Source organism: Microbacterium sp. 71-36 (genome assembly GCF_001898305.1).
Classification (GTDB): Bacteria; Actinomycetota; Actinomycetes; order Actinomycetales; family Microbacteriaceae; genus Microbacterium.
In genome coordinates, this window is the sequence record NZ_MKTP01000008.1 from 58003 (window position 1) to 102934 (window position 44932).

A 44932-nucleotide genomic window follows, 5' to 3' on the forward strand; every position below is an offset into this window, starting at 1 on the left:
CGCAGGACCCGTTCGCGCAGGGCGCCGGACACGTCGATCCCACGAAGTACTTCGATCCGGGGCTGCTGTACCTCAACGGTCCCGCCGACTGGGCGGCGTTCCTGCAGGGCAAGGGCCTCGAGGACTTCGGCGTCGAGCCGATCGACGGCAGCGACCTTAACCTCGCCTCCATCTCGATCGGTTCGCTCGCGAAGCCCCAGACCGTCACCCGCACGGTGACGTCCACGCAGGCGGGCACGTTCACGGCATCCATCGACGTCCCCGGCCTGGATGCCACGGTCGAGCCGTCGACGCTGACGTTCGGCGCCGCGGGCGAGACGCAGGACTTCACGGTCACGTTCACCCGCACCACGGCCCCGGCCGAGGAGTGGACGACCGGGTTCCTCACCTGGACGAGCGGCGACACCCAGGTGCGTTCGCCCATCGCCGTGCGTCCCACGACCGCCGAGGCTCCGGCCGAGGTCGCGGGCACGGGGCTGTCGGGTTCGACGAACGTCGAGATCCTCCCGGGCGTGAGCGGCGACCTGCCGCTGACGGTGTCGGGTCTCTCGGCTGTCACGCTGCTGACCGATCCCGACAACCCGGTCGACGGACACTCCGGCAACCAGGACTCGGGCGACGCCGACGGTTACGTCCGGTGGATCGTGGACGTGCCCGAGGGGACGACCCTCTCGCGCTTCGACCTCGACTCCTCCGACGACACCGGCAGCGATCTCGACCTGTTCGTATCGCGCGTGGTGAGCCCGGACGACCTCCGCTACTACGAGCGGTTCACCTCGGCGACCGGTTCGGCGGACGAGCGCGTGTCGCTGCCGAACCCGACCCCGGGCACCTACCTCGTCGAGGCGAACATCTACTCGTTCACCGCGCCGTTCACGTGGGACATGTCCTACGCGAACGTCCAGCCCGGCGGCGAGGGTCAGCTGACGGCCACGCCGAACCCGATCCCGGCCGAGCAGGGCGTCGCGACGACCTACGACCTGTCGTGGCAGGGCCTGCAGCCGCAGACGCGGTACCTCGGGGTCGTGCAGTACGGCGAGTCCAGCGTGCAGACGGTCCTCACGGTCGACTCCGGCCAGGCGGCCCCCGTCGTCGTGGAGGCGCCGACGGTGAGCGGCACGGCCAAGCTCGGCCGCACCCTGACCGCCACGGCGGGGACGTGGGATCCGGCCGAGGTCACCACGACGTTCCAGTGGCTGCGCGGCGGCGAGCCGATCCCGGGGGCGACGTCGTCGACCTACCGGGTGACGCGCGCCGATCTGGGCACCGTGCTGACGGTGCGGGTGACCGCGACGTCGACGGCGACCGGTCTCACCGGCACGGCCGACAGCGCGGGCGTCCCCGTCGTCGTCGCCTCGTTCACCACCGTCACGGTGAACCCGTGGGTGGGGCGCAGCTCCGACACGTACACCCTGACCGTGAAGGTGCGTCCGCTCGCCGGGCCCACCCCGACGGGAGAGGTGACCGTGACCGTCGCCGGGAAGCCCTACACGGCGACCCTCGAGGACGGCCGCGCCACCATCACGCTCGACCCGCAGACGCGGGGCCTGCGCGTGGTGACCGCGAAGTACTCGGGCAGTGAGACGGTCGAGGCCTCCACCGCGCACAGCGCGTTCATCGTGCTGCGCTGATCCGCAGCACCCACGCGGCGTCCGGGCTCCGGCTCGGGCGCCGCGTTCGCGTGGGGCCGCCGTCGAGTCTTGACGCCGAGACTGCATGCGCCTGACGAACCCACTGCAGGTTGCAGTGGAGATGTCAGGCGGATGCAGTCTCGCGGCCGAGCGTCCGGGGTGCCGCGGTCGCGCTACACCCGACGCCGGCGCGGCGTCAGGCGCACCGCCGGGAGCGGCGGAGCGGGGACGCGCTCGGGGCCGTGATCGACGACGGTGCCGAAACGGGGAGCGCCCGCCTCCCACGCCTCGCGCGCCTCCTCGATCTCGTCATGCGAGCGGCCGACGAAGTTCCACCACATCACGATGTCGGCCTCGAACGGCTCGCCGCCGAGCAGGAACACCCGCGCGCCCTCCGGCGCCGTGATGTCCACGTGGTCGCGGCCCGTCCCGAGATAGAGCAGTCGCGTTCCGTCGACGGATGCCGTGCCCCCGGTGCGCGCGAGGGGCACCGGGCGTTGCGCGGCGTCGGCGTCCGTGGCATCCACCCCCGTCTCCACATCGGCGGTTCCGATCATCCCGGAGAGGGCGTATTCCCAGTCGGTGCGCAGCGGCACACGCACCATGACCCCCGGGGGCAGGCGCAGCTCGGCGCCCACGATCGGGGTGTGGACGGTGGCGGGGGAGGAGACGCCGCCGAGTTCGCCCATCACGACGACGGCGTCCGCCCCGTCTGCGAGGTCGAGCACCGGCAGGTGCTCATGCCGTTCGAACGCCGGCGGGCCGTGGCGGCGCGACTCGGGGAGCGCGACCCAGAGCTGCAGGGCGTCGAGCGGGATCGGCTCCTCGCCGACCGAGTACTCCGAGTGCGCGATGCCCTCGCCGCTGGTCATGAGGTTGAGCGCACCGGGACGCACGACGACGTCGCTCCCGACGGCATCCCGATGCCGCACCTCTCCGATGATCGGCCAGGTCACCGTCTGCAGGCCGATGTGCGGGTGCGGCTCGACGCGCATCACCGTCTCCTGCGGGCCGAAGCGGTCGAGGAAGCACCACGCGCCGACCATCGGCAGCGCGCGGTGCGGGAGCGTGCGGTGCACCTCCATCGCCCGGACCCCTCCGAGGGGCACTTCCCGCGCTTCGACGACGAGCGCGCGCGGGCCGTCGCAGTCCACGGGACCTTCGGATGCCGGCGGCGCGACGTCGAGCCTCGTCACGCCGGTTCGCTCGGGTCGGCGGAGTCGGCCGCGTCCTCGCCGGCCGGCCAGTCGATCACGAGGCCGGGGACGTCGTGCTCGTGCAGGTAGTGCACCACGAACGGGCAGGTCGGGATGATCGTGTCTCCGCGGCGCGCGAGATCGGCGAGTGCTTCGCTCGCGAGCGTCGAACCGAGCCCCTTGCCCTTGAACGCGGAGTCGATCTCGGTGTGCGGCAGCACGACGCGCCCCTCGCCCGCGGGTCGGAACTGCAGGATGCCGCCCAGTTCACCGTCCACGAACACCTCGTAGCGGTGCGCCTCGTCGTTACGGCTAACGGTCACTTCGTCGGTCATGTCGCCTCCGGTCGTCGGTTCCTCCGTCAACGTTCGCAGGGCGCGCGCTGTTCCGCCATCCCCGTGCGCGGGAACACCGGCCGTCGATCCCGCGTGAGGGAGGGGATACCGCGAGCGGAGGACCCGAAGGCCGGGGAACGTCCTCCCTCCGCCGAATCTCCTCCGCTCGCGCTCGCGGAGACGCGAGACGTTCTCCACCGATGTGCGACGGGCGTCGGATCGGTGTCGGTGCCCCGGGTTACCGTGGTCGGGTGACATTCCCCGGCGCCGCCCCCGAGCCGTACGCCGACGCGCCTCCCGACGCGTACGACGATCCCTACGCGGGTGCCGATTGGGACCCCGATCTCTTCGCCCCGCCCGAAGACCCCGACGCCCCGCCCCCGCCGATGGATGCCGCGATGTCGCCGTTCGCCCGCGCCGCGGTCGTGACCGGGACCGCCCGCGAGCTCCCCGACGTGCGCGACTTCACCGGGCGCGACCCGCGCGAGGTCCTGCACGAGGTCTACGGTTACGACGCCTTCCGCGGCGATCAGGGTGCGATCGTGCAGCAGGTCATCGACGGCGGCGACGCCGTGGTGCTCATGCCGACCGGCGGTGGCAAGAGCGTCACCTACCAGGTGCCCGCGCTCGTGCGCCCCGGCACGGGCCTCGTGGTGAGCCCGCTCATCGCGCTCATGCACGACCAGGTCGATGCCCTCGTCGCCAACGGCGTCCGCGCGGCCTACCTCAACTCGACGCAGGCCCCCGCCGAGCGTCAGGCCGTCGAGCAAGCCTTCCTGGCCGGCGACCTCGACCTCCTGTACGTCGCGCCCGAGCGTCTGAACGGTGCGCAGACGCTCGGCCTGCTCTCACGCGGCCGGCTCAGCGTCATCGCGATCGACGAGGCGCACTGCGTGTCGCAGTGGGGTCACGACTTCCGTCCCGACTACCTCGCGCTCGGCGACCTCGCCGATCGCTTCCCGGGCGTCCCGCGCATGGCGCTCACCGCCACCGCGACGCCCGAGACCGCTCGCGAGATCGTCGAGCGGCTCCGGCTCCGCGACGCCCGCACGTTCGTGGCGAGCTTCGATCGCCCGAACATCCAGTACCGCATCGACGCCAAGGTGGATCCGCGCCGTCAGCTGGTGTCGTTCATCCGCTCGCAGCCCGAGGGCTCGGCGGGCATCGTCTACGCGCTGAGCCGCAAGAGCGTGGAGCAGACCGCGGCCTACCTCGCCGCGCAGGGGCTCGACGCCCTTCCGTACCATGCGGGTCTGGATGCCTCGATCCGCGCGGCGAACCAGTCGCGCTTCCTGCGCGACGACGGGGTCGTCATGGTCGCCACCATCGCCTTCGGCATGGGCATCGACAAGCCCGACGTCCGGTTCGTCGCCCACATCGATCTGCCGAAGTCCGTCGAGGGCTACTACCAGGAGACCGGCCGCGCCGGTCGAGACGGCGACCCCTCGGTCGTGTGGATGGCGTACGGCCTGGGCGACGTGGTCCAGCAGCGCCGCATGATCGACCAGTCCCCGGGTGACCGCTCCTACAAGATGCGGCTCGGTCAGCACCTCGACGCGATGCTCGCCCTGTGCGAGACGGTCGGATGCCGTCGGCAGAACCTGCTCGCCTACTTCGGCGAGCAGTCCGAGCCGTGCGGCAACTGCGACACGTGTCTCACGCCCCCCGACACATGGGACGGCCTCATCGCGGCGCAGAAGCTGCTCTCGACGATCGTCCGCCTGCAGCGGGAGCGCGGTCAGGCCTTCGGGGCAGGCCACCTCATCGACATCCTGCGCGGCGCGAAGACCGACCGGATCGCTCAGCAGGGGCATGATCGCCTCAGCACCTACGGGCTGGGGGCCGACCTGTCCGACCAGGATTGGCGCAGCGTCATCCGGCAGCTCCTCGCCCGCGGCATCATCGTGGCCCAGGGCGACTACGGCACGCTCGCGCTCAGCGAGGCCTCGGGCGGGGTGCTCCGGGGAGAGACGCCGGTTCCGCTGCGTCGCGACGCGCTGGGGCGGTCCGGCGGCGGCTCGAGCCGACCACGGAAGTCGAGCGCGGACGACGTCGCCCAGGGCGACCGCGACCTCTTCGAGGCCTTGCGCGCGTGGCGTGCGGAGCAGGCCCGCGAGCAGGGCGTCCCGGCCTACATCGTGTTCGGTGACGCGACCCTGCGGGCGATCGCGGCGGCACGTCCGGCATCCCTGTCCGATCTCGACGGCATCACCGGTATCGGTGCGAAGAAGCGTGAGGCCTACGGCGACGGCATCCTGACCGTCGTCGCCCAGAACTGACGCGTCTCCGGAACCTCCGGGATGTTGACCCCCCACAACCACCGGCGGCACCCTCGCCGCATCGCGTTGTGTACACCTCACACAACGTTTGATCGGATGTTGTGGGACTTCTACCGTGGAGGCATCCCTTTGCAACGTCGAAAGGTGCCGAAATGACCGACGCCGCCGTCCGTCCCACCACGCCCGCCACGAGCACGCGCACTCCCGTCGGGGGTGCGCCCACCGCCGCGCACTCCGCCGCCGAGGCCGCCGAGAGCCGCATCGACATCGAGCGGGTCACCGACCTGCTGCTCGGGACGTGGGCCGACACGCGCCGCGAGGCGCGCGCGATGCTGAAGGACCCGATCTTCTGGCGCGACGACAGTCTCGGCATGGACGCGCACCGCGAGCGCACCCTCGGCCAGCTGCACGAGCTCGTCGCGCGCAAGGCCGTGCACCGTGCCTTCCCGAAGCGGTTCGGGGGCGAAGAGAACAACGGCGCGAACATCGCCGGATTCGAAGAGCTCGTCGCGGCCGACCCGAGCCTGCAGATCAAGTCGGGCGTCCAGTGGGGCCTGTTCGGTTCGGCCGTGCTGCAGCTGGGCACCGAGAAGCACCACGAGAAGTGGCTGCCCGGCATCATGAGTCTCGAGATCCCGGGCGCCTTCGCCATGACGGAGACCGGCCACGGCTCCGATGTGGCCGCCATCGGAACGACCGCGACGTACGACCCCGACACCGAAGAGTTCGTCATCCACACCCCGTTCCGCGGCGCGTGGAAGGACTACCTCGGCAACGCCGCCCTGCACGGCAAGGCGGCGACGGTGTTCGCGCAGCTCATCACCCGCGGCGTCAACCACGGCGTGCATTGCTTCTACGTTCCGCTCCGCGACGACGAGGGCCGCTTCCTCCCCGGCATCGGCGGCGAGGACGACGGTCTCAAGGGCGGCCTGAACGGCATCGACAACGGCCGTCTGCACTTCGACCAGGTCCGCGTGCCCCGCGAGAACCTGCTCAACCGCTACGGCGATGTCGCCGCCGACGGCACGTATTCCAGCGACATCGCGAGCCCGGGCCGTCGGTTCTTCACGATGCTCGGCACCCTGGTCCAGGGACGCGTGTCCCTCGACGGCGCGGCCGCGTGGGCGTCGGCCATCGGCCTGACCATCGCGATCACCTACGGCAACCAGCGGCGCCAGTTCGATTCCGGCAGCGGAACCCCCGAGGTCACTCTCCTCGACTACGGCAAGCATCAGCGTCGCCTCCTGCCGCGCCTGGCGACCACGTATGCCGAGATCTTCGCGCACGACGAGTTCCTGCAGAAGTTCGACGGCGTCTTCAGCGGCCGCCTCGACACGGACGCCGACCGCGAAGACCTCGAAACGCTCGCGGCCGCGCTGAAGCCGCTCTCGACCTGGCACGCGCTGGACACCCTGCAGGAGTCGCGTGAGGCGTGCGGCGGTCAGGGCTTCCTCTTCGAGAACCGGCTGGTGGGCCTGCGCGCCGACCTCGACATCTACGTGACGTTCGAGGGCGACAACAATGTCCTGCTGCAGCTCGTCGGCAAGCGCCTTCTCGCCGACTACGCGCGGCAGTTCAAGGGCAAGGATGCCAAGGCCCTCGCCGCGTTCGCGGTGGGGCAGACGGCCGGGAAGCTGTTCCACGGCGCGGGTCTCCGTCAGCTCGGGCAGGCCGTCGCCGACCGCGGGTCGACCGCGCGGTCGGTCGAGAACGGTCTGCGTGCCCAGCAGCAGCACGAACTGCTCGCCGACCGCGTGCAGCAGATGATCGCCGACATCGCGGGGCGCCTGCGTCCGGCATCCAAGCTGTCCCGCGACGACGCGGCGGCGCTCTTCAACGAGAACCAGGCCGAGCTGATCGAGGCCGCGCGGGCGCACGGAGAGCTCCTGCAGTGGGAGGCGTTCACCGACGCCATCAACCGTGTCGGCGGCGACGACACCCGCCAGGTGCTGACGTGGCTGCGCGACCTGTCCGGCCTGCAGCTCATCGAGAAGCACCTCGCCTGGTACCTGATCAACGGGCGTCTGTCGACGCAGCGCGCGGCGGCGGTGTCGAGCTACATCGACCGGCTCTGCGTGCGGCTGCGTCCCCACGCGCAGGACCTGGTGGATGCCTTCGGCTACGGCCCCGAGCACATCCGCGCCTCGATCGCGACGGGCGTCGAGGACGACCGGCAGAACGAGGCGGCGTCGTACTACGCGGCGCTGCGCGCCTCGGGGAACGCTCCGGTTCCGGAGAAGAAGCCCGCCAAGTAAGGCCCGGGCGGCGGGCGGTGGTCACGACGACTGCCGCCCGCCGCCATGTCCGGGGTTCCGTCTACCCTGGGCGCATGATCGACCTCCTCACCGCTTCCGACGGCGTCACCCGGTGCGGGTGGGTCGGCGACGACGCCGAGTACCGCCGGTACCACGACGAAGAGTGGGGCACCGAGCTGCGGGGCGATCGGCCGCTGTTCGAGAAGATGAGCCTCGAGGGCTTCCAGGCGGGCCTGTCGTGGATCACGATCCTGCGCAAGCGGCCCCGCTTCCGCGAGGTGTTCCACGGGTTCGAGCCGTCGGTCGTGGCGGCGTTCGGGCCCGACGACGTCGAGCGCCTGCTGCTGGATGCCGGGATCATCCGCCACCGCGGGAAGATCGAGGCCGTGATCGGCAACGCCGGCATCGTGGCGGGCATGGCCGAGGGGGAGCTCGACGCGCTGCTGTGGTCGTTCGCGCCCGCCGCGCACACGCCTCCGTCGACGTTCGCGGGAGTTCCGGCGGTGACGCCCGAGTCCGAGGCGATGAGCAAGGAGCTCCGCCGCCGCGGATTCCGCTTCGTCGGCCCCACCACCATGTACGCGCTCATGCAGTCCTCGGGCATGGTCGACGACCACGTCGCCGGGTGCTGGCGAGCGGTGGCCTGACCGCACCCGCTAGACTGGTGTCCGGAGCTCTCGCTCCCCGCGTCGTCGAACGCACCGGCCCCCCAGCGTGGGCCTTTGACCTTCACGGCGAACGGATGCGCCACCCGGCGCCTTCGCCCATTGCAGCCGCAGTATCGCGGCATCCCGAACCGCCGTGCGTGCGTGCGCGCCGGCAGGAGACTTCATGACGTCCCAGACTTTCACCGACCTCGGCGTGCCCGCGCCGCTCATCGCCGTGCTCGCCGAGCAGGGCAAGAACGAGCCCTTCCCGATCCAGGCCGACACCCTCCCCGACACCCTCGCCGGGCGCGACGTTCTCGGTCGCGGCAAGACGGGCTCGGGCAAGACCCTCGCCTTCTCGCTCCCGCTCGTCGCGCGCCTCGCCGCGAAGAGCGACCGTCGCCGCGGCCGCAAGCCCCGCGCCCTCGTGCTGGCCCCCACGCGCGAGCTCGCGAACCAGATCGACGAGGTCATCAAGCCCCTCGCCGCGGCGTACGACCTCGTCACCACCACCGTCTACGGCGGCGTGAACCAGAAGCGTCAGGTCGACGCGCTGGCCGCCGGTGTCGACATCCTCGTCGCGTGCCCCGGCCGCCTGGAAGACCTGATCGGTCAGGGATTCGCGAGCCTCGACGCCGTGGAGATCACCGTTCTCGACGAGGCCGATCACATGGCCGACCTGGGCTTCTTGCCGGGCGTCACCCGTCTGCTCTCGCGGACGCCCGCCGACGGACAGCGCCTGCTCTTCTCGGCGACCCTCGACAACGGCGTGGACAAGCTCGTGAAGCGCTTCCTCCGCAACGAGGTGCTGCACTCCGTCGACGAGGCCCACTCGCACGTCGCCGCGATGACGCACCACGTCTTCGTCCCCGCGGACGCGGATGCCAAGAAGAAGCTCGTCGAGACGCTCGCCTCGGGCACCGCTCGCCGCATCCTCTTCATGCGCACCAAGCACCAGGCGAAGAAGCTCGCGAAGGCGCTGACTGCCGCCGGCATCCCGTCGGTCGATCTGCACGGCAACCTGTCGCAGCCGGCCCGCGACCGCAACCTCGCGGCGTTCGGCGAGGGCCGTGCCAAGGTGCTCGTCGCGACCGACGTCGCGGCCCGTGGCGTGCACGTCGACGGTGTCGAGCTCGTGGTCCACGTCGACCCGCCCGTCGAGCACAAGGCGTACCTGCACCGCTCGGGCCGCACGGCGCGCGCGGGTTCGGCCGGCGACGTCGTCACGATCATGCTGCCCGAGCAGCGTCGCGACACCCTCGACATCCTGCGCAAGGCGAAGATCGACGTCACCCCGCAGCCCGTCACCTCGGCGTCTCCCGAGGTCGTCGCGCTCGTCGGCGAGGTCGCCCCGTACGTGAAGCCCGAGCCGATCGTCGCCCAGCCCCAGGGCGGCGGGCGCTCGCAGGGCGCCAACGCGCAGCGCAAGCGCGCCGCCCGCGGCCAGGGATCCTCGGATGCCGCTCCCCGCACGTCCGCGCCCGGTGAGGGTCGCCGTCGCCGGGGTCGCGGCGCGGGCCAGGCCGCTCCCGCGGCCGACGCCGCGCAGCCGGCACGTCAGGGCCAGCGTTCGGGTTCGGGCCGCGGTCAGGGTGCCGGCGGCAACGCCCGCGGCGGCGCGAACACCGCCCGTCCGCAGGGCGCCGGCCGCTCGGCATCCGGTGCTCCCACGACCGGCATGGTCGTCGGACGCGGCCCGCGCACCAACCGTCGCGCCCAGGGCTGAGCCCGCTTCTCGTCGCCCCCGCGGATCCGTCCGCGGGGGCGACGTCGTCTCTGCGGCGCTCTCCCCGCGTGCGCGGCCGCCGCCGTCGTGCGGAGGTCGCGGACGACACGCCGATTCGGGATGCCGTGCCTCGGCGTGTCCGGTACGAACTCCGCAGGAGGGACCACGGACGCCGGCGCTGTTCCGGTCGCGCATGTCGGGGGCCTCGGGCACACTGAGGGTCGACCCTTCGAGGAGCAGCCATGACCGATGCCCCCGCCGACGCCCATGACGTCATCCGCGTGCGCGGCGCGCGTGAGAACAACCTCAAGAACGTCGACGTCGACGTGCCCAAGCGGCGGCTGACGGTGTTCACGGGCGTGAGCGGGTCGGGCAAGTCGTCTCTGGTGTTCGGCACGATCGCCGCCGAGTCGCAGCGGTTGATCAACGACACGTATCCGACGTTCGTCCAGCAGTTCATGGGGCAGCCCTCGCGTCCCGAGGTCGATGCGCTCGAGAACCTCAGCGCGACGATCCGCGTGGATCAGGAGCGCATGGCGCCCAACTCCCGTTCGACCGTCGGCACGGCGACGGACGTGCACGCGATGCTGCGCGTGCTGTTCAGCCGTCTCGGCCGGCCCCACGTCGGTTCGTCGCAGGCGTTCTCCTTCAACGTCCCGTCCCTCTCGGGCGCCGGGGCGGTGACGATCGCGACGGGGGCGCGCAAGGGCCAGAGGGAGCGGCGGTCGTTCGAGATCACGGGCGGGATGTGTCCCGACTGCGAGGGTCTCGGCCAGGTGAGCGACATCGATCTGACGCAGATCGTCGACGAGTCGCTCTCGCTCAACGACGGGGCGATCCTCGTGCCCGGGTACACCGCCGACGGGTGGATGGTGCGCGTCTTCGCCGAGGCGGGCTTCTTCGACGGCGACACCCCGGTGCGCGACTTCAGCCCGGAGCAGCGACGGCTCTTCCTGTACGGCGAGCAGCAGAAGGTGCGGATCGCCAGCACCAACATGACGTACGAGGGTCTCGTCCCGAAGATCACGAAGAGCATGCTGCAGAAAGACCGCGACGGTCTGCAGCCGCACATCCGCGCCTTCGTCGATCGCGCGGTGACGTTCGTGCCGTGCCCCGCGTGCGACGGCACGCGGCTCAACGAGGGGGCGCGTTCGTCGCGTATCGCCGGGGTCAACATCGCGGATGCCGCGGCGATGCAGATCACCGACCTCGCCGCCTGGGTGCGCACCGTCGACGACCCGTCCGTCGCCCCGATCGTCGACGGACTCCGTGACACCCTCGACGCCTTCGTGCACATCGGCCTCGGCTACCTCTCCCTCGACCGTGCGAGTGGCACTCTCTCGGGCGGCGAGGCGCAGCGCACGAAGATGATCCGTCATCTCGGGTCGAGCCTCACCGACATCACCTACGTCTTCGACGAACCGACCGCGGGGCTGCACCCGCACGACATCCAGCGGATGAACGACACCCTCCGGCAGTTGCGTGACAAGGGCAACACCGTCCTCGTGGTCGAGCACAAGCCCGAGGTCATCGAGATCGCCGACCACGTGGTCGACCTGGGTCCGCGCGCAGGACGCGACGGTGGAACGGTCCAGTACGAGGGGGACGTCGCGGGGCTCCGCGCGTCGGCCACGCTGACCGGTCGGTTCCTCGACCATCGGGCGCGGCTCAAGCCCTCGGTCCGCGCGAGGACCGGCGCCATGTCCGTCCGCGGGGCGTCGCAGCACAACCTGAAGAACGTCGACGTCGACGTCCCCCTCGGCATCCTGACCGTCGTGACCGGGGTCGCGGGGTCGGGCAAGTCGTCCCTGATCCACGGCAACCTCCCCGCGTTCGACGACGTCGTCGTCGTCGACCAGTCGCCCATCAAGGGATCGCGACGCAGCAGCCCCGCGACCTACACCGGGATCCTGGATGCCGTGCGCTCCGCGTTCGCGAAGGCGAACGGCGTCAAGCCCGCGCTCTTCAGCGCGAACTCCGAGGGGGCGTGCGCCGCGTGCAACGGGCTGGGCGTGATCGTCACGCAGCTCGGCTTCCAGTCCACGGTCGAGACCGTCTGCGAACTCTGTGCGGGCACGGGCTTCGCCGACGAGGTGCTCGAGTACACCCTCGACGGCAGGAACATCGCCGAGGTGCTGCAGATGTCGATCGCCGAGGCGTCGGCGTTCCTCACCACGGGCGCGGCCGTCGCGGTGCTGGGGCGGCTGATCGACGTCGGCCTCGGGTACATCACCCTCGGCCAGTCGCTCAACACCCTGTCGGGCGGGGAGCGCCAGCGCCTGAAACTGGCGATCTCGATGGCCAAGAGGGGAGCGGTGTACGTGCTCGACGAGCCGACGACCGGTCTGCACCTCGCCGACGTCGACACCCTTCTCGCGCTGCTCGATTCGCTCGTGGATGCCGGCAACACCGTCGTCGTGATCGAGCACCATCAGGCCGTCATGGCGCACGCCGACTGGATCATCGACATCGGTCCCGGGGCCGGCCGCGATGGCGGGACGATCGTCTTCGAGGGGACACCGGCCGACCTCGTCGCCGCCCGCTCGACGCTCACGGGCGAGCACCTCGCGCGCTACGTCGGGGCCTGAGGGCCGCGGCGCTCAGGCCGGGGGAGCGACCGTCGCCGTGTGCAGGTGTCGGTCGCCGTGGGCGAGCACCTTCACGATGACGCCGCGCTGACGGAGCTCCGCCACGGCGCGGGACGCGTCGGTGCGCGAGACCCCGAGCGCCTCGACGGTCGTGACGACGAGGACGTCGCCGCGGGTCAGCGTGAGGAAGAAGCGGTCGAGGCGGGCCGCCCAGTCTTCGAGGGTCTCGGGCGCCGGGTGGCGGAATCCCTCGATGGGGACGCCGAACCGGGTGAGGTCATCGCGCTGTTGCACGACGGAGGGAAGGCCGGCGCGCGAGACGACCAGTCCGACCAGGCGCGATCCGGCGGGACGGGCACGCCACCACGTGCCGTCGCCTTGCATCTCGGTGAAGCACTGCGGGCAGTCGGCCGCGGTGTGGGCGACGGGGACGGCGGCGCTCGTGGCGTCGGCCGATGACGTCGACGTCGGGATCGGATCGCTCATGGGCACCTCCACCTCCATTCTGCCGCACGTCGCAGCCCGCACCGGCGAGGCCGCACGGTCCCGGCCGGCGGGCGGGCGCCGCCCTAGTCTTCGCCGTCGATGCGCAGTTCGAGGCTCAGCTGATCGGCGTCGAGCTCGGCGAGGGCGTGACGGAGCGCCGCGGTGCTGTACCGCCCGTCGTGACTGATGCGGTTGAGTTCCTGGCGCATCGCGTCGATCGAGGCGAGCCGCAACTCCAGCAGGTCGCGCGCCCGCGCGGTGACGTCGTCGTCCGGCGGGCGGGTCAGTCGTGCGCCGGCGCGCTCGACGAGATCCGCGGGGAACGGCTCGCCGTTGCGGCGCGCGAGCGTGCCCGACGTGACGGCGGCCACCGCCGCCTGGCGCAGCTCGGCATCCAGGGAGTGCTGTTCCTCCCGCGTGGGGCCCTCCCCTCCCTCCTCCGAGAGACCGACGCCGCGGACCACCGCCGCGAGGGTCAGCCCCTGCAGGAGCAGGCTGAACAGCGCCACGAGGAAGGCGACGAAGATGAGGAGCGGGCGGTCTTCGACGCCCTCGCTCGGGAGCGTCTGGGCGGCGGCGAGGGTCACCACACCGCGCATCCCCGCCCACACGATGATCACGCCGTGGCGCCAGCCGAGGGGACTGTCGCGGTAGTAGTCGAGATCGGCGACGGTGCGCGTGACCCGTCGGCGCACCCACGAGAATCGCCGCTTCGTGCGCGCCGGATCGGACACGCGTCCGGCGAAGGCTTCGGGATCGGCGCGGTACGCCTCCTCCAGCTGATCGACGCGTTCGCCGATGCGTTCGGCGCGTTCGCGGTGCCGCCAGTGCCGCCGACTCCGCCGGCCCTGGAGCCAGATCAGACCGGCGACGTACAGGGCGCGAACCCCGAGGGCGATGCCGAGCGCGGAGAGGGCGAGCCACGTGCCGTACCAGAGGCCCTCATGCTCCTTGAGGTTCGCGCCGACGATGTCCTTCAGTTCGAGGCCGAAGACCAGGAAGACGCCGCCCTCGAGGATCAACTCGATCGTGCGCCAGTTGACCCGGTCGCTGACCCGCTGTTCCGGGGTGAAGCGCCGGGCGGCGCCCTGGCCCGTCACGATGCCCGCGACCACGGCGGCGACGAGACCCGAGCCGCCGAGATGCTCGGTCGGGAGGTAGGCGATGAAGGGAACGGTGAAGCTCAGCGCGGTGTTGGCCGCCGGGTTGGTCACGCGCTCGCGGACCCGCAGGTTTCCCCATCCGACGAGCGCGCCCAGCGCGAGCGCCAGCAGCACACCCCAGGCGAAGTTGGCGACGGCGTCGCCGAAGGCGAACCCGGATGCCACGGCCGCCACGGCCGTGCGCAGGAGCACGAGCGCGGTCGCATCGTTCAGCAGGCTCTCGCCCTCGAGCAGCGTCACCACGCGGGGCGCGATTCCGAGACGCTTCGCGATCGAGGTGGCCACGGCATCCGTCGGACTCAGGATCGCGCCCAATGCCACGCCGAGCGCGAGCCCCATGCCGGGGATGACCGCCGTGAAGAAGAGGCCGAGCCCGAGCGCGCTCAGCACGACCAGCAGCACCGAGAGGCCGGCGATCGGCGCGAAGTCGCGGCGGAACTCGATGGCCGGCAGCTGCACCGCCGCCGAGTAGAGCAGCGGGGGCAGCACGCCGATGAGGATCACCTCGGGCGGGACGGCGAACGCCGGGACGAACGGCAGCAGGCTCACGCCGAGCCCGATGGCCATGAGGACCAGCGGACCGGCGACGTTGAAGCGCGGAGCGATCACGGTGACGAGCGAGATCACCACGATCCCGCCGACGACGATGAGAAGGGGGTCGACCACGCTCCGAGGCTAGCGCCGCGACCGTCCCGATGACGACGCGCGCGTCAGCTCTCGGCGCGCACGGCGTCGGCGACCGCCCCGAGTCCCGTGAGGGTTTCGGCGAAGCTCGTCGAGAGCGGGGCCAGTCCGATCCGCAGGCCGTCGGGGTCGCGGTAGTCGGGGATCACGTCCTGCTGCCACAGTCGCGCCGTGACCGCCCGCATCGCCGGGTGGGACAGGGTAACGTGTCCGCCGCGTTCCGCGGGGTCCCGTGGCGAGGCCAGGGTCACACCGAGCGGGCTCAGGATGCCATCCCCCACTCGTATCGCGAATTCGGTCAAGGCCACCGACTTCGCACGGATCGCGGCGATGCCGGCGTCCTCGATCAGGTCGAGCGTGTCGCGCATCGCGAGCATCGCGAGCACCGGAGGCGTTCCCGACAGAAAACGCCGCATACCGTCGGCCGGGCGGTACTCCGGTCCCATCGCGAAGACGTCGGCCGCGCCCATCCAGCCCTGGATCGGCTGAGCGAGCGTTCCCTGATGCCGTGTGGCGACATAGGCGAAGGCGGGCGCCCCGGGGCCGCCGTTGAGGTACTTGTACGTGCAGCCGACCGCGAGATCGACCCCCCACGCGTCGAGCGCGATCGGGACGGAACCCGCCGAATGGCAGAGGTCCCACAGCACGAGCGCGCCCGCGTCGTGCGCGATGCGGGTGAGCTGTTCGGCATCCGCGAGATATCCCGAGCGGTAGGACACGTGGCTGAGCAGGACGACAGCGGTGCGGGGGCCGACCGCGGCGCGGAGCAGGTCGGCATCCACTCCGCGCGCGGTGTCGACCTCGATCCACACGACGCGCGCACCGCGTTCCGCGGCGATGCCCTCGACGAGATACCGATCGGTGGGGAAGTCGTCCCGGCCCACGACGATCTCCACGCGGTCCGGGTCGGACGAAGAGCGTTCGGCGAGGGCCGCCCGCAGCAGTTTGTACAGCAGGACGGTGGTGGAGTCGCCGATGACGGTCTGGCCCGCGGCGGCTCCCAGGGCCAGTCGTCCCACCCGATCGCCGATGTGGAACGGCAGATCCATCCAGGACTCGTCCCACCCGCGGATGAGACGCCCACCCCACTCCGTGGTGACGAAGTCGGCGAGTCGCTCCGCCGTGACGCGCGGCGGCCGCCCGAGCGAGTTGCCGTCGAAGTAGACCAGCGATGTCTCGGATCCCACGAACGCCGCGCGGTGCGTCGACAGGGGATCTGCGGCGTCCAGGGCGCGGGCCTCGGCGGTGAACGGTTCAGTCGACACGGCTGAGCTCCTCGGTCGGGACGACGACCGCGTGCGACAACCACGTCGCGATGTCGTCGGGGTCGGCGGGTGCGGGGCCCGCCACGAACGTGCGGACACCGTCGGGGCCCGAGCGGGCGGGCCAGGGGTCGGTGAGGGATGCCACCAGGGCATCACCGCGGACGCCGGCGTCCTGCAGCGCCAGGAGCTCGCGGCGGTTGACGCCGAGGGGGAGCGGGCCGTTGCCGAGGTCGGTGCCGTAGAGCACGCGGCCCCCGCGCGCCGCGAAGGCGGCCAGGTGATGCACCGCGCGGGTGCGGGCGGCGCCGCGGTGGATGTCGAGCGTCGAGATCCACACCTGTCCGCTCTCCGCGGCGCGCGCCGTCAGCCGCCGGGACGGCACGCCGTCGAACGGCGTGTGGGCGAGCGCCTCCACACCGACGTCGATCGCCCGCTCGACCTGGCCGGCGCCCTGCGCGTGCGCGACGACGGGCAGACCGCGTTCCCGTGCGGCGGCGAGGATCGCGGTGAGGATCTCGTCCGACGGCACGGGGCCGGCGTCGGCGTTCAGAGCGACCTTGATCACGGAGGCGCCGGCATCGGCCTGCGCGTCCACCGCGGTGCGGGCGCCGCCCGGTTCGCCGGGATGCCGCGAGGCGTTCGAGACCGTGTGCACGATGGCATCCGGAGCCCAGGAACGTCCGACGGGGTACCCGCCCGGCGCGGTGAGGAAGGCGCCGGCGAAGGTCACCCTCGGAAGACCCGGCGCGAGGCGCGCGAGTTCCGCCGGGTCGCCCCCGAGGTCGAGGACGCCGGCGATCCCCCGGGCCGGCAGCGCGTGGAGATCGACCAGGTGCGCGTGGACGTGGTGGTCGACGAACGCGGGGAGCGCCGTTCCGGTCTCACCGGTCGCGCGTCGGCGCACAGGCCACGCGGCGGCGAGCATCGGGCGCGGGCTCAGATCAGCGACAGCTCGCGGAGCTTGGCCTCGACGTCGGCGTTGGAGGGCTCGACGTGGTGCGAAGCGTCGGGGTAGACGACGACGGGGATGTTCGTCCGGCCCGAGATCTCCTTGGCCACGTCGGCTGCCGCGGGGTCGGCCACCAGGTCGACGTACTCGTAGGCGACGCCGAGTTCGTCGAGCTGCTTCTTCGTGCGGATGCAGTCGCGGCACCAGTCGGCGCCGAACATGCGGATGGATGCGTCGGACATGCTTCCAGGGTACGCCGCCGACGCGGCCTCCGGCCTCGGGCCGCCTCAGGCGGCCAGTTCGTCCTCGAGCGTCTCGGGCAGCGGGAGCTGTGCGAGACGGCTCTTCTTGGGGGCGTAGACGACGAGGGCGTGGTACATGAAGCGGACGATGAACGCCGCGATCAGCGTGAGGGCGGTCGCGATGACGACGTGCAGGTGCGCTTCGCTCACGAGCAGCCAGAGCAGCGGGATGCGCACGAGCGCCTCGATGCCGTTGAACGTGAACGACTTCAGGAACCGGTGGCGCATCAGTCCGGACTCGGCGCGCATGTCGGCGAAGACGAGGTACTCGAGCGCGAGGAAGTTGCCGATGATGGTCAGCACGCTCGCGATCACCGAAGCGATCAGATACTGCACGCCGACGCCCGTCAGCGCCCAGGTGATGAGGAGGTTCGCCACCGCGCCGAGGCCGCCGACGACGGCGAACGCCGACATGCGGCCGAAGCGCAGCATCGTGAGCTGGGTCAGGAAGCGCATGCCCTGGCTGAAGGAGGCCTTCGACTCGCCGGCGAAGCGCGGGGCGAACGAGAACGGCACCTCGGCGACGCGCATCTGCTTGCGGGCGAGGATCTCGAGAAGGATCTTGAAGCCGCGCGGACGCAGGTCCTCGACGTCGAGCGCGCGGCGGTCGATGAGGAAGAAGCCCGTCATCGGGTCGGAGCAGTTGTGGAGCTTCCGCGGGAACATCGCCTTGGTCAGCAGGGTCGACGCGCGGGAGACCATCGTGCGCACGGCATTGGCCAGGCCGTCGGACGTGCCGCCGGCGATGTACCGCGACGCGACGACCACATCGGCGTCGCCCATCTCGGCGCGGGCGAGCAGCTCCGCGATCACCTCGGGCGGGTGCTGCAGGTCACCGTCCATGACGACACAGAAGTCGGATGCCGCGGCCCGGATACCGTCGACCACGGCACCGCCCAGGCCGCCGACGGGCTGGTCGCGGTGGAGGAGGCGCACGGGGATCGATGCCTGTTCCGCGACCGCCCGGATGACGTCGGGCGTGTCATCCGTGGAGTCGTCGACGAAGAGGATCTCGACGTCGCGACCGGGAAGCGCGGCCGTCGTTCGACGGACGAGTTCGGCGACGTTCGGACCCTCGTTGAAGGTCGGAACGATGACGGATAGGTCCATGGATGCTCGCGTTTCAGTGAAGCCGTAAGTGCACAGCGTAGAACGGCCGACGCGTGCCCAAATGAGGATTGTGCATCATTTGGCTGAGAGCTAGCGGGACGTTCACCCCCGGGAGCGGTGCCACGGGCGGCCTCAGCCGATGGCATCCTTCAGATCGTCCACGGTCATGCCGTAGTTCATGCGGATGACGGGGAGCGCCAGCTTGTCGGTTCCGACCCGCACGTACCCGTGTTCGACGGTGCGACCGAGCTCGAACCCCGCACGGCGGAGGCCTTCCTTCGTCGTGTCGTCATAGTGCCCGAAGGGATAGGCCACGACCTCTTTCGCCCCGAGGATCTCGGCGGACTGCTGGAGGTCGGCGGCGATGGTGTCGGCGTCCTCGTTGACCATGCGCCCCTTGCCGTTCGCCCCCGCGCGGTGCATGTCGTGCGTGTGCGAGCGCTGCAGGACGAAGCGGTTGGGCGTTCCCTCGGTGCGCGCCGAGGTGATGACGAACGACGTGGTGAGGAGGTTCCGCCCGTCCACGACGGGTGCCGCCTGCTCGAGCCACGTGCTGTCGGCGTCGTCGTCGGTGATGATGACCGAGCGCTTCGGGAGGAACACGGCCCCGTCGATGAAGGCGCTCAGCTCGTCCCACGTGGGCAGGTAGAAGCCGGATTCCTGGATGTAGGCCATCTGCGCGTCGAAGTCGCCGATGTAGGTGTAGTTGGCGCGCAGCCAGGTGTCCTCGCCCTCGGGATTCCGCGTGAACTGGTGGTACATCAGGATCGGGATGCCGGCGTCCTCCGCCGCGTTCGACTCGGGCGTCGTCCAGGCGGCGTACAACGTCTTCTCGCGCGCGGTGCACGAGACGAGGTCGGCCCCGTTCACGCGCGCGGGGAGCGACAGGGCGGCGGCGTCGCCGGGGCTGGCGTACCAGCCGGCGAAGACGCGGCCCTCGGCCCGCGGGATCGGGAGCTTGTCGAAGCGCAGGTCCTGCGTCTGGAGTTGAGGGGCGAGCGAGATGCCGTCGCCCACGAACGATACGGCGCACGCCTTCGGATCCGTGGTCGTCGACAGCAGCGTCCGCGCCGCCGTGAGGGGCGTCGGGGTGGGTGTGGGTGTCGGAGTGGACGTCGGGCTCGGCGTCGGCGGGGTCTCCGCCACGGGCAGGCCGGCCGACCCGCGCAGCACCGCGAACAGAGACACGCCGCCCGCGATGAGGGCGACGGCGACCACCGCGACGATCGTGCGCCGCAGGCGAACCCGTCGCGAAGTGAGGCGGCGTCGTTGCGCGCGCGTGACCATCGAATCTTCCCCCCGGGTTGCGACGATCGTCCCCACGATCACGGCGATCCTAGCGGGACGTCTCTCTCGATCACGGATCAGCGGGTGCGGGAGGACACGGGATGATGAGGGGATGATCCGCATCGGCATCGTCGGCACCAGTTCCATCTCCGAGCGTCTGGCGGACGCCGTGCGCACCGTGGACGGCGTCGGACTCGGCCCGGTGGCGTCGCGCGACGCGGTCCGGGGACGGGAGTTCGCCGAACGGATCGGAGCGCCGGGAGCGGCCGACGGACTCGAGGGGCTCCTCGACGGCGGCGACATCGACGCCGTGTACATCGCCAGCCCCAACTCGGTCCACGCCGCGCAGATACGGACGGCGGTGGATGCCGGCATCCCGGTGCTCGTCGAAAAGCCGGCGACGCTCACGGCCGAGGAGTGGGAGAGTCTCGTCGCACACGCGCGCGGGCGCGGTGTCGTGCTGCTCGAGGCCATGCGCACGGCCTACGACCCCGGCATCCGCGCGATCCAGGAGGTGCTGCCGCGACTCGGCCGCGTCCGCCGGGTCTCGTTCCGGTACGAGAAGCGCTCCGCCCGATACGACCATGTGCTGGCGGGCGAGCGGACGAACATCTTCGATCCCGCGCTCGGAGGGAGCGCCCTCCGTGACCTGGGCGTCTACCCCCTGCATGCCCTCGTCCTCCTGTTCGGCGCGCCCCGCGGCATCGCGGGAGCGCGCGTGGGCATCGCCTCGGGCACGGACGGACTCGGCAGTGCGATCGCCGAATACGACGATTTCGTCGCCGATGCGGCCTGGTCGAAGATCACCGACACGTCCCTGCCGAGCGAGATCCAGGGCGAGGACGGTTCGCTCGCGATCGACGCCATCGACGCGCCACGGCGGCTGGTCCTCACTCCGCGCGCCGGTGTGCCCGAGGTCATCGACGTCACCGCCCCCGAGAACCCGATGGTCGGGGAGGTCGAGCGTCTGCGCGAAGCGGTGCGCGGGGCCGACATCGCCGTCGACCAGGACCGCACCGCTCGCACGCTGCGTCTCGTCGACGCCCTCCTGCGCTGAGCATTCACCCGCCGTTTCCCCTCCCGCGGTAGGAAGAGCGGATGACACGAGCCGGAACCGTTCCCGAGGTCTTCCTCGCGTTCCTGCGCCTGGGGGTGACGTCCTTCGGTGGCCCGATCGCGCACCTCGGCTACTTCCGCGACGACCTCGTCACCCGTCGGCGCTGGATGGACGACCGCGCCTACGCCGACCTCGTCGCCCTGTGCCAGTTCCTGCCGGGACCCGCCTCCAGCCAGGTCGGCTTCGCGATGGGCCTGCAGCGCGCCGGCCTCTTCGGCGCGCTCGCGGCGTTCCTCGGCTTCACGCTGCCCTCCGCCGTGCTGCTCGTGGCGTTCGCCGCCGGGGCGTCCCTCTTCGGTGGCCCGGTGGGCGGCGGCATCCTGGAGGGTCTGAAGATCGTGGCGGTCGCGATCGTCGCGCAGGCCGTGTGGGGGATGGCCCGCTCTCTCACCCCCGACGCTCCTCGCGCGGGGATCGCCGTGGTCGCTGCCGCGCTCGCGCTGTCCGTTCCGGGCGCGGTCGGGCAGCTCGGGGCCCTGGCGATCGGCGTCGTCGCGGGTCTCGTGCTGCTGCGTGCGGTCGTGGAGCAGCCGGGGGAGTCGCTGCCGTCGTTCGGGGTGCCCCGGGCCGTCGCGGTCGGATGCCTCGTGGTCGCGGGCGCCGCGCTCGTCGGTCTCCCGCTCCTCGCGGCGGCCACCGGGTCGGGGCTCATCGCGCTCGCCGACGCCTTCTTCCGGTCCGGCGCGCTCGTCTTCGGGGGAGGCCACGTCGTCCTGCCGCTTCTGCAGGCCGAGGTCGTGCAGACCGGATGGGTGTCGCCCGACGCGTTCCTCGCGGGCTACGGCGCCGCGCAGGCTGTTCCCGGCCCGCTGTTCACGTTCGCGGCGTATCTCGGTGCCGTCTCGTCGGTCGGTCCCGGCGGTGTCGCGGGAGCGGTGGTCGCGCTCGCGGCGATCTTCCTCCCCGGGTTCCTCGTGCTCGTCGGGGTCCTCCCGTTCTGGGACGCGTTGCGCGATCGACGCCGCGTCCGCGCGGCGATGCGGGGGGCGAACGCGGCCGTCGTCGGCATCCTCGGGGCCGCGCTGTACACCCCGGTGTTCACCACGGCGGTCACCGGCCCCGGGCCGTTCGTGCTCGCCCTGGTGGGGTTCGTGCTCCTGACGGCGTTCCGCATCCCGGCGTGGGTCGTCGTGGTCGTCGGGGCGGTCGGCGGGATCCTGCTCGCCCTGCTCTGAGAGTCGGCTGAGCCTACGTGTCGGGAGGAGTGACACCGGGTTCCGCCTTTGGCAGGATGAGCGCACGGCATCGTCGCCGCGTCGGTATCGAAGGAGATCCCGTGTTCCAGAGCCCCTACCCGCGCATCGCCGTTCCGTCGCACAGCGTCTACGACCACCTCTTCGGCTCGCTCGACGAATCCGATCTCGAACGTGTGGCCCTGATCGATCCGGCCACGGGTGACGAAACGACGTACGGCCGCCTGCGCGCGCAGGTGGACGCGTTCGCCGGGGCGCTGGCCCACCGGGGCGTCGGCACCGACACGGTGATCGCGCTGCTCTGCCCGAACATCCCCGCGTTCGCGACGGTGTTCCATGGCATCCTGCGCCTGGGCGCCGTCGTCACGACGGTCAACTCCCTCTACACCGCCCACGAGATCGAGACGCAGCTGACGGATGCCGGGGCCACCTGGCTCGTCACCGTCTCCCCGCTGCTCGGCCCCGCCGCCGAAGCCGCCGCCGCGGCGGGCATCCCCGACGACAGGGTGATCGTGCTGGACGGTGCGCCGGGGCACCTCGACCTGCGGTCTCTGCTCGCCGAGCAGCGCACCCCGCCCGAGGTCGACTTCGACCCGGAGACGCACGTGGCGGTCCTGCCGTACTCGTCAGGGACGACGGGCGTGCCGAAGGGCGTCATGCTCTCGCACCGCAACCTCGTCGCCAACGTCGACCAATGCCGCGTGAGCATCCGGCTCGGGAGCGACGATCGCGTCCTCGCCGTGCTGCCGTTCTTCCACATCTACGGGATGACGGTGCTGCTGAACCTCGCGCTCCGCCAGCGCGCGACGCTCGTGACGATGCCGAAGTTCGACCTGTTGGCGTTCCTGCGGTGCATCCAGGCGCACCGCTGCACCTTCCTGTTCATCGCGCCGCCGATCGCGGTGGCCCTCGCGAAGCACCCCGTGGTCGACGACTTCGACATCTCGAGCGTCCACACCGTGTTCTCGGGCGCGGCCCCCCTCGACGGGGAGACCGCCGAGACCGCGGGTCGCCGCATCCACGCGCGGTTCTTCCAGGGGTACGGGATGAGCGAGCTCAGTCCCGTCTCGCACGCGATCCCACCCGAGCGCGACGACATGCCCGTCAGTTCGGTCGGCGTGCTCGTCCCGAACGTCGAGGCGAAGCTCGTCGACACCGAGACCGGTGCCGAGATCGAGGAGCACGGGGTCGACGGGCTGACCGCTCCCGGGGAGCTGTGGGTGCGTGGTCCGAACGTGATGCTCGGCTATCTCCATCGTCCGGATGCCACCGCCGACACGATCGACGCCGACGGCTTCCTCCACACGGGCGACATCGCCACGCACCACGTCGACGGGTACTTCACGATCGTCGATCGGCTGAAGGAGCTCATCAAGTACAAGGGGTATCAGATCGCCCCCGCGGAGCTCGAGGCGCTGCTGCTGTCGCATCCGAAGATCCAGGATGCCGCCGTCATCGGTGTCCTCGACGACGACAAGCAGGAGATCCCGAAGGCGTTCGTCGTCGCCGCGCCGGGCGCTGAGCTCACGGCGGACGACGCCATGGCCTTCGTGGCGGCCGAGGTCGCGCCGCACAAGAAGGTGCGGCGCGTGGAGTTCATCGACGCGATCCCGAAGTCCGCGTCGGGGAAGATCCTGCGCAAGGACCTGCGGGCCCGGGAGGTCTGACGCCGCGCCGGGCAAGACGAAACCCCCGCGATGTAGAAGCTACGCGAGGGTTCCTGGGGTGACTGTAATGATCACCCGTGTGGCTCCGACCGGCATCGATCCGGTGACCTTTCGATTTTCAGTCGAACGCTCTACCAACTGAGCTACAGAGCCGAGCGGCATGTCTGCCGCTTCCTAGACGAAAGGCCTCCTCGAAAGAAGGCCCGTCGCTATGGAGCGACCCTGACGGGACTTGAACCCGCGACCTCCGCCGTGACAGGGCGGCACGCTAACCAACTGCGCTACAGGGCCATGATTGTTAACTTGTGTTCGGCGAGTGACCCCAACGGGATTCGAACCCGTGCTACCGCCGTGAAAGGGCGGCGTCCTAGGCCGCTAAACGATGGGGCCGGATGAACCCCGAAACCTTGCGATTCCGTGCTCACTTGCCGACGACCGAGCCTACTTCATGATTCTCGAGATTGCCAATCGAGGGCGTGGCGGTCCGGCGCCCCGGCGTGTCGAGGGGTCAGACTGGGCCGCGGCAGCGGGAACTCGCCCTGTTGTTCGTGTGATTCGTGTTGCTACTGTGGTGCGAGTTGCGAACCGGTGAGATGAGGTATTCCCGTGACGCTTGACCCCCTCGACGGCGCCGACGACTGCGGTTGCGCGCCCAGTCCCGCTGAGCGCGCGCGTCTGTGGCCGTCGCTGGACCGCCGCGGAGCACTGAGGCTCGGTGCGTTCGGGGCCGTCGCCCTCGGTGCCATCGGGGCCACCGTGCCGTCGCTCGTCTCGTCGTCCCCCGCCTTCGCCGCCGACTACCCCTCATGGGCCGATGTCGAGGCCGCGCGGGCCAACGAAGCCGCCAAGGCCGCCGAGATCACCCGCATCCAGGGTCTGATCGCGGGTCTGCAGTCCGAGGTCGAGCGCACGCAGGCCGAGGTCCAGGCGCGTTCCGACGAGTACTACGCCGCTCAGCAGGCCTTCTTCGATGCCGACTACCGCGCTCAGCAGATCCGCGCCCAGGCGGATGCCGAGACCGCCAAGGCGACGGATGCCGCGACCAAGGCCGGCAAGGTCGCCGCGCAGCTCTATCGCAGCGGAGGCGACGACACGTCGCTCGACCTGTTCTTCTCGGGCTCCGCCGCCAGCGCCGATGACCTCCTCGCCAAGCTCGGCACGATGGACAAGCTGCTCGACCGCAACCGCTCGGTCTACGCCGCTGCCGTGGCCGCGCGCGACAGCGCCAAGAACCTCGGCAGCCAGGCCGACGACGCCAAGGCCGAACGCGACCGCCTGCAGAAGATCGCCGAAGACAAGATGGTCGCCGCGCAGCAGGCAGCGGACGCCGCGCAAGCCGCTCTGGCCGCGCAGCAGGCGAATCAGGTCGTGCTGCAGGCCCAGCTCGCCGCGCTGCAGGACACGACCGCGAAGACGGTCGCCGACTACCAGGCGGGCGTCGAGGCCGAGCGCAAGGCGCGCGAAGAGCGTGAGCGCAAAGCCCGCGAAGAGGCCGAAGCGCGCGACCGCGCCGCCCGTGAGGCGGCGGCAGCCGCAGCCAACAACGGCGGCGGGGGCGGCGGTGGCGGCGGCAGCAGCAGCGGTGGCGGAGACGTCGTCAGCTCGGGATGGGCTCGTCCCTCCTCGGCGGGAACGACGTCGGGATACGGACCCCGCACCGGGCAGTGCGGTGCGAGCTACTGCGCGAGCACCTGGCACCTCGGACTCGACTTCGGCGCGAGCTGCTGGTCGCCGATCTACGCTGCGGCGAGCGGACGCGTCACCTACGCCGGGCTGAACAGCGGCTACGGCAACTACATCCGCATCCAGCACGACGACGGGTCGGGCACCGGGTACGCCCACATCGTCAACGGCGGCATCTACGTCTCGTACGGACAGCGCGTGTCGGCCGGCCAGCAGATCGCCGCGACGGGGCAGACGGGCAACTCGTTCGGCTGCCACCTCCACTTCGAGGTCTACCCGCCGTGGGGCGGGACGACCGACCCCGCGCCGTGGCTGCGCGATCGCGGCGTCTGGGTCTGAGCAACGCGAAAGCCCCCGGTCGTTGACCGGGGGCTTCGTCGTGACCGGGAGGTCAGAGCGTGTTGGGCGCTTCGCCCTCACCCTGCGTCTTGGTCCGTGCGTCGTGCTCCTCGAAGCGCGCGAACGCCTCGCCGACCAGGCGCTCGGCCTCGGCGGCATCCGCCCACTCGTCGACCTTGACCCACTTGTTGGGCTCCAGGTCCTTGTAGTGCTCGAAGAAGTGCGAGATCTCCTTCTTCGTCCAGTCGTCGATGTCGCCGACGTCCTGGATGTGGTCCCAGCGCGGGTCCTTCGCGAGCACCGCGACGACCTTGTCGTCGCCGCCGGCCTCGTCGCTCATCTTCAGCACGCCCACGGGGCGCACCTTCGCGAGGACGCCGGGGTACAGGTCGCGGTCGAGGAGGACCAGCACGTCGAGGGGGTCGCCGTCCTCGCCGAGGGTGTTCTCGAAGAAGCCGTAGTTGGCCGGGTAGCCGAACACCGTGTACAGGATGCGGTCGAGGAAGACCCGGCCCGTGCCGTGGTCGACCTCGTACTTCACGCGGCTGCCGCGCGGGATCTCGATGACGGCGTCGTACGCGCCCATACGTGTGCTCCTTAGATCGGTGGAATTCCGCGCCCAGCCTAGTCGGGGCGTCCGCGCTGACGTGGCCTGCGCGCCAGGGCGGATAGCGTGGATGCCATGCACGAGCGGCGACCCGGACTCGACCCCGCCGTGGCCGAGGTGCGGCGGGCCGTTCGTGCCGCCCTCGACGGGCGCGGCGTCGTCATCGTCGCGCTGTCGGGCGGGGCGGACTCCCTCGCGCTCGCGGCGGCGACCGCGTTCGAGGCGCCGCGTCTCGGCATCCGCGCGGAGGCCGTCGTGATCGACCACGGCCTCCAGGGCGGATCGGATGCCGTGGCGGCCGCGGCCGCGGAGAAGGCGCGCGCTCTCGGGCTCGACGCCCGCGTCGTGACCGTGCGGGTCGGGTCGACGAACGGACCCGAGGCCGCTGCGCGGGAAGCGCGCTACGCCGCTCTCACCCGGGTGGCGGCGGAGACGGGCGCCGACGCGGTGCTGCTGGGCCACACCCTCGACGATCAGGCCGAGACGGTGCTGCTCGGACTCGCGCGGGGGTCGGGGGCGACGAGCCTGTCGGGCATGGCGCCCGAGCGGCGGGATGCCACGGGCCCGGTGTGGCTGCGCCCGATGCTGGGGGTGCGTCGCGAGACGACCGTCGCGGCGTGCGCGGCCGAGGGGCTCGAGCCGTGGACCGACCCGCACAACGCCGACCCCGCGTTCGCGCGCGTACGCGTGCGGGAAATCGTGCTGCCGGTGCTCGAGCGCGAGCTGGGACCCGGTGTCGCGGAGGCGCTCGCCCGCACCGCGGAGCAGCTGCGCGAGGACGCCGCGGCGTTCCAGGACATGATCGACGAGACGATCGAGGACATCGTCGAGCATGCCGAGGCCGGGATATCCGTCTCGGTCGCGGCCTTGGCGGCCAACCCCGCCGCACTGCGCAACCGCATCGTGCGGTACGTCGTCGACAGCGAGTTCGGCGTCGCCCTCACCCGCGCCCAGACGTTGGAGGTCGCCCGCCTCGCCACCGACTGGCACGGTCAGGGCCCGATCGACCTTCCCGGCTGCCTCGCCCGCCGTGTCGGGGGGCGGATCGAGATCGTCGCGCGGGCGGCATCCTGAATCCTCCTGCGTAGACTTTCAGGATGCGCGCGGCCGACATTCCCGACGACATCAGCGAAGTCCTCCTCACCGAGGAGCAGATCCACGACAAGCTCGCCGAGCTCGCGGCACAGGTCGCAGCCGACTACGCCGGGCGCGACGTCGTGCTGGTGGGCGTCCTCAAGGGCGCGGTGATGGTCATGGCCGACTTCGCCCGCCACCTGCCGATGCACATCACGATGGACTGGATGGCCGTGTCGTCCTACGGCGCGAGCACGCGCTCGAGCGGCGTCGTGCAGATCCGGAAGGACCTCGACACCGACATCACCGGCAAAGACGTGCTGATCGTCGAGGACATCATCGACTCCGGCCTGACGCTCAGCTGGCTTCTGGAGAACTTCGCCTCGCGCGGGGCAGCGTCCGTCGAGGTGCTCGCGCTCCTGCGCAAGCCGGATGCCATGAAGGTCGAGGTCGACTGCCGGTACGTCGGGTTCGACATCCCCAACGACTTCGTCATCGGGTACGGCCTGGACTACGCCGAGAAGTACCGGAACCTCCGCGACGTCGCCGTCCTCGCGCCGCACGTCTACTCCTGATCGCCCGCCGGATGCGGCGCGCCGGCGCCCCGGCATCCGTCTCCCGCTACGCCCACGACGAACGCACAGGCCCGGCATAGTCGCCGGGCGTTACCCTGACTTCACCGCTTTTTCCGCAGCGGATCACGAAAGGGCTGGGCTCGCCCACCATGGATTTCAAGAAGATCACGCGCAATCCGATCATCTACGTTCTGTTGGTCGGTCTGCTTCTGGTCATCGGTTTCTCGCTGATCTCCAACCTCAGTGGGGCGAAGCAGATCTCGACCCAGGAGGGTCTGCAACTGCTGAAGGGCACCACGGTGACCTCGGCGACGACCAATGACACCGACCAGCGCGTCGATCTGAAGCTCTCCCAGCCCTTCGAAGGCGCCGACTCGGTGCAGTTCTACTACGGCGGCGCGCGTGCGTCCGAGGTGGCGACGGCGATCGACAACGCCGCCCCCAAGGACGGCTTCAACGACGTCGTGCCGCGCCCCGGGTTCCTCGACGGTTTCATCTCCCTGATGCTGCCGCTCGTGCTGCTCGGCCTGCTGTTCTGGTGGCTGCTCTCCAGCGCGCAGGGCGGCGGGAGCAAGGTCATGCAGTTCGGCAAGTCGCGCGCGAAGCTCGTGACGAAGGAGACGCCCACCGTCACCTTCCAGGACGTCGCCGGATCCGACGAGGCCATCGAGGAACTCGAAGAGATCAAGGACTTCCTGAAGGACCCGAAGAAGTTCGAGGAGGTCGGCGCCCGCATCCCCAAGGGTGTGCTGCTGTACGGCCCTCCCGGTACCGGCAAGACGCTGCTCGCCCGCGCCGTCGCGGGTGAGGCGGGCGTTCCGTTCTACTCGATCTCGGGTTCGGACTTCGTCGAGATGTTCGTGGGTGTCGGCGCGAGCCGCGTCCGCGACCTGTTCAACCAGGCGAAGGAGAACTCCCCGGCGATCATCTTCATCGACGAGATCGACGCCGTCGGTCGCCACCGTGGTGCCGGCATGGGCGGCGGCCACGACGAGCGCGAGCAGACGCTGAACCAGATGCTCGTCGAGATGGACGGCTTCGACCCCAAGGTCAACGTGATCGTGATCGCGGCCACCAACCGTCCCGACATCCTCGACCCCGCTCTGCTGCGCCCGGGCCGTTTCGACCGGCAGATCGGCGTCGACGCCCCCGATCTCAAGGGCCGGCAGCGGATCCTCGAGGTGCACGGCCGCGGCAAGCCCCTGTCCGACTCCGTCGACCTCGAGGTCGTCGCCCGCAAGACGCCCGGTTTCACCGGTGCCGATCTCGCGAACGTGCTGAACGAGGCCGCGCTGCTGACCGCGCGCTCCAACGCGCAGCTCATCGACAACCGCGCCCTCGACGAGGCGATCGACCGCGTCATCGCCGGCCCGCAGCGGCGCACGCGCGTGATGAAGGACAAAGAGAAGCTCATCACGGCGTACCACGAGGGCGGCCACGCGCTCGCGGCGGCGGCGATGAACCACACCGACCCCGTGACCAAGGTCACGATCCTGCCGCGCGGCAAGGCGCTGGGCTACACGATGGTGCTGCCGCTGGACGACAAGTACTCCGTGACCCGCAACGAGCTGCAGGACCAGCTGACCTACGCGATGGGCGGACGTGTGGCCGAGGAGATCGTGTTCCACGACCCCACCACCGGTGCCTCGAACGACATCGAGAAGGCCACCAGCATCGCGCGGAAGATGGTCACCGAGTACGGCATGACCAACGAGGTCGGTCCGGTCAAGCTCGGCTCGTCCTCCGGCGAGGTGTTCATGGGCCGCGACATGGGTCACGGCCGCGACTTCTCGGAGCGCATCGCGGAACGCGTCGACGCCCAGGTGCGTGGACTGATCGAGCAGGCGCACAACGAGGCGTACCAGGTGATCAACGACAACCGCGAGGTGCTCGACCGCCTGGCGCTGGCCCTGCTCGAGAAGGAGACCCTCGACCACAACGAGCTGGCCGAGATCTTCAAGGACGTCAAGCGTCTGCCCCCGCGCCCGCAGTGGTTGTCGTCGGGCGACCGCCCCGTGTCGAGCCTGCCGCCCGTCGAGGTTCCGCGCCGCCCCGCTCCCGCGGGGGTCGCCGCGTCCACCGAAGCCGACGCGCAGCCCGCGACCCAGCCGCAGCGCCGGCCGAGCGGACAGACGCGTCCGGCCACCGCCTAAGGCGCCGTGGCCGTCGACCGGGAGCGCGTGTCCGCGCTCGTACGCGAGCTGCTCGAGGCGATCGGTGAGGACCCCGATCGCCCGGGCCTGCGGCAGACCCCGGCCCGGGTCGCGGACTCGTGGAGCGAGTTCTTCGGGGGAGTCGGCCAGGATGCCGGCGCTCCGCTGCAGCACACGATCTCGGTGACGCGCGGGCCCGCTCCCGACACCCTTCCGTCCGGCGCGGTGATGCTCCGCGACATCGCGTTCCGGTCGATGTGCGAGCACCATCTGCTGCCGTTCCGGGGACGCGCGCACGTGGCGTACCTCCCGGGGGAGGAGGTCGTCGGACTCGGCGCGCTGCCCCGGGTCATCGACATCCTCGCCGCACGACCCCAGGTGCAGGAGCGTCTCGGCGAGCAGGTGGCCGACACGATCGCGGCGGCCCTGGACGCCCGCGGTGTGCTCGTCGTGCTGGATGCGACCCACGAATGCGTCACGATGCGCGGGGGGCGCCAGCCCGAAGCCTCGACCGTGACGATCGCCGCGCGCGGTGCGTACACCGACCCCGTCGCCCGCGCCGAGCTGATCGCGTTGATCGGTCGGGGGCGCGGATGACCCTCGTCATGGGAATCGTCAACGTCACCCCCGATTCCTTCAGCGACGGCGGGCGGTTCCTCGATCCCGACGTCGCGATCGCGCACGCCCGCACGCTCCACGCCCAGGGCGCGGACCTGCTCGACGTCGGCGGTGAGTCGACGCGGCCCGGAGCCGACCGGGTCGCCCCTCGGATCGAGCAGCAGCGCGTGCTCCCCGTCGTTGCGGCATTGGCATCCGAGGGTCTGTACGTGAGCGTCGACACGATGAACGCGACGACCGCGCGGGCCGCGGTCGCCGCGGGCGCCCGATTGGTCAACGACGTGTCGGGTGGTCTCGCCGACCCCGAGATGCTCGCCGCGGTCGCCGAATCGGGCGCCGAGATCGCGCTCGGGCACTGGCGCGGACCGTCGGCCGAGATGTACGCACGGGCGGAGTACGACGACGTGGTCGCCGACGTGATCGCCGAGCTGGGCGAGCGCGTGGACGCGGCGGAGGCGGCCGGCATCCCGCGCTCCCGGCTCATCGTCGACCCGGGCATCGGCTTCGGCAAGCGCGGAGATCAGAACTGGCGGGTGCTGCGCGCGCTGCCCCGCCTGGGAGACCTCGGATGCCGTGTGCTCGTCGGCACGAGCCGGAAGCGGTTCCTCGCCGAGACGATCGGCGCCGACGCCGACCTGGATCGCCGCGACCTGGCGACCGCGGTCACCAGCGCGCTGGCGGATCGCGCCGGCGCGTGGGCCGTGCGCGTGCACGACATCCCGACCACTCGCGACGCGCTCGCCGTCGCCCGCGCCTGGGAGGCCTGATGGACTTCGCCGACGAGATCACACTGACGGGGGTGCGCGCCTTCGGGTTCCACGGCGTCTACGCCGACGAGAAGCGGGAAGGGCAGGAGTTCGTCGTCGACGTGGTGCTGCAGCTCTCGCTGCGACCGGCCGCCGAGTCGGACGACGTCGTCGACACCGTGCACTACGGCGAACTCGCCGAGCGCATCGTCGCCCACGTCGAGGGCGATCCCGTCGATCTGCTGGAAACCCTCGCGCAGCGCATCGCCGACGATGTCCTCGCCGACGAACGCGTCCTGCTCGTCACGGTGACCGTGCACAAACCGCACGCCCCGATCACCGTCCCGTTCGCCGACGTGTCGGTGACGATCCGCCGGGGGCGCGTGTGAGCGTCCGCCTGGCGCACGGGATCGGCGACCCGCCCTCCGACGTGCCGGTCGCGGCCGTCGTCGCCCTCGGGGCCAACCTCGCCGCGCGCGCCGCGACGCTCTCCGCGGCCGTCGAGGAGCTGCGTCTCCTGCCGCTGACGACCGACGTCCGGGTGTCGGCCCCCATCGAGACGGTCGCCGTCACCCTCGCCGGAGCGGACGCCGACGCGCCGCGCTACCTCAACGCCGTCGCGCTGCTGCAGACGCGGCTGGCGCCGGCGACGCTGCTGCGCGAACTCCACCGCATCGAGGCGGACCACGGGCGTGTGCGTCGCGAGAAGTGGGGCGATCGCACGCTGGATCTCGACCTCATCGCCTACGGCGACGCCCGCATCGACGAGCCGCATCTGACCGTCCCGCATCCCCGCGCGCACGAGCGCGAGTTCGTCCTCGCTCCGTGGCACGACATCGACCCGGATGCCGAGATCCCCGGGCGCGGCCGAGTCGACGCCCTGCTCGCCGCCGTCCGCGAGGAGCCATCGTGAAGCGGACCGGCGCGACGATCCTGATCGTGGCCGCCCTCGCGGGGCTCGTCGTCGGCTTCCTCGTCGACGCCATGCTCACGGCGGCCGCACGCCCGACCTTCGTCCCCGCGGCGAGCCTGCCGACGATCCTCGTCCTCCTGGCGGCGGTCGTGGTGGGGGTCGCGGTACCGATCTTCCGCGCGTCCCGCGGGCGGAGCGCCCGGCGCATCGACCCGTTCCGGGCGCTGCGCGTCGCGATGCTCGCCAAGGCCTCCTCTCTCGTCGGCGCGGCGGCGACCGGTTTCGCTCTCGGGCTCCTCGCGTTCGTTCTCACCCGTCCGTTCACTCCGTCGCTAGGCTCGTTGGGGTCGGTCATCGCGACGGCGGTGTGCGGTGCCGTCCTCGTCGTCGCGGGACTCGTGGCCGAGCAGCTGTGCACCATCCGGAAGGACGACGATGACGAACACCCCGGATCTTCCGGAGCGCACCCCGACGCCGGACCCCCGATCCGCTGAGCCGGCCGCGTCCGTCCTCGACGAGGCCACCTACGACCGGATCCTCGAACCGCGCGCCGAGGGAAGGCTGCCGCTCGGCGACGGCACGTGGCATCAGCTCGCCCGGGCGTACGTGCGGGTGCAGCTGATCTCGCAGGGCGCGGTCTTCGTCCTGATCCTCGTCGCCGCGATCGTCGCTCAGGCCTTCTCCGGGTTCCTGTGGCAGTGGATCCCCGTCGGTGTCGTGCTCGTGGTCACCGCGATCGGCATGATCATCACCCCCCGCCAGGCGCGTTCGACCGGCTATCAGCTGCGCCGCGACGACCTCGTCTTCCGCCGCGGCATCCTGTGGCAGCGCGTGGTCGCCGTTCCCTACGGCCGCATGCAGCTCGTCGACATCACCCACGGTCCTCTCGATCGTGGCTTCGGCATCGCTCAGCTCAAGCTCGTCACGGCGGCGGCGTCATCGGGGGTCACGATCCCGGGCTTGACGCAGCGCGCCGCCGAGGAGCTGCGCGACACCCTCATCGACGTCGCCGAGACCCGCCGGACCGGGCTGTGACCGACCGCACCGGTTCCGACGGCCGGCCCACCGATCCCCGGTGGGACCCGCCGCCCGCCGAAGCCGTCCCGCCGCCCGCCGAAGCCGTGGTGCCGGAGGGCGCCGCGTCGGGGGATGCGCCGCCGCGTGCGCTCGTCCGGTCTCCGTTGAGCGACGGCGAGTGGCAGCGGCTGCACCCGCTGACACCGTTGCTGCGGGGCGGGCTGTTCCTGCTCGTGATCATCGGCATCATCGTCGCCAACCTTCGCGAGCGGCTGATCGAGCTGTTCCTGCCCGCGGTGACGGATCTGCCGCCGGGGGTCATCCCGCCCGACCCGGTCGATTTCATCCTCGCCAACAACCTCATCCTGATCGCCGCCGGCGGCGCCCTCGCGGTGCTGATCGTGCTGCTCGTGATCTTCCGACTGTCCTGGAGGTTCCACACCTTCCGGATCAGTGACGACGACGTCGAGGTGCGCTCGGGCGTTCTCTTCCGCACCCATCGGCGGGCTCCGCTCGATCGGGTGCAGGGGGTCAATCTCACGCGCCCGATGGTGGCGCGACTCCTGGGGCTGGCGAAGCTCGAGGTCGTGGGCGCCGGTCTCGACTCCAACGTCAAGCTGGAGTATCTGTCGGCCAAAGCCGCGGAGACGGTTCGCGGTGACATCCTGCGCCTCGCGTCGGGGCGACGCCTCGCCGAGCGCGGAGTGTCTTCTCCGGCGGGCTCTGCGGTCCAGCAGGCCGCCGACGCGGTGGCTGCCGGCATCCAGGGCATCGTCGACGGGGAGGACTTCTCGGATGCCGAGCCCGAGAGCATCGTGCGGATCCCGTTCGGACGACTCGTCGCTTCGCGCCTGCTGAGCGGGTCGACGCTCATGCTGGTCGCGCTGATCATCGCGATCATCGTCGGGGCCTCTCTCTCGACGCTGTGGTTCCTGTTCACGATCGTCCCGGCGTTCCTCGCCTTCGGGGCCTACTACGTGCGCTCCATCGCTCGGGGTCTGCGCTACTCGATCGCTCCGAGTCCGGACGGCGTCCGGCTGACGTTCGGGCTGTTCACGACGATCAGCGAGGTGGTGCCGCCCGGGCGTGTGCACGCGATCGAGGTGCACCAGCCCCTGCTGTGGCGTCCGTTCGGCTGGTGGAGCATCTCGGTCAATCGGCTCACCGGCCGGGGGTCGACCGACTCGACCACCGACCCGTTCGCGGCGGTCCTGCCCATCGGCACACGTGACGACGTGGAGAGGGTGCTGCGCATCCTCGCCCCCGCGCTGCCGTCGGAGGAGTGGAGCCTGGTGTTCCGGGACGGCATCCTGGGCCCGATCGACGACGACCCCTACGTGGTCACGCCTCGGCGGGTCCGGCTGCTGCGACCTTTGTCGTGGCGTCGCAACGGCGCGGTGGTCACCCCCGACGCGCTCTTCCTGCGTCGCGGGTGGGTGCGGCGAACGCTCGTGATCGTCCCGTTGGCGCGACTGCAGTCCGTGGGACTCCGTCAGGGCCCCCTGGGGCGCGCCACGCGCACGGCCACCCTCGCCGCGCACGTGATCGCGGGGACGGTGCGGACGTCGGTCGGCGCCCTCGACCGCGATGCCGCGCTGACCCTGTTCGACGACACCGCCCGCGCGACGGTCGCCGCCGCCGCCGAGGACCGCAGCCACCGGTGGGCCGGATGAGCGGGGGGCGCGACGGTCGGCTCGGTGTCGGCGTCATCGGGGCGGGACGCGTCGGCCCCGTGCTCGCGGCTGCGCTCGCCGGAGCGGGGCACGCGCTGACCGGCATCACCTCGGGATCCGACGACGACCGCGTCGAGGCGATTCTTCCGGGCGTGCCGGTGCTGTCGCCCGAGGAGGTCGTCCGCCGGAGCGAGCTCGTGGTCATCGCGGTGCCGCACGATCAGCTCCCCGGTCTCGTCGCGGGGCTCGCCGATCTCGGCGCGTGGCAGCCGGGGCAGCTGGTGCTCCACACCGACCCGGCGTTCGGTGTCGACGTCCTCACCCCGGCGCTGCAGCGCGGCGCGATCCCCCTCGCCATCCACCCGGCGATCGTGTTCACCGGTGCGTCGTCGATCGATCTGCGCCAGCTCGCGCAGGCGTACGCCGCCGTGACCGCCCCGGGGCCGGTGCTGCCGATCGCGCAGGCGCTCGCGGTCGAGCTGGGATGCGAACCGGTGGTGATCGCCGAGGCGGACCGCGTGGCGTATGCCGAGGCGGTGGCCACGGCGACGCAGTTCTCGCGGTCGATCATCCGCCAGTCCGCGTCGCTTCTCGCCGGCGTCGGCGTCGACAATGCCGGGGCGTATCTCTCGGCGCTCGTCCGGTCGAGCGTCGACCAGGCGCTGGCGGAAGGCGTCGGTGCGGTCGGTGCGGACGGTGCGCCGCCGGACGCTACGATCGACGGATGATCCGCACCATCGAGGATCTGCGCACCCGACTGGCCGAGGCCAGAGGCGCAGATCGCCCGGACGGTGCTGCGCGCGTCGCGCTCGTCTCGACGCTCGGGGCCCTCCACGACGGCCACGTCGACCTGATCCGCGCGGCGCGAGAGCGCGCCGACCTCGTCGTCGTGTCGACCTTCGTCAATCCGCTGCGGTTCCGCACGGCCGAGGAGACCGCGGCCTACCCGCGCACACCGGACGCCGATGCCGATCTGCTCGACGACCTCGGCATCGACCTCGTCTTCGCGCCGACCGCCGCCGAGTTCCTCCCCGCCGGGACGGCGACCACGCGGGTCTCGGCCGGAGATCTGGGTCTGCGGTACGAAGGACGGGTCCGCCCGTTCTACTTCGATGGTGTGCTCACCGTCGAGGCGAAGCTGTTCCATCTGATCCGGCCGGACGTCGCCGTGTACGGCGAGCGGGATCTGCAGCGGGCCTTCCTCGTGCGGCGCATGATCCGCGACCTCGACATCGGCATCGAGACGGTGCTCGTCCCGACCGTGCGCGCCGACGACGGTCTGCCCGTCTCGAGCCGCGTGGAGCTGCTCGACGAGGCTGATCGTCGCGCAGCGGCCAAGCTCCCCGTGGCGCTGGAGGCGGCGGCATCCAATGCCGATCTGGGGGTGGACTCCTGCATCGCGGCGGCGCAGTCGTCGCTCATGGGTGAGTCGCGAATCCACCTGGAGTACCTCTCGGTCGTCGATCCCGACACGTTCCTGCCGGTGGACGACGGCCACCGGGGGCGGGCGATCGCGCTCATCGCCGCGACCGTCGGAGGGCACCGGTTCATCGACAACGCGGAGATCTCGCTGCGCTGAAGATCGTCGAGGGGGGTATCGCGCGGGGAAACGTCGCGCACCTCGCGGATAAACTCGATGCGACCCCGAGGAGCCTCCACGATGACCGACGCGCCCGCGAACGACGCCGAACCCACCGAAGACGACGTCTTCGAGCAGAAGGCGGTCCGCCTCGCCAAGCGGGAACGCCTGCTCGAGGAGCGGGTGGACGCCGCGGGTGGGCCCTATCCGGTGACGGTCCCGGTGACGGACACGATCCCTTCGCTGCGCGAACGCTTCGCCGATCTGGAAGCGGGAGCCGAGACGGGCGTGACGGCGGGCGTTGCGGGCCGCGTCGTCTTCAGCCGCAACACCGGCAAGCTGTGCTTCGCGTCGCTGCAGTCGGGAGACGGCAGCCGGATCCAGGCCATGGTGTCGCTCGCGAACGTCGGCGACGAGTCGCTCCAGGCCTGGAAGGAACTCGTCGACCTGGGCGACCACGTCTTCGTGACGGGTGAGGTGATCTCCAGCCGCCGCGGCGAGCTGTCGATCATGGTGTCGGACTGGGCCATCGCCGCCAAGGCCGTGCTGCCGCTGCCGAACATGTACTCGGAGCTGAACGAGGAGAGCCGCGTCCGCAGCCGCTTCCTCGATCTGATCGTGCGCGATCGCGCGCGTGAGACGGTGCTCGCGCGCGCCAAGGTCAACGCCAGCCTGCGACGCACCTTCGCCGACCGCGCCTTCGTCGAGGTCGAGACCCCGATGCTGCAGGTGCAGCACGGCGGTGCCAGCGCGCGCCCGTTCGTCACGCACTCCAACGCGTTCGACGCCGACCTGTACCTCCGCATCGCGCCGGAGCTGTTCCTCAAGCGCGCGGTCGTGGGCGGCATCGACCGGGTGTTCGAGATCAACCGGAACTTCCGCAACGAGGGCGCGGACTCCACGCACAGCCCGGAGTTCGCGATGCTCGAGGCCTACCAGGCCTACACCGACTACAACGGCATCGCCGACCTGACCCAGACCCTCATCCAGGACGCGGCCGTCGCCGTGGCCGGTTCGACGACGGTCACGTGGGCCGACGGCACCGAGTACGACCTCGGTGGCGACTGGGATCGCATCTCGATGTACGACTCGCTGTCGGAAGCCGCGGGCCGCACCATCACCCCCGAGACCACGCTGGAAGACCTGAAGGCCTTCGGAGCCGAGGCCGGTGTCGACGCCCCGGCTCACGAGACGCACGGCAAGTGGGTCGAGGAGCTGTGGGAGCACTTCGTCAAGGGCGGACTCACGCGGCCGACGTTCGTCATGGACTTCCCCGTCGACACCAGCCCGCTCGTGCGCGAGCACCGTTCCATCGCCGGTGTCGTGGAGAAGTGGGACCTGTACGTGCGCGGCTTCGAACTGGCGACCGGGTACTCCGAGCTCGTCGACCCGGTCATCCAGCGCGAGCGCTTCACGGAGCAGGCCAAGCTCGCGGCCCGCGGTGACGACGAGGCGATGCCGATCGACGAGGAGTTCCTGCGCGCGCTCGAGCACGGCATGCCGCCCACGGGCGGCATGGGTATGGGCATCGACCGCCTGCTCATGGCCATCACCGGGCTCGGGATCCGCGAGACGATTCTGTTCCCCCTGGTGAAGTGACCGCCTCCCGCTCGAAGACCCACTCGGGCAATCGTCCCTGAGCGCACATGATCCGCACGATGTCGGCGAGCCCGTGGTCGGGGTCGATGTCGAGCGCATCCGCGGCGTAGGCGGCGGCGTGCGTCGATCTGCCGGTCGCCCACGCGAGCCAGGCGCACGCGGCCAGGGGGCCGGCGCGACGGGATCGCGGTGTCGCCGCGGCCAGGTGGCGGCACCGGTCGAGCGCCCGCAGCAGGCGCGGAGGATCGGGACGGGCGCCCTCTCCCCACATCGGGCGCGCGAGGTCTGCGGGGAACGGGTGCCCGGCCGCGTGCGCGGTCTGTGCTCCGTAGGTCGCGTCACCGGTGGCGAGGTCGCCGATCCACTGCATGAGCGCGACGTCGCGGAGGAGCGGCCGCTGCAGGCAGAACGACACCGCCGCGACGGCGCGGTCGTCGGGGTCCTCGTCGGGCGAGACGAACGCCTCGAACAGCGCCGGCGGGTCGGCGATGTCGTCGAGCACGAGTCTGGCGGCCGCGCGTCGTCCGGCCGGAAGACGTTTGGCCTCGCGTGAGCGGGCCACCAGGTGTCCGGCGTCGGTCAGGAGCCGGTGCACCGCCGTCCGTTCGGCGGTGGGGACCGGGGGAAGCGTCGCCGCGGCGTACTGGTCGCCGTCCAGCTCCGGCGTCCGAGTGAGGTCGGGGTCGGCCGCGATCTCCTCCAACGGCCGGGGTTCGTCGTGCGCTCCGGCGAGGTAGCCGATCCACCCGTCGGGGCCCACGGCGAACGCGTCGATCACGCGGAGGCCGCAGATGTCGGCGCGGGCGACGACCGCATCGACGAGAGCGCGGTGCGGAGTGGATCCGGCGTCACGGAGGGGGATGTCGGTGTACACGACCGCGGCGACGGCATCCGTCCGCGAGACCTTGCACGCCATCCCGATGACCGTCGAGGCGACGTTCTCGACCTCGGCGTCGGAGTCGGGGGCGGGCAGGTCGATCCGGAGGGCGCCGAGCGACCGCCCCGCCGCGAACGTGACGAGGGCGAGGCTGGATCGGGGCGTGCAACCGAGCAGGTGGGGGACGAGGGCGAGGAACTCGGCGGGGGCGCCGGCGCGGACGATCGGTGACATGCCCCGACGATGACGCAGCGGTGCCCACGGGCGCGGGCCGGAAACCGTGATCTGGGGAGGGCCGAGCGGGTCGGAACGCTGTGCAGGAGGGGTGTGCTCCCGCCTGACGCTCAGGCGCTGCACGTATCCTTGACTCGTGGATGACATCTGGGCCGCCGTTCTGTGGCCGCTTCTGCCGACGCTCGCGGTGTCGGTGATCTTCTTCTTCATCCTGCGATCCGTGATCCGGATCGATCGCACCGAGCGCAAGGCCTACGCGCGCATCGAGGCCGAGGAGCGCGCCAAGCGCGGTCTCCCCGCCCCCGACAGCACCGCCCCCTGACCGGTCGGTTCTCTCGGGTGTCGGGACCGGTCACTACGCTGGGGAGACATTCCGTTCAGGAGGTCCCGTGATCGACACCACGTTCGAGGCGAGCTGGCTCGTCATCGCGCTGTTCGTGATCGATCTCGTCGTGCGCATCGCGGCGGTCATCATCGTGCCGCGCAACCGCCGACCGACCGCCGCGATGGCCTGGCTGCTCGCGATCTACTTCATCCCCTTCGTCGGAGTGCTCCTGTTCCTCCTGATCGGGAATCCGCGGCTGCCGCGCACGCGCCGCCGCAAGCAGGCCGACATCAACCGGTACATCCACGACACGAGCGACTCGCTCGAGTTCGGCACCCTGCGCCCGAACGCGCCCGACTGGTTCCGTGCGCTGGTCCGCCTGAACCGCAATCTCGGCGCGATGCCCATCGCCGGTGACAACGGCGCGACCCTCATCGCCGACTATCAGGAGAGCCTCGACGCGATGGCGGATGCCATTCGGCGGGCGCAGCGCTACGTGCACGTCGAGTTCTACATCCTGCAGAGCGACGCCTCGACCGACAACTTCTTCCGTGCGCTCGAAGAGGTCGCCGCACGGGGCGTGGTGGTGCGCGTCCTGCTCGACCACTGGGCGAACCGGGGCAAGCCTTACTACCGGCAGACGCTCCGCCGGCTGGACGAGATGGGCGCCCACTGGCATCTGATGCTTCCGGTCCAACCCCTTCGGGGCCGCTATCAGCGTCCCGATCTGCGCAATCACCGCAAGCTCCTGGTCGTCGACGGCGACGTGGCGTTCATGGGCTCGCAGAACGTCACCGATTCGTCGTACAACCTCCGCAAGAACATCCGCCGAGGACTCCACTGGGTCGATCTGATGGTCCGCGTCGAGGGTCCGGTCGTCGCGAGCATCAATGCCGTGTTCCTCAGCGACTGGTACAGCGAGACCGACGAGGCGCTCACCGATGAGATCGACCTGTTCAGCGTCGAATCCGGTCCCGGAGACCTCGACTGCCAGATCGTGCCGTCCGGCCCCGGCTTCGACTTCCAGAACAATCTGAAGCTGTTCCTCGGGCTCCTCTTCGCCGCCCGCGAGCGCATCATCATCGTGAGCCCGTACTTCGTGCCCGACGAGGCGCTGCTCCTCGCGATCACGACGGCGTGCCAGCGTGGCGTCCACGTCGAACTGTTCGTCTCCGAAGAGGGCGACCAGGCGATGGTCTACCACGCCCAGCGCAGTTACTACGAGGCTCTGCTGACCGCGGGTGTGAAGATCTGGATGTACCGCAAGCCCTTCATCCTGCACAGCAAGAGCCTCACGATCGACGACGAGGTCGCGGTGATCGGGTCGAGCAACATGGACATGCGCTCCTTCGGTCTCAACCTCGAGATCTCGATGCTCGTGCGCGGCGAGGAATTCGTCCGCGACATGCAGCGCGTCGAGGACGCCTACCGCACGCTCAGCCGCGAACTCACGGTCGAGGAGTGGCGGCGCCAGCCCCTGCGCTCGACCATCCTCGACAATCTCGCGCGCCTCACCTCGGCGCTGCAGTGACTCCGGAGGCACACATGACCCGTCGCTCCCTCGCCGCGCTTCTGAGCATCGGCATCCTCTCGATGGGCGCGCTGGTCGGCTGCGCGACGGGCGCGGCCTCCGCGCCGACGCCGGAGGACACCGCGGGTGCGACGGCATCCGGCGCACCGACAGAGGTGCGGGCGGGCTGGCTCGACGCGGGTCGTGGGATCGCCGTCGTCACGCTCGGGAGCTCCTCGTGCGTGCCGGTCGCGACCGAGCCCGTGCTCGCCGGGGCGACGCTCACCGTCGAGCTCGTCGAGCCGTCGGACGGGCCGTGCACGCGGGACATGGCTCCCCGAGCGACGTACGTGGGTCTGCCCGCGGGCGTCGACCCGACTCAGGATCTCGAGGTCGTCGTCACCGGCGCCGCCGCGGGGCCGACCTCGATCCCCGGCCTCGTCGAGGTGCCGGCCGCCGGCGACGAGTTCCTCCCCAGCGCCGGCTGGGTCCGGAACGATCAGGTCGCGATCCTCACGTGGGGCAGCTCGAGCTGCCGCCCGCAGGTCGAGGCCGTGGGTTCGACCGCCGGAGGCGCGAGGGTGACGTTCGTCGAGCCGCCGGCCGATCAGGTCTGCACGGCCGACATGGCGCCGCGCGCGACCCTGGCCGACCTGACGGGCATCGTCGGCGAAGGACCCGTCGAGCTCACGCTGTCCGGTGGCAACCTCGCTTCCGACGGCCCGATTGCGGTCATCGGGCAGCGCTGACCTCTCCCTGCACCACGAGCAGGTCGCCCACCTCGCACTCCAGGGCTCGGCAGATCGCGGCGAGTGTGGAGTAGCGGATCGCGCGGGCGCGGTCGTTCTTGAGCACCGAGAGATTGACGATGCTCACGCCGACCAGTTCGCTCAGCCGGGTGAGGGTCATGCCCCGTTCGGCGAGCAGCTCGTCGAGTCGACAGTGGATGCCGCTGGGGCCGTCGTCGTCGATCGCGGGGCTCACACGAGTCCTTCCGTATCGCGTTGGAGACGCACGCCGTAGGTGAACACGACCGACAGCGCCAGAACGCTCAGCCCGACGAGTGCCCACACCGGGTCGAAGGAGGAGCCGACGACGAAGACGTCCCCCGCCGCGGGGTTGAGCTCGTCGGCCGCCATCATCCGGCCGAGGCCCCCGAGCCCGGCCGACAGGGTGCCGCCGATGAGCAGCGAGGCTCCCGCGACGCGTGTCGCCACCACCAGCGCGCGATGGAATGGGCGCCTCCAGAGCAGCAGGAAGAAGAACAGCATCACCGCGCTCACGGTGAGCACGGTCGTCAGAACTCCCGCGGCGGTGCCGGAGACGAGCAGGCTGCGCGCGCCGGCGCTCAGCCCGTCGGAGATCACCCAGGCGGACTCGTAGCGGGCCGACACGATCGGTGCGCCGGGGTCCGTCGGGACGGGCGCCTCCGTCAAGAGACTGAAGCCGCCCGTGCCCGTGGCGATGCCGATCGCCGCGCGAACGCCGGGGAGGGCCAGTGCGAAGCCCATCACGAGCCCGGCCGCGATGAACAGGATCAGGATGCCGCGCTCCATGCGCCGCGACACCGGGGGCGTGTCCGTCATCACACGAGTCCGTCCATGTCGCGCTGGAGGCGGTCGCCGACGGTGAACACGGTGCCGGCCAGGGCGGCGACGAATGCGGTGCCGAACAGCACCGGCAGGTCGACGATCTGCACCGCGCCGCGGTCGAAGGTGTAGTCCGACATCCGGGCCAGCGCGCCGTTGGCCACCATGTTCTGGAAGAACGGTACGCCCGCGAGCCCCACGAGGGTCACGGTGCCCGCCACCGAGACGAGGGCCGTGTTCCGGCGGCTGAAGATGCGCCCGCGCAGGATGTCTGCGGTGAGCAGGAGGAGCAGCACGACGACGGTGACGACGACGGCCGCGAACAGGACCTCCGCGATCAGGAGCGCCCACAGCGAGGCGATCGGCAGTTCGGGGGCGACGATGACGCCGGTGCCGAGTTCGATCGGCACGGGCGCGGCGCCCGGGCCGAGCGGTGCCTGGGCGACGGTGTCGAGGAACGGCGCGGTCACGCGCACGTCGCGGTTGGGGAGCGCCTCGACGATGCGGATCGCGCTGTGCACGACGGCCCAGACGGCGAGGCCCACGCCGAGGACGACGAAGAAGAGGAACCCGACGGTGTCACCGCGGGACAGGATGCGCGAGGTCGGACGGGGGGATGCCATGACCCACTCCTTATCGAAATTCGTTGTTATCGGTTGTCGATAAGTTATCGACTGTCGATGTGCTCCGCAACCCCGGCGCTGCGACGGCTATGCCCACGGCGAACACGCGTCCGCGGCATCCGGCCGCTGGTTACTCTCGATGTACGGCGCGCGGAGGCGTGCCTGTCAGCCCATTTCTGGAGGGACTGAGAGATGTTCGAGAGATTCACCGACCGTGCCCGTCGTGTGGTCGTCCTCGCCCAAGAAGAGGCGAAGATGCTGAACCACAACTACATCGGTACCGAGCACATCCTGCTCGGCCTGATCCACGAGGGCGAGGGTGTCGCCGCCAAGGCGCTCGAGTCGCTCGGCATCTCGCTCGACGCCGTGCGCGAGCAGGTCCAGGACATCATCGGTCAGGGCCAGCAGCAGCCCACCGGCCACATCCCCTTCACGCCGCGTGCGAAGAAGGTGCTGGAGCTGTCGCTGCGCGAGGCGCTGCAGCTCGGCCACAACTACATCGGCACCGAACACATCCTGCTCGGTCTGATCCGCGAGGGCGAGGGCGTCGCCGCCCAGGTGCTCGTCAAGCTCGGCGCCGACCTGAACAAGGTGCGTCAGCAGGTGATCCAGCTGCTCTCGGGCTACCAGGGCAAGGAGCCCGCGGGCGTCGCCTCCGGCGCCGGCGAGCAGACCTCGCAGGGTGCCCAGGGCGGGTCGGCCGTGCTCGACCAGTTCGGACGCAACCTCACCCAGGCCGCCCGCGACAACAAGCTCGACCCCGTCATCGGGCGCGAGAAGGAGATCGAGCGGGTCATGCAGATCCTCTCGCGCCGCTCCAAGAACAACCCCGTCCTCATCGGTGAGCCCGGCGTCGGAAAGACGGCGGTCGTCGAGGGCCTCGCGCAGGCCATCGTCAAGGGCGACGTGCCCGAGACGCTGAAGGACAAGCAGGTCTACTCGCTCGACCTGGGTTCGCTCATCGCCGGGTCCCGCTACCGCGGTGACTTCGAGGAGCGCCTGAAGAAGGTCACCAAGGAGATCCGCACGCGCGGCGACATCATCGTCTTCATCGACGAGATCCACACGCTCGTGGGTGCCGGTGCCGCCGAGGGCGCGATCGACGCGGCATCCATCCTCAAGCCCCTCCTCGCGCGCGGCGAGCTCCAGACCATCGGGGCCACCACGCTCGACGAGTACCGCAAGCACTTCGAGAAGGATGCCGCGCTCGAGCGCCGCTTCCAGCCGATCCAGGTCGCCGAGCCGAGCCTGCCCCACGCGATCAACATCCTGAAGGGGCTGCGCGACCGCTACGAGGCGCACCACAAGGTGCAGATCA

The 44932-nt window shown here is 70.8% G+C and carries 41 protein-coding genes and 3 tRNA genes (1 of these 44 cut by a window edge); 27 read left to right on the top strand and 17 right to left on the bottom strand.

Annotated elements, in window-relative coordinates:
• A protein-coding gene (locus BGO45_RS15865; protein ID WP_292696063.1) for a S8 family serine peptidase crosses the window boundary here: on the top strand, positions 1–1631 show its 3' portion. Its footprint begins 1942 nt before the window's first position; only the last 1631 of its 3573 coding nucleotides appear in the window; the start codon falls outside the window, past its left edge; it ends in the stop codon at positions 1629–1631.
• Positions 1632–1804: 173 nt separating this feature from the next.
• Here BGO45_RS15865 and BGO45_RS15870 read toward each other — a convergent pair whose 3' ends face one another.
• Together BGO45_RS15870 and BGO45_RS15875 are read right to left on the bottom strand one after the other, a co-directional pair.
• Positions 1805–2827 carry a pirin family protein gene (locus BGO45_RS15870; protein WP_292696066.1) on the bottom strand — a complete coding sequence of 341 codons (1023 nt, stop codon included), beginning with the start codon at positions 2825–2827 and terminating at the stop codon, positions 1805–1807.
• Positions 2824–3162, bottom strand: a complete 339-nt coding sequence (locus BGO45_RS15875) for a GNAT family N-acetyltransferase (RefSeq protein WP_292696067.1) — start codon at positions 3160–3162, stop codon at positions 2824–2826. The genes BGO45_RS15870 and BGO45_RS15875 overlap by 4 nt, the downstream gene beginning before the upstream one ends.
• A 251-nt stretch (positions 3163–3413) precedes the next feature.
• Between BGO45_RS15875 and recQ the strand changes: the two genes are divergently transcribed.
• The 5 genes from recQ to BGO45_RS15900 all read left to right on the top strand — a co-directional run bounded on the left by recQ (position 3414) and on the right by BGO45_RS15900 (position 12657).
• The gene (gene recQ / locus BGO45_RS15880) at positions 3414–5441 is read left to right on the top strand and encodes a DNA helicase RecQ (protein WP_292696068.1); all 2028 of its coding nucleotides are present in this window, start codon (positions 3414–3416) and stop codon (positions 5439–5441) included.
• A 152-nt stretch (positions 5442–5593) separates the two neighbouring features.
• Positions 5594–7696 (top strand): acyl-CoA dehydrogenase, encoded by a 2103-nt coding sequence (locus tag BGO45_RS15885; protein WP_292696071.1) that lies wholly within the window; start codon positions 5594–5596, stop codon positions 7694–7696.
• A 74-nt stretch (positions 7697–7770) separates the two neighbouring features.
• Positions 7771–8343 (top strand): DNA-3-methyladenine glycosylase I, encoded by a 573-nt coding sequence (locus tag BGO45_RS15890; RefSeq protein WP_292696074.1) that lies wholly within the window; start codon positions 7771–7773, stop codon positions 8341–8343.
• 184 nt (positions 8344–8527) lie between these two features.
• Complete coding sequence (locus BGO45_RS15895; protein ID WP_292696078.1) at positions 8528–10069, top strand: DEAD/DEAH box helicase; 1542 nt, start codon at positions 8528–8530, stop codon at positions 10067–10069.
• A gap of 242 nt (positions 10070–10311) precedes the next feature.
• Entirely contained in the window at positions 10312–12657 is a 2346-nt protein-coding gene (locus BGO45_RS15900) for an excinuclease ABC subunit UvrA (RefSeq protein WP_292696081.1), read from the top strand.
• A 12-nt stretch (positions 12658–12669) separates the two neighbouring features.
• On the opposite strand, the gene BGO45_RS15905 is transcribed toward BGO45_RS15900, so the two are convergent.
• The 7 genes from BGO45_RS15905 to BGO45_RS15935 all read right to left on the bottom strand — a co-directional run bounded on the left by BGO45_RS15905 (position 12670) and on the right by BGO45_RS15935 (position 19834).
• The gene (locus tag BGO45_RS15905; protein WP_076492089.1) at positions 12670–13143 is read right to left on the bottom strand and encodes a dehydrogenase; all 474 of its coding nucleotides are present in this window, start codon (positions 13141–13143) and stop codon (positions 12670–12672) included.
• Positions 13144–13226: 83 nt separating this feature from the next.
• On the bottom strand, positions 13227–14972 hold the full coding sequence (locus tag BGO45_RS15910) for a cation:proton antiporter (RefSeq protein ID WP_292696084.1): 1746 nt from the start codon (positions 14970–14972) through the stop codon (positions 13227–13229).
• Between the two features lie 44 nt (positions 14973–15016).
• Positions 15017–16255 (bottom strand): aminotransferase class V-fold PLP-dependent enzyme, encoded by a 1239-nt coding sequence (locus tag BGO45_RS15915; protein WP_292696088.1) that lies wholly within the window; start codon positions 16253–16255, stop codon positions 15017–15019.
• On the bottom strand, positions 16245–17180 hold the full coding sequence (locus BGO45_RS15920; RefSeq protein WP_292696090.1) for a hypothetical protein: 936 nt from the start codon (positions 17178–17180) through the stop codon (positions 16245–16247). The genes BGO45_RS15915 and BGO45_RS15920 overlap by 11 nt, the downstream gene beginning before the upstream one ends.
• An 11-nt stretch (positions 17181–17191) precedes the next feature.
• Positions 17192–17446, bottom strand: a complete 255-nt coding sequence (locus tag BGO45_RS15925) for a glutaredoxin domain-containing protein (protein WP_022879717.1) — start codon at positions 17444–17446, stop codon at positions 17192–17194.
• A 45-nt stretch (positions 17447–17491) separates the two neighbouring features.
• A complete protein-coding gene (locus BGO45_RS15930; protein ID WP_076492081.1) occupies positions 17492–18616 on the bottom strand; it encodes a glycosyltransferase family 2 protein in 1125 nt (374 codons plus the stop codon).
• A 132-nt stretch (positions 18617–18748) separates the two neighbouring features.
• A complete protein-coding gene (locus BGO45_RS15935) occupies positions 18749–19834 on the bottom strand; it encodes a polysaccharide deacetylase family protein (RefSeq protein ID WP_292696098.1) in 1086 nt (361 codons plus the stop codon).
• Positions 19835–20015: 181 nt separating this feature from the next.
• On the opposite strand from BGO45_RS15935, the gene BGO45_RS15940 reads away from it, so the two are divergent.
• From BGO45_RS15940 to BGO45_RS15950, 3 genes are all read left to right on the top strand, one after another.
• Positions 20016–20960, top strand: a complete 945-nt coding sequence (locus BGO45_RS15940; protein WP_292696100.1) for a Gfo/Idh/MocA family oxidoreductase — start codon at positions 20016–20018, stop codon at positions 20958–20960.
• Positions 20961–21001: 41 nt separating this feature from the next.
• A complete protein-coding gene (gene chrA, locus BGO45_RS15945) occupies positions 21002–22195 on the top strand; it encodes a chromate efflux transporter (RefSeq protein ID WP_292696103.1) in 1194 nt (397 codons plus the stop codon).
• A 101-nt stretch (positions 22196–22296) separates the two neighbouring features.
• Entirely contained in the window at positions 22297–23880 is a 1584-nt protein-coding gene (locus BGO45_RS15950) for an AMP-binding protein (protein ID WP_292696106.1), read from the top strand.
• An 80-nt stretch (positions 23881–23960) separates the two neighbouring features.
• On the opposite strand, the gene BGO45_RS15955 is transcribed toward BGO45_RS15950, so the two are convergent.
• The 3 genes from BGO45_RS15955 to BGO45_RS15965 form a co-directional block, all read right to left on the bottom strand.
• A tRNA-Phe gene (locus BGO45_RS15955) sits at positions 23961–24033 on the bottom strand.
• 64 nt (positions 24034–24097) lie between these two features.
• Positions 24098–24171: transfer RNA gene (locus tag BGO45_RS15960), tRNA-Asp, on the bottom strand.
• A gap of 26 nt (positions 24172–24197) precedes the next feature.
• A tRNA-Glu gene (locus BGO45_RS15965) sits at positions 24198–24270 on the bottom strand.
• A gap of 216 nt (positions 24271–24486) precedes the next feature.
• Here BGO45_RS15965 and BGO45_RS15970 point away from each other — a divergent pair.
• Positions 24487–25902, top strand: coding sequence for a M23 family metallopeptidase (locus tag BGO45_RS15970; RefSeq protein ID WP_292696109.1), 1416 nt, complete (start codon positions 24487–24489; stop codon positions 25900–25902).
• A gap of 52 nt (positions 25903–25954) precedes the next feature.
• Here BGO45_RS15970 and BGO45_RS15975 read toward each other — a convergent pair whose 3' ends face one another.
• Positions 25955–26488: an inorganic diphosphatase gene (locus tag BGO45_RS15975; RefSeq protein ID WP_292696111.1), complete on the bottom strand. Its 534-nt coding sequence runs from the start codon at positions 26486–26488 to the stop codon at positions 25955–25957.
• 96 nt (positions 26489–26584) lie between these two features.
• Between BGO45_RS15975 and tilS the strand changes: the two genes are divergently transcribed.
• The 13 genes from tilS (at position 26585) to lysS (ending at position 38456) form a co-directional block, all read left to right on the top strand.
• Complete coding sequence (gene tilS, locus BGO45_RS15980; protein WP_292696112.1) at positions 26585–27583, top strand: tRNA lysidine(34) synthetase TilS; 999 nt, start codon at positions 26585–26587, stop codon at positions 27581–27583.
• Positions 27584–27606: 23 nt separating this feature from the next.
• Entirely contained in the window at positions 27607–28158 is a 552-nt protein-coding gene (hpt, locus tag BGO45_RS15985; protein WP_292696115.1) for a hypoxanthine phosphoribosyltransferase, read from the top strand.
• 149 nt (positions 28159–28307) lie between these two features.
• A complete protein-coding gene (gene ftsH, locus BGO45_RS15990) occupies positions 28308–30311 on the top strand; it encodes an ATP-dependent zinc metalloprotease FtsH (protein WP_292696117.1) in 2004 nt (667 codons plus the stop codon).
• 6 nt (positions 30312–30317) lie between these two features.
• Positions 30318–30908: a GTP cyclohydrolase I gene (gene folE / locus BGO45_RS15995; RefSeq protein ID WP_292696120.1), complete on the top strand. Its 591-nt coding sequence runs from the start codon at positions 30318–30320 to the stop codon at positions 30906–30908.
• Positions 30905–31696, top strand: a complete 792-nt coding sequence (folP, locus tag BGO45_RS16000) for a dihydropteroate synthase (RefSeq protein WP_292696123.1) — start codon at positions 30905–30907, stop codon at positions 31694–31696. Before folE ends, folP begins: the two co-directional genes overlap by 4 nt.
• A complete protein-coding gene (gene folB / locus BGO45_RS16005) occupies positions 31696–32064 on the top strand; it encodes a dihydroneopterin aldolase (RefSeq protein WP_292696126.1) in 369 nt (122 codons plus the stop codon). The genes folP and folB overlap by 1 nt, the downstream gene beginning before the upstream one ends.
• Positions 32061–32588, top strand: coding sequence for a 2-amino-4-hydroxy-6-hydroxymethyldihydropteridine diphosphokinase (gene folK / locus BGO45_RS16010; protein ID WP_292696129.1), 528 nt, complete (start codon positions 32061–32063; stop codon positions 32586–32588). Before folB ends, folK begins: the two co-directional genes overlap by 4 nt.
• Positions 32585–33082, top strand: a complete 498-nt coding sequence (locus BGO45_RS16015; protein WP_292696132.1) for a DUF3180 domain-containing protein — start codon at positions 32585–32587, stop codon at positions 33080–33082. Before folK ends, BGO45_RS16015 begins: the two co-directional genes overlap by 4 nt.
• On the top strand, positions 33024–33623 hold the full coding sequence (locus BGO45_RS16020; protein ID WP_292696135.1) for a PH domain-containing protein: 600 nt from the start codon (positions 33024–33026) through the stop codon (positions 33621–33623). Before BGO45_RS16015 ends, BGO45_RS16020 begins: the two co-directional genes overlap by 59 nt.
• Positions 33620–35278, top strand: coding sequence for a PH domain-containing protein (locus tag BGO45_RS16025; protein WP_292696137.1), 1659 nt, complete (start codon positions 33620–33622; stop codon positions 35276–35278). The genes BGO45_RS16020 and BGO45_RS16025 overlap by 4 nt, the downstream gene beginning before the upstream one ends.
• On the top strand, positions 35275–36006 hold the full coding sequence (locus BGO45_RS16030; protein WP_292696139.1) for a DUF2520 domain-containing protein: 732 nt from the start codon (positions 35275–35277) through the stop codon (positions 36004–36006). The genes BGO45_RS16025 and BGO45_RS16030 overlap by 4 nt, the downstream gene beginning before the upstream one ends.
• Positions 36003–36857, top strand: a complete 855-nt coding sequence (gene panC / locus BGO45_RS16035) for a pantoate--beta-alanine ligase (RefSeq protein WP_292696140.1) — start codon at positions 36003–36005, stop codon at positions 36855–36857. The genes BGO45_RS16030 and panC overlap by 4 nt, the downstream gene beginning before the upstream one ends.
• Positions 36858–36938: 81 nt before the next feature.
• A complete protein-coding gene (lysS, locus tag BGO45_RS16040) occupies positions 36939–38456 on the top strand; it encodes a lysine--tRNA ligase (RefSeq protein ID WP_292696141.1) in 1518 nt (505 codons plus the stop codon).
• Here lysS and BGO45_RS16045 read toward each other — a convergent pair.
• Complete coding sequence (locus BGO45_RS16045) at positions 38407–39567, bottom strand: DUF4192 family protein (RefSeq protein WP_292696143.1); 1161 nt, start codon at positions 39565–39567, stop codon at positions 38407–38409. The two genes, lysS and BGO45_RS16045, sit on opposite strands and share 50 nt — an antisense overlap.
• Positions 39568–39703: 136 nt before the next feature.
• On the opposite strand from BGO45_RS16045, the gene BGO45_RS16050 reads away from it, so the two are divergent.
• From BGO45_RS16050 to BGO45_RS16060, 3 genes are all read left to right on the top strand, one after another.
• Positions 39704–39889, top strand: a complete 186-nt coding sequence (locus BGO45_RS16050; RefSeq protein WP_292696145.1) for a hypothetical protein — start codon at positions 39704–39706, stop codon at positions 39887–39889.
• A 67-nt stretch (positions 39890–39956) separates the two neighbouring features.
• On the top strand, positions 39957–41423 hold the full coding sequence (cls, locus tag BGO45_RS16055; RefSeq protein WP_292696146.1) for a cardiolipin synthase: 1467 nt from the start codon (positions 39957–39959) through the stop codon (positions 41421–41423).
• Positions 41424–41437: 14 nt separating this feature from the next.
• Positions 41438–42151: a hypothetical protein gene (locus tag BGO45_RS16060; RefSeq protein ID WP_292696148.1), complete on the top strand. Its 714-nt coding sequence runs from the start codon at positions 41438–41440 to the stop codon at positions 42149–42151.
• Here the strand turns inward: BGO45_RS16060 and BGO45_RS16065 are convergent.
• From BGO45_RS16065 to BGO45_RS16075, 3 genes are read right to left on the bottom strand one after another with little or no spacing between them, the layout of a single operon-like run.
• On the bottom strand, positions 42135–42386 hold the full coding sequence (locus BGO45_RS16065; RefSeq protein WP_076492042.1) for a helix-turn-helix transcriptional regulator: 252 nt from the start codon (positions 42384–42386) through the stop codon (positions 42135–42137). The genes BGO45_RS16060 and BGO45_RS16065 overlap by 17 nt on opposite strands.
• The gene (locus tag BGO45_RS16070; RefSeq protein WP_292696152.1) at positions 42383–42988 is read right to left on the bottom strand and encodes a hypothetical protein; all 606 of its coding nucleotides are present in this window, start codon (positions 42986–42988) and stop codon (positions 42383–42385) included. The genes BGO45_RS16065 and BGO45_RS16070 overlap by 4 nt, the downstream gene beginning before the upstream one ends.
• Positions 42988–43614: a hypothetical protein gene (locus BGO45_RS16075; protein ID WP_292696154.1), complete on the bottom strand. Its 627-nt coding sequence runs from the start codon at positions 43612–43614 to the stop codon at positions 42988–42990. Before BGO45_RS16075 ends, BGO45_RS16070 begins: the two co-directional genes overlap by 1 nt.
• Before the next feature lie 192 nt (positions 43615–43806).
• Between BGO45_RS16075 and BGO45_RS16080 the strand changes: the two genes are divergently transcribed.
• Positions 43807–44932: Clp protease N-terminal domain-containing protein (locus tag BGO45_RS16080; protein ID WP_292696156.1), on the top strand; the 1126-nt coding region annotated here is incomplete at its 3' end.

What these genes read in the sequence shown, in the direction of transcription:
- BGO45_RS15875 (WP_292696067.1), bottom strand. Translation starts at nt 3,162, where the DNA reads ATGACCGACGAAGTGACCGTTAGCCGTAACGACGAGGCGCACCGCTAC.
- BGO45_RS15885 (WP_292696071.1), top strand. Translation starts at nt 5,594, where the DNA reads ATGACCGACGCCGCCGTCCGTCCCACCACGCCCGCCACGAGCACGCGC.
- BGO45_RS15890 (WP_292696074.1), top strand. Translation starts at nt 7,771, where the DNA reads ATGATCGACCTCCTCACCGCTTCCGACGGCGTCACCCGGTGCGGGTGG.
- BGO45_RS15895 (WP_292696078.1), top strand. Translation starts at nt 8,528, where the DNA reads ATGACGTCCCAGACTTTCACCGACCTCGGCGTGCCCGCGCCGCTCATC.
- BGO45_RS15900 (WP_292696081.1), top strand. Translation starts at nt 10,312, where the DNA reads ATGACCGATGCCCCCGCCGACGCCCATGACGTCATCCGCGTGCGCGGC.
- BGO45_RS15905 (WP_076492089.1), bottom strand. Translation starts at nt 13,143, where the DNA reads ATGAGCGATCCGATCCCGACGTCGACGTCATCGGCCGACGCCACGAGC.
- BGO45_RS15920 (WP_292696090.1), bottom strand. Translation starts at nt 17,180, where the DNA reads ATGCTCGCCGCCGCGTGGCCTGTGCGCCGACGCGCGACCGGTGAGACC.
- BGO45_RS15925 (WP_022879717.1), bottom strand. Translation starts at nt 17,446, where the DNA reads ATGTCCGACGCATCCATCCGCATGTTCGGCGCCGACTGGTGCCGCGAC.
- BGO45_RS15930 (WP_076492081.1), bottom strand. Translation starts at nt 18,616, where the DNA reads ATGGACCTATCCGTCATCGTTCCGACCTTCAACGAGGGTCCGAACGTC.
- BGO45_RS15940 (WP_292696100.1), top strand. Translation starts at nt 20,016, where the DNA reads ATGATCCGCATCGGCATCGTCGGCACCAGTTCCATCTCCGAGCGTCTG.
- chrA (WP_292696103.1), top strand. Translation starts at nt 21,002, where the DNA reads ATGACACGAGCCGGAACCGTTCCCGAGGTCTTCCTCGCGTTCCTGCGC.
- BGO45_RS15975 (WP_292696111.1), bottom strand. Translation starts at nt 26,488, where the DNA reads ATGGGCGCGTACGACGCCGTCATCGAGATCCCGCGCGGCAGCCGCGTG.
- tilS (WP_292696112.1), top strand. Translation starts at nt 26,585, where the DNA reads ATGCACGAGCGGCGACCCGGACTCGACCCCGCCGTGGCCGAGGTGCGG.
- hpt (WP_292696115.1), top strand. Translation starts at nt 27,607, where the DNA reads ATGCGCGCGGCCGACATTCCCGACGACATCAGCGAAGTCCTCCTCACC.
- ftsH (WP_292696117.1), top strand. Translation starts at nt 28,308, where the DNA reads ATGGATTTCAAGAAGATCACGCGCAATCCGATCATCTACGTTCTGTTG.
- folP (WP_292696123.1), top strand. Translation starts at nt 30,905, where the DNA reads ATGACCCTCGTCATGGGAATCGTCAACGTCACCCCCGATTCCTTCAGC.
- folB (WP_292696126.1), top strand. Translation starts at nt 31,696, where the DNA reads ATGGACTTCGCCGACGAGATCACACTGACGGGGGTGCGCGCCTTCGGG.
- BGO45_RS16020 (WP_292696135.1), top strand. Translation starts at nt 33,024, where the DNA reads ATGACGAACACCCCGGATCTTCCGGAGCGCACCCCGACGCCGGACCCC.
- BGO45_RS16030 (WP_292696139.1), top strand. Translation starts at nt 35,275, where the DNA reads ATGAGCGGGGGGCGCGACGGTCGGCTCGGTGTCGGCGTCATCGGGGCG.
- panC (WP_292696140.1), top strand. Translation starts at nt 36,003, where the DNA reads ATGATCCGCACCATCGAGGATCTGCGCACCCGACTGGCCGAGGCCAGA.
- lysS (WP_292696141.1), top strand. Translation starts at nt 36,939, where the DNA reads ATGACCGACGCGCCCGCGAACGACGCCGAACCCACCGAAGACGACGTC.
- BGO45_RS16045 (WP_292696143.1), bottom strand. Translation starts at nt 39,567, where the DNA reads ATGTCACCGATCGTCCGCGCCGGCGCCCCCGCCGAGTTCCTCGCCCTC.
- BGO45_RS16060 (WP_292696148.1), top strand. Translation starts at nt 41,438, where the DNA reads ATGACCCGTCGCTCCCTCGCCGCGCTTCTGAGCATCGGCATCCTCTCG.
- BGO45_RS16070 (WP_292696152.1), bottom strand. Translation starts at nt 42,988, where the DNA reads ATGACGGACACGCCCCCGGTGTCGCGGCGCATGGAGCGCGGCATCCTG.
- BGO45_RS16075 (WP_292696154.1), bottom strand. Translation starts at nt 43,614, where the DNA reads ATGGCATCCCCCCGTCCGACCTCGCGCATCCTGTCCCGCGGTGACACC.